Raw genomic sequence first — 57,671 nt, 5'->3', positions numbered from 1 at the left:
AAGTATACTGAAAAGAGATTAAGCACACACCTGCCGAGGGCCCTATGAGAACAATATCCATTTTTAAAAATGGCAAGAACCAAGCGGTACGCTTGCCAAAGGATTTTGAGTTTGACGGCGTTAATGAGCTTGAAATTCATAAAGAGGGAGATGTCATCACCTTACGCCCAGCTCGACCAAGTTGGCTATCATTTAGCGAGATAGAAAAGGCTGATAGTGACTTCATGACCCATCGCGAGGAACTGATCAAAGACGAAGGACGGTTCAGCTTTGACTAATAAAATCAACTACATGCTTGATACATGTATTTGTTCATTCATTATGAGAGAACAGCCCAAAGCGGTGTTGAAAAAGCTTCACACTGTTGTCGGCAATCAACATCGCATTGTTATCTCAGCCGTTACCTATCAAGAGATGCAATATGGGTTGTTAGGAAAAAAGGCATCACCAAAACATGCGATGCTTGTTGATGCTTTTCTTCAGCGAATCGATGAGATTTTACCTTGGGATAAAGCCGCTGTTGACGCGACAACTGCAGTTAAGCGAAACCTAATGAATAAAGGTACTCCTATTGGTGGAAACGACACAGCGATTGCCGGTCACGCCATTGCGACTGGTTGTGTACTAGTCACAAACAATACGAGGGAGTTTGAGCGTGTTGAAGGGCTAAAACTTGAAGATTGGGCTCAATAGAGCCGAAGTAACGACAGCTCATGTCGAACTACTCTTCTGACTCAAACACCAAGGCTTTGCCTTCTACGAGGCAGGCGGTGGTTTTGGCGCGGGCGCGTTTGACTAGGTTGGCTAACGTTTGACGAGATACGCCCATGACTTCCGCCGCTTGCAGTTGCTGCATACCCTGATGATCAACAAGACGCATGGCTTCGAACTCATCCAAACCAATGGTCACTGTCTCTAGCTCACTGAGTGGAATGGCGTTGGGTTTAAAACAGTTGGTATGGGGTTTCCCGCAGATACGGCGGGGCATTTTAGGACGCGGCATAGGGTCTCCTTTTTTGCCTATGCTAAGTGAGTTTTTTGCTTATGCCAACAAAAAGGGATGCCAGAGCATCCCTTTTCTATTTATTGCTATGGACAGTGACTTAGTCTGTCACGTTACAAGCCGTAGGTTACACGTCGTATGTGGTCGAGGCGGTGTTACCGCCGGTGCCTGTCCAGTTGGTGTGGAAGAACTCACCGCGCGGCTGATCAAGACGCTCATAGGTGTGCGCGCCGAAGTAGTCACGCTGTGCTTGCAGCAAGTTCGCGGGCAAGCGTGCCGTGGTGTAACCATCCAAGAAAGTCAGCGCTGAGGTGGTACATGGCATGGGGATACCGGTTTCCATCGATTTCGCCGCCACTTTACGCCATGCTGCCAAGCAGTTATCCAAGATCCCTTTAAAGTACGCATCTGAGCCCAAGAAGGCCAAGTTAGGATCCTTATCAAACGCATCACGGATGTTACCCAAGAAGGCCGAACGGATAATACAGCCACCGCGCCACATCAGTGCGACGTTACCGTAGTTAAGATCCCAGCCATTCTCGTTAGACGCTTCACGCATCAGCATAAAACCTTGCGCGTAAGAGATAATTTTTGACGCCAGCAGCGCTTGACGCAGCGCATCAACCCACTCGGCTTTATCGCCTTCAACCGGCTGGATGTGTTTTTCAAACAGCTTCTCTGCTGCGACACGCTGATCTTTAAGTGCCGACAGGCAACGAGAGAACACGGACTCAGAAATCAGAGTGAGCGGAATGCCAAGATCCAGCGCGTTGATGCCGGTCCATTTACCGGTGCCTTTTTGGCCTGCAGTGTCGAGAATTTTCTCAACCAATGGCTCACCGTCTTGGTCTTTATAGCCCAAAATGTCTGCGGTGATTTCAATTAAATAGCTATCCAGCTCGGTTTTATTCCAGTCGGTAAACACCTGCTGCATCTCGTCATGGCTCATGCCAAGGCCGTCTTTCATGAACTGGTACGCTTCGGTGATCAGCTGCATGTCGCCATACTCGATACCGTTGTGCACCATTTTCACAAAGTGGCCGGCGCCATCACGTCCAACCCAATCACAGCATGGTTCACCGGCGTCGGTTTTCGCGGCGATACCTTGGAAGATAGGTTTAACCGCTGGCCATGCTTCTTCAGAGCCACCCGGCATGATAGATGGTCCAAAACGGGCTCCTTCTTCACCGCCGGAGACACCGGCACCGATAAAGTGAATGCCTTTTTCACGCAGTGCTGCCACGCGACGGTTGGTATCTGGGTAGTTGGTATTACCGCCATCAATAATGATGTCGCCTTCATCAAGCAGTGGCGTCAGTTTGTCGATAAAGGTATCTACAACGGTGCCTGCACGAACCATCAGCATCACTTTGCGTGGTTTTTCGAGCTTCTCAACCAGCTCTTCTAACGAGTAAGCGCCAACAATGTTGGTGCCCTTCGCTGGGCCTTCCAGAAATTCATCGACTTTGGCCGCGGTACGGTTATGCGCCACCACTTTAAAGCCGTTGTCGTTCATGTTGAGGATCAGGTTTTGGCCCATGACCGCCAAACCAATTACGCCGATATCACCTTTCATCGTGCTCTCCATTAATTCTGTTCTGGTAATTTTTTTGCTGCCGCGGCATCGAGTACCCATTCCGTGGTGCCTTTGGCACTACGGATATTGGCGGCAGGATATGGCAGTTGGGTAGGCTCGTGTGTGGCGATCTCATGCACGATCGCTTGCTTACCTTCACCCAACACCAGATAACTGATTTTCTTCGCCGCACGCAAAACACGGGCGGTTTTTGATACACGCTTTTGCCCCGATTCAGGATGCGAAGCCACCAGCGCGAGCGCGGTATTGTCATACTGAGGATCGTGCGGGAACAGCGAGGCCGTATGGCCATCGCCACCGACGCCCAGCAAAATCCAATCAAACACAGGCGTGCCGTTTTCGCTTGGGATCAAGGCTTGCATTTCGGCACTAAAGCGGGCCGCTTCCACGTCCGGATCGTCTTCACCACGGATGCGGTGAATGTTCTCTTCCGGGATGCGAATGTGGCTAAATAGCAGCTTATTGGCTTCGCCGAAGTTACTCTCGGCATCATCCGGTGCCACACAGCGCTCATCGCCCCACCAAAAATGCAGGTTTTGCCACTGAATCGCATTGGCGTAGTCATCACTGGCTAAACGCTTAAACAGCATTTTGGGCGTGCTGCCGCCAGAAAGCGAAATGTGCACGGCACGATCTTGCGCGCTGAGCGCTTGCATCGCGTCGGCTAAGTGATTGACCACCGCGTCGGCATCATCAAAAATTCGGGCATTTATCATAATTCGCAGTATTCCGTGTCAGTCAGGTTTTTGCAGGGAAAGCGCCAAGCATGGCCATCACGCTCCAGCAACTGATCCGCTTCTTTCGGTCCCCATGTTCCGCAGGCATAGCCAAACAAGGCTTTGTCATTTTCTTTGTACTGCAGAATAGGCTCAACAAACTGCCAGCAAGCTTCGACCGCATCACTGCGAGCAAACAAGGTCGCATCGCCTTTGAGGGCATCTAGCAACAAACGTTCATAGGCGGTCAGCATCTGGGTTTCTTCCAGCGACGTATAATGGAAATCCATATTGACCGCTTTCGCGTTAAAGCCGGCACCTGGCTCTTTAAGACCAAAGCTCATTTGGATGCCTTCGTCGGGCTGAATGCGGATCACCAAACGGTTCTCAGGGGCATTTTTACCAAATACAGGATGCGGAGTTTGTTTAAAGTGGATCACCACTTCGGTCACGCGTGTTGGCAAGCGTTTACCGGTGCGCACATAAAACGGCACCCCATTCCAACGCCAGTTGTTGATAAACATCTTCAGGCCAACATAGGTCTCAGTACGCGAGTCTTCCGCCACACCTGGCTCATCACGATAACTAGGCAGTGGCTTACCACCCACGTGAGATTCGGTGTACTGACCTAGCACTAGGTTATTGTGTAAGTCGTCTTCAGAGAGCGGCTCGAGTGACTGCAACGCTTTGAATACTTCATCACGCATGGCGTCAGCATTGATTTGCGCCGGAGGCTCCATCGCCACGAGCGATAACACTTGCAACAAGTGATTTTGGAACATGTCGCGCACCGCACCAGACTGATCGTAGTAACCACCGCGGCCTTCTACCCCAAGGTTTTCAGCCCCCGTAATTTCTACATAGTCAATGAAGTTACGGTTCCAAAGCGGTTCAAACATCGCATTAGAAAAACGGAAAACCAGTAGGTTTTGCACCGTTTCTTTACCTAAGTAATGATCAATGCGATAGATCTGATGCTCGGCAAAATAAGCATGAATGTCTTTGTCTAACTGACGCGCGGAGGCAAGATCATAGCCAAACGGCTTTTCAACCACCAAACGTTTCCAGCCGTTGCTCTCATCATTGAGGCCATGCGCTGCCAGGCAGGCAGGAATAAAGTTATACAGCTTCGGTGGAGTCGCGAGGTAGAAAAGCGTATTGCGCTGAGTAAAGCCATATTGGTCAGAAAGCGCATCCAAGCGGCTTGTCAACGCACCATATTCGTTGGTGTCAGAGATATTAAATGATTGATAGTGAACATGCGCCATAAAGGCGTCGAGCGTGGCAGGATCGGTCTCTTCAAGCTCTTGCATGGAGTGACGTAGTTTATCGCGAAATGACTCGTCACTGTAGAAGGTGCGGCTTGCGCCTAGAATCGCGAAAGACGCAGGCAGCTGTTTGTTCGCATATAAGTGGTACAGGGCTGGGATCAGCTTACGGAAGGTCAGATCGCCAGATGCACCAAAAATAACAATACTGCTGTTTTCTGGAATTACCATCATCTTTCCTTTGATAATAAAGGTACTGCATGTGATTTGCGCCACAAATTAGCAGCGCTAAGGCCAAATTGGTAATTGGCGCTACCTATTGATTTCATCGATGTCACCACTGGAACACCCTGAATCGGCTAGCTAATCCCTACATTCGCAGCCAGCACGACACAGACAGTGTGCGACAAAGGCGACTTAGTCTAGCACTTTCTTAACCAATAAGCTTTACCCTAACTGGTATGACATGGCGAAGTGTCCATCTGATGGGCCGCCTCACACAGCTGCTGGATCAGCGCGTCGACTTTCTCATGCCGCTCATTGCGCAAGGTATATAAACCGACGTTACCTCTCTTACTCGGGTGAACACCCAACACTTTTACCCCCTGACTCGCCAGATACATCTGTGCTCGACTGGTATAGGGCATCACCGACTGAGTGTCGTGTAATAAGTCAATACCGGGACTGAGGGCATCAACATCAAACACCACTTGGTTGACGTGCGTCGTTGGGCTGATGGGGTTCGCCAGCAAATGCGCATGCCGGGCATGATCAGGCGTGACACGCATCAAAGGCCAATCACTCAGGCGCTGAGAGTCGATGCTGGCGGATGTGTCTGTGAGTAGCGGATGGTTATCAGCCACATAATAGCTTTCCGTATCCTGAAACAACGGCATAAAGCGCACTTGCTGGCTCGCAACCAAATCGTCAATTTCATGACCGATAAATACATCCACATCGCCACTGAGTAGCGACGCCATTAATGCCAAACGGTTACCGAATTCAATATGGACGGCACACTGACGATCCGCTTGATACTCAAGCACTGCCGGTTTGACAAACAAGGGCCACCACGCCTCCCCAGTGCCAAGCTTTATTTGTCCCGCTTCACGCGCTTGCAAAGCATGAAGCTGGGCATGAAGCCTTTGCCGCTCGGCGTGCAGTGCCGTGGCATGCTGATAATAAAGCTCTCCTGCGGCTGTCATACTGACGCCACGAGGATGACGGACCAATAACTGACATGCGAGACGTTGCTCCAGCTTTTGGATCTGTGCCGTCAATGAAGGTTGGCTGATCCCTAACTGCAACGCAGCCGCTTTAATACCACCCGCCTCAACCACTGCAATAAAGTAGCCAGCAACTTTTTCTACATCCATACCGCACTCACTCACAATTTAGCGGCTTACTTTATAGCCTAATAGGGATACACGATTCAATGATACCGCCGATTTTTAATCTATTGTCACCTGACCTATAGCCAATAGGTTATATCAATAAGCGTCACGCCTATTTTTCTTGGCACTGCTCGCGCGCTAGGCTATTTGCCACATCTCAAGCTGAGGCTTTGAGGATTTTCATTGTCGATAAGAGGTAATCGGTATGCAGAACGCTTGGTGGCATGATGCCGTTGTTTATCAAATCTACCCACGCAGTTTTTACGACACCAATGGTGATGGCATTGGTGATCTTAACGGAATTATCGAGAAACTCGATTACTTACATTGGCTCGGCGTCAATGTGTTATGGCTATCGCCGGTGTACCAATCGCCGATGGATGACAATGGCTACGACATTTCCGATTACTGCGCGATCGCGCCTGAATTTGGCACCATGGAAGACATGACGCGCTTGATTGATAAAGCCGGCGCGCTTGGCATCAAAATCGTGATGGATTTGGTGGTCAACCACACCTCCGACGAACACCCTTGGTTCCAAGCAGCGCTCAAGGACAAAAACAGTCCTTATCGCGACTTTTACATTTGGCGCGATGCCAAACCCGATGGCAGTGCCCCCGATGATCAAGGCTCAATTTTTGGTGGCAGCGCATGGCAATGGGAGCCAAACACCGAGCAGTATTACTTTCACTTGTTCTCCAAACGTCAGCCCGATCTGAACTGGGAAAATCCCGCCGTCCATGACGCCGTGCATAAAATGATGAACTGGTGGATTGACAAAGGCATTGGCGGATTCCGCCTTGATGTGATTGATTTAATTGGCAAAGAAATCGATAAAGGCATCACTGGCAATGGCCCGCGCCTTCACCCACTGCTACAGGCCATGAATCGAGCCACATTTGGCGGCAAAGACTTGCTTACCGTCGGCGAAACATGGGGCGCAACGCCCGAGATTGCCAAGCTTTACAGCGCACCGGAACGCAATGAACTCTCCATGGTGTTCCAATTTGAACACATTACCGCTACCTGGAAAGACGGCGATAAATGGCAGCCCGTGCCGCTGGATGTCGTCGTCCTTAAACAGGTACTGTTCAAATGGCAACAAGCGCTGGCCGATAGCGGTTGGAACTCACTATTTTGGAACAACCATGATTTGCCTCGCGCGGTGTCCAAGTTTGGTCACGACGGCCAATATCGGACCCGCTCGGCAAAAATGCTCGCCACCACTTTGCACTTGATGAAGGGCACACCGTATATCTATCAAGGGGAAGAGATTGCGATGACCAATGTCGCCTTTCCGTCTATCGACGATTATCAAGACATCGAAACCCGCAATTTTTACGATTTACGCGTCGCGGAAGGTGTCGATCCCGACACCATGATGGAGGCGGTATACCAAAACAGTCGCGATAACGCCCGCACCCCGATGCAATGGGAGAACGCGCCGCAGGCAGGCTTTACCCAAGGGACGCCATGGTTACCGGTTAATCCTAACTTCACCACCATCAATGTGGCACGGGCGACAGAAAATAGCGGCTCCGTGCTTTATCACTACCGTCAATTGATCAAGCTCCGCAAGCAATACCCAGTGATTGCACATAGCCAGTTTGCGCCTGTGGAAGAATCACACCCTAACGTGATCGCCTACGAGCGCTTCGACGATACCCACCGTATTCTCGTGGTCAGTAACTTTAGCGAGCAAAAACAAACCATCACCCTCCCCGCACACTGGCACGATAAGGCATTAACCTGCCTTAGCTACAACATGGATCCGGTTAAACAGTTAAGCACTACCTACAAACTGGCCCCTTATGAGTCGTTCGCGGTGATGCAATAAAAGAGCGCCCAGTCTACCAATCACATCAAGACGCTACGATCGCGCCTGCCGACAGCTGCAGGCGCGCGTCTATTCAGCCTTGTCGACAACCGAAGTAGCGGCTCCTATAGTTAAATTTGTGAACAAAGGAGCAGTGTGATTAGTGTCCAACCGAAAGAGCAGTCTGATTTTTTGTGTGGTTTTTTGCTTGCTTCTCGGTGCAGTCGCAACAATGGGCTTAATGCGCTCGTTACAACAAGAAGAAGATAAAGCCCGTGGGCGCGTCGAAGGCGTGAGTTTTTTGATCGCCGAATGGATCGAAGGCTCATTTCAAATCACCGACTATTTATTAAGAGATATACTAGGGCATGTTGAGCCTGAGGATCTCGTCTATCCGCCCAAAGATTTGCAAGCACATCAGCAACTAACAGAGCTTGTTGTCTCCAAAATGAACACCGTCCCTAATGTCATTCTCGCCGGTCTTTTTGATCAAAACTGTATCATTACCCATGCGAATAGTGACGAACTAGGGTGGGATGGAAGTCACCGAGACTATTGCCGAGCACTACGCGACTTCCCTGATCGAGATACATTTGTCTCCAACGCGTTTAAAAGTACGACCGGCCCACTTAACATCACACAGACGCGTGAGCTTTTGCCCGAGCAGCCAGGCTTCAAAGGGTTTGCCGCGGTGGGCGTTGATCTCACCTTTTTCTCTAAATGGGTCGAGCATATTTCCATAGATCCCCTGGATGTGGTCGCTATCACTGACAAAAACCTTCGATTATTGGCAAGAAAGCCCGCTAAGCCGGAAACCTTGGGTAAACTCATTGATGATCCTATCGTTGAGGCTTTTATCACATCCGGACAAACCGACAAGAGCTTTCGCGCCACCTCGCCGATAGATGGCGTGCCACGTTTATTCAGTATTCGTAAAGTCGAGGGGCTCCCCTTTTATGCCGTAGTCGGGGAAGCAGACCAGCATTGGCAGGCAGATTGGCGTCATCAGGTGAGAGTCGCTGTGGGAGCGCTGATTGTGTTGTGGTTACTCGCCTTATTTACACTTCGCACCTATTGGGATCAATTAAACTACCTTTCCGAGCTCAAAATTGCTCGTGACAAGCTTGAAACGCTGAGTATTACCGATGCCCTCACTGGCTTAGCGAACCGCCGCCGCTTTGATAACGTGCTCGACGGCGAATATCAAAGGCTCAAGCGGATAAACGCCTCTATGTCGCTGATCATGATCGATTTAGATTACTTTAAGCACTTCAATGACACCTATGGTCACTTGGCAGGCGATAGATGCCTAAAGGCAGTTGGCGAGGTGATTCAACAAAGCCTCAAGCGTCCACAAGATTTGGCCGCGAGATATGGTGGCGAGGAATTTAGTTGTATTTTACCGGAAACCCAGCATGCAGACGCCGTATCGATTGCGATGACGATTAAAGCGTCGATCGCAGCACTCGGTATTCCCCACGGCAGATCCAACGCCGCTCGTCATGTTACCGCTAGTTTGGGGGTTGCGACCATTGAGTGTACGCCAGACATCTCGCCTGACTATCTTGTCCACTTGGCGGATCAACACCTATATTGGGCGAAGAACAATGGACGTGATCAGGTGGGATTTGAGCAACGCCCAGCACACAACACAAAAAACGACTAACCCCCCTCTTACGCGGCATAAGCTACTTATACCTATGGCATTAATACCTATACCCAAGCCAATCCATATGCCCTGCAGGCCATGATTTATCTTTCATCGGTTTAACGTACAATTCATCAACATACTCGACCGCAACGCCATAATTCGTATGTTCATGGATGCGTAGCCAAGAGGCATGTGACTCGACAAGCTGAAAGCCATTGGCCACATAAAAATCGTGCAGCTCAGAAATAAGAATAATGAAATCAACATCTTTATCTCGCGCATAGTCAGTCAGTTGCGCCAGCATACCCGAGCCAATCCCTTTTCTTTGCCAAGCGCTGTCGATGCAAAAATCACTCACGCCTAACACTTTGTATACCTCACCACCGACATTCACGACCCTATAATCCAGCCCCATATAATCAATCAGTTGATTGTCGTGGTACTGCAAAGCCCGCATATGCAAAAGCTGCTTATGGTAGGAACGGGAAACCTGGTGATCAGGAAATGCCTTGTTTCTAAGCGCTTCAATAGCCTCATGCTGCGCGTTCGATACTTCGATTTCTGGGTGGATTTTCATGTTTCACCATTATTAATAATGCATAATATCTGTCGTTGACGAGCAAAGTGCACGAGAGGCATTAACCCCGTAAAGCATCATTTTTTATACCTTCGCAGTAAGCGACTATTTCTTTTTTATCCTCTTCGGAAAAATAACCTAAGGGGATTTTATTTGTCTTTTGCTTTTCGCCCTCTTTAACGGTCAAGATCACAACATTGGACTCTACTTGCACATCCGATATATCTTTGTTAAAAATTGTATCTCTAGAGCGAAGAGCTAATAGCTTTATTTCCATACGATCTTGATAAAACCTTAAATGATCGATGCTATTATTGGCAACTGACATTAAGATAAATGACAAACCACCCAAAGCTGCGACAAAGACATTTAAGGCTATACCTGCAGCAATCATCAGTCCACCTATCACTACCTGCGCGATAAAATTCTTACGCGAGAACTGAACCACTTTAATCGGACTCTCAGTAATTTCATTAGTCATTATATTTCCTATAATAAAGCAAAGTATTTAGTCGAAAAGGTTATCATAAGTAAAAACAGTCTAGTCAAAGTGTTTGATCTGGTTGTATATTTTGGTATGGCTCGTGGAAGATAACCTTTACTATCTACAAGTGTCTTTTCGATCACTATCTAGAAGAAGTGTTTTTTCTGTAAACCAGTTTTTGGTGAAACTATCGACAGGGAACAACTCTTTACTGTCATCAGATACTTTAAAAGTGAACACACCATTTGACTTCAGAACAACGAATCTTTCATCGTTCTTAGTCGTCATTTCATAGTTTCGAGGTGACATACCTGCATATGCTTTACCATCTTTGCAGAAGACCACCTCTTCTATAAGAGAGTCTTTTTCTTGATTGATATAAACACCCTCTAACCATTCTTGCGCATATGAAGCGTTAGCAAACAGGCTCACCACCAACAAAAAACACCCTTTTTCACACAGACTTTTTTTGTTCATTCTATTTAGATCCTAAAGACGTATTATAAAAATTGAACGACATTGGGCTGAAGCGTTCATTTATAAGCATAAATCACTGAATTTATGCGCATAGAAATATACCTCCAAGTAAAAATACTGTCAACGTGAGAACCTGAGCCAACACCAATAAAAGACAGCTTAAAGTATAAAGAAATGAAAGGTGCGCTAGTTAGTGAAATACCCTGAAGGCCTTGATACTAGTGAGGCTTAGAATCAAAATTATCACGCACCTGCTTTCGCTAGAGAAATAAAAAGGCTAATACCACAGCCTATTCATTGCTAGAAAAACCATCAAAACGGAACACACTCCTCACAATAAATGTCAAAATTATCATTAGCTGCAAACGAGAGTGTTGCACTTCGCGGTTGAATCCCCGACTGACTGTTATGAATTGCATTTTTCGCTTTAGAGCGAAGAGTTGCCAAGAAAAGGGGCACTTCAGCGCTGTAGGATAATGTAGGAAAGCAACATCGCTGAGGCAAATATTTGCTCTTTTATCACTGATGAGTTTGTGTATAATCAAACGCGAATAGATATCATTTCATCAGTAACACTTGTTTGAGACCGCGAGCGCGGTAAGCATATCTTGATGATAATTATAACAATATAGATTATTTACCCATTAGTCTGTAATGGCGCTTTGAAGCACAAGAGTGGTGTCATCTCATGATGACAAACAAGGAACAAATAATGGCTATTGACCCTTCAGTGATCCGCGCCCATTCGTGGCAGGCACTGCCTAAACCGGCTGCACTTGCAACCGACATCCCCTGCCCAGACACACTAAGCGAACACATTGATCACTCTCGACGTACAATAAGAGAGGTTTTACATGGTCGCGATGATCGTTTGTTGGTCGTTATCGGCCCTTGCTCAATTCATGATCCAGCGGCAGCGCTAGAGTACGCCAAGCTACTGGCTCGTTATGCCGAGCGCTACCAGGATCAATTGGTTGTAGTGATGCGAACCTACTTTGAAAAGCCACGGACCTCTGTTGGTTGGAAAGGATTACTGTTTGATCCCGATTTGGATGGCAGCGATAAAATTGGCAAGGGGCTTCAGCAAGCTAGAGCGTTGCTGGTTGATATCAATGCGCTGGGGCTACCAACTGCGACGGAGTTTCTCGATACCACCAGCTTTACTTATCTCGCTGATTTAATGAGCTGGGGCGCCATTGGCGCGAGAACGACGGAATCTCAACCCCATCGTCAGCAAAGCTCTGGACTCCCTTGTCCAATCGGGTTTAAAAATGGCACTGACGGAAATATTGGTGTGGCGATGGATGCCATTATTGCCAGCAACCACTCCCATCGTTACACCGCGACAGGTCAAGATGGACAGCTTTATGCGGTGAACAGCACCGGTAACCCCGACTGTCATTTAATCTTACGAGGTGGTAAAACTCCCAATTACAGCGAAACAGATATCAGTAATGCCTTGCTACAACTGCAAGACAAAGGAATAAATACAGGCTTAATGATCGACTGTAGTCACGGCAACAGTCTGAAGCAATTCCAACGCCAGCTGCTTGTCGCCGAAGAGCTATGTCGTCAGATTAGCAACGGAAATCATGGCATTAACGCCATTATGGCGGAAAGTTTCCTGGTTGAAGGTCGGCAAGAGATATCGAAAGAGATGACCTTTGGGCAATCAATCACAGATGCTTGTCTCGGCTGGAAAGATACTGAGACCATGCTAGACATGCTCGCCACTGCCGTTAATGTTCGCCGTCAAAGACACTCGGATCCTTTAGTCGCCAACGCATGCTAGAGGCGTAGCCGTACGACCGCAGACGCGCGTTTGATTGACCACTGCCAGCTTCAACAGCTGGCTTTCATTGTTCGCCAATCTACTCGTGAAAACATAAATTAATCAATGCTATACGCGGCTTGACGCCGTGGGACGATGACCGGGGCATCATCGAAAGGCGCATTGAGGATATCCACCTGGGTATTGTAGAGCTTGTTGATCATCGGCTCAGTGATCACATCCGTCACTGGCCCTGTCGCCACAATACCTTGACCACCTATGGCGATCAGTTCATCACAGTAACGCGCCGCCGCCGCAAGGTCATGGATAACTAGCACCACGGTTTTACCCATCGCCACCATTTGGTGAATGCTCTCCATCACTTCGATTTGATGGCCAATATCTAATGCGCTGGTCGGCTCATCAAGCAGAATAACCTCTGTGTCTTGCGCCAAAATCATTGCTAGCCAAGCCCGTTGACGTTGCCCCCCCGATAAACTTGTCATGGGTTGCGTGAGCAAACCATTCAATTTCATTTTACCGATGGCGTTGCTGACTTGAACCGCGTCTTCATCACTCCATTGATTGAACCAACCTTGGTGAGGATGTCGCCCGTACTGCACGAGCTGTTCAACCGTGATCCCAGCCGGACTGATCGGCTGCTGGGGTAGAAATGCCAGCGCTTTGGCCAGCGCTTTCATCGAATAATCCGACAAGGGTTGTCCGTTCAGAGTAATCACGCCTTGCTGCGGCACGAGGTGCTTAGCCATCATCTTGAGCAAGGTAGATTTGCCCCCCCCATTCGGGCCAACAATCCCCACCAACTTGCCTTTACTCAAGTTGAATGAAACATCTTTGAGGATCGTTTTTTTCTCATAAGAAAACCCGACACCTGTCATCGATAATGCTGTCATTAATCTGCCTGCCCTTTATCTCGCAGTAAAAACACAAATAGCATGATGCCACCTAGAATACGGGTCATGATCCCTGTCGCGACTTCGTGGGGATCGGCTAAGACCCTGACCAATGTATCGCTCACCAAAAGTAGCAGCGCGCCGAGTATTGCTGCTGTCCAAAGTGGGACGACACGCCCTTTAAGTAGGTAAGTCGCAATAATAGGCGCTGCCATGGCGATAAACACCACGGGACCACCAATTGCGGTTCCCAACGCGGCAGTCACAATCGCTAACAGTAGAATGGCTATCTGCACACGGCTGATGTTTACCCCCAGGCTCTGGGCGGTAGGAAGACCCAGCCGCAGCACATCCAACTGGCGGGAAAAGTAAATCACGGCCGGGATCAATAATAGTAATAGGCACGCCACCGGCACGCTAACACTGTACCCCTGACCCACAAAGTTTCCCATGGTCCAAAAATATACACTGCTGACATGCACAATGGACTCCGTCGACATCAGAAACTCACCCACAGCCCGCATGAGCTCAGAAACACCAATACCAATCACCACAAACAGGTATCCTTGCTCTCCAGGGTGTCGGCACAATGTATACAACATGAATGCAGCAAACATTGCCCCCAAGGGAGCCGCCCACCATGGCCAAGCTCCCAATGTGATATAAAGGGTAAAAAACGTGATGGCTAATGTCGCCCCCTCATTGACACCGACCATATCAGGGGTTGCAAGCCGGTTGCGCACTAAGGTTTGGATCATACACCCCGACAAACCCATCGCTGCGCCAGCAACTAACACCGCAACCACACGCGGCAGGCGAATGTTAAACACCATGATTTCTGCCATGCGACTCGACTCGCCGAATAAGGATTTAAACGCCAGCCAGGGCGTCAGCTTGGCCGAGCCAATACTTACCGCCAGCAAACTCATCGCTACAAGGATCAGCATCATTAGTATGCTTATGCACAACGCTCGGCGTTCGATGAGCATTGTGTTATGACCAAACTGCCATAGCCATTTTCCGTTTGGTATGTGGCGCGGCGTTTGATTGCTTGATGAATCGTCCGCTATTTGCCGAGCCTGAGTAACCATTTTTTCCATACTACTTGCTCCTACTTAACGGCCAGCAATGCGCGAAACCCACCACGTCGTACCACACCAATCAACACCGGCGCGCCTATCATTGCCAACAACACGCCACTTGGCATTTCATAAGGCTGAATGATCCAACGCGCCAAGATATCGGCAATCAAGATAAAACAAATACCGAATAGCGCCGAGAAGATAACCTGGAGAGACAAGCGAACGGGCTCGACCATGCGAGCACAATAAGCGGCTAGAAAACCAACAAAGCTGATCGGCCCAGCCACAGAAATAGCGCAAGCGGTAAACAGAGTAGACGCCAGTAACACCCCCACTCGCACCCAATAGGTATTAATGCCAAGCGATTGTGCCTGTTGCTCGCCAAGCTGCATCATGGTGAGCTGACGCGCCAGTAAGAATGTCAACGCGATGGCAGCGAGCATAAAGGGAGAGATCAGCATCATCGCCGTCATGTCCGCAGCCGCCAGCGAGCCGAGGTTCCAAAACCGAAACTGATCTAAGACCACTTGGTTTGACAGTAAAAGGTAATTGGATACCCCTCCAAAGGTGGCATTCATCGCGACCCCGACCAAAATCAGCTTGAGTGGACTGGACTTCCCCACCACTTGGCTAACAAGTAAGACCAACACATTGCCCGCCAACGCGCCTAATCCAGACCAGACGAGATATCCCAATGCAGATTCGACGCCAAAATAAGTCAAGCCGGTGACCAACCCTAGCACTGCGCCGGCATTCACACCCAGCAAGCCTGGCTCTGCCAGTGGGTTACGGGTCGCGCTTTGGAGTAATGACGCCGCCAATGATAAGCTAACACCGACCAACAATGCGCACAGTGTGCGTGGCAAGCGTAGGGTGTCCATCACCATTGTCATATGTTCTGACGGATGCATTGAAGAGGATGGGATGATTGCAGACAAATAGTACGCAAAAGCGTCTGCTGCACCATACTCCCCTGCCCCAACCGACATTGATATCATCGAAAAAAGACAAACACTGAGAACACCGCCCCCTAACCAGGCGAGGTGAGATTTCGACACGCTTGCAACTCCTTGTATCACAACGATGTCGGGCATGATATCAACACCCGTTTTCTGATAACAGAATTAAATAAAAATAGTTATCAGTCGCCTTATTAGGTAAGATTCACCAGAATTTATTCATTTCATTGGACATATAATAAGGAGCATTATTTTGCTGAGAAGCCTTTTTACGGCCCTCGCTCTGTTCTGCATGGTGAACCAAGCCAGTGCCGCCGAAACCCGTACAGTCGAGAATGCGTATGGAGAGCGTGTTGCGATCCCTGCACAGCCTAAACGCATCATTACGCTAAGCGAAATCGACTTAGATACCACCCTCGCGTTAGGCCTCACCCCAGTTGGTACGGTCAATGGCCGCGGCCAGTCGTCTTTACCTCGATATTTAAAGCCTGTCATTGACGATAAAATCCAGGTCGTCGGTGGGCTGTCTCGGCCAAACTTAGAAAGCATTCTAGAGCTCGCGCCAGATTTAATCTTAACCGCGCCCAATCGACCTGAAGTGATTGCGCTGCTAAGCGAAATTGCACCAACAGTGGTCACATTTGACTACGGTGAAAATTGGAAAAAGGTATTTAAGCGCACTGCGACTATTCTAAACCGTCAAACCGAAGCCGAAGCCTTTATGACGCGCTACCACGCCCATGTGAAAAAGACAAAACAAGCGATTGGCGACAAACTGGGGCAAACCATCAGTGTCGTGCGCTGGAATCCGAAAGGGCCGGCGTACATGTTCCGGGATTCTTTTGCCAGTCAGGTGATCGCCGATGTTGGCATGAAGCGCCCGAGCGACCAGCAGGATCCAGGCCATACCCATTCCATGTCACTGAGCTTGGAAGCGCTTGATGTATTAGATGGTGATTGGATGGTAATTGGCACACTCAGCGCGTCTGGTGACGCGGTTGACGCGATGAAACAAGCAGAAAGCACCCCAGCATTCCGCCAACTTAGCGCCATTGAAGCAGGTCGCTTTGCACCGGTTGATGGTTCGTTGTGGACTTCAGTCGGTGGTCCACTCGCTGCACTTAAAGTCATGGATGATATTGCTGAACTGGTCAATAAGCCCAACGCTGAGCCACTGAGCGAATAAACGTCGTGTTACCGTTTGAAAAACCGCCTTTCGGCGGTTTTTTCCGTCGTGAGCCGAGTTAGCTCGCCGTTAATTGTTTGCGGTCAACCTTTCCACTCGCCGTTTTCGGCAAGCTCGCCAGCCAGACAAAACGAGTGGGGATCATATAACCGGGTAAATGAGGGGACAGTGCTTTTCGCAATTGCAGACGCGTCATCTCCGGCGTGTAGGCGGTGCCGTATTCACCTTGCTCTATATAACCAACGAGAATACGATTCTCACCTTCTCCCTCTAGTTTCACCGCTGCATCAAGCACCGTATCTAACTCGCGGAGACGCGTTTCGATTTCTCCTAATTCAATCCGATAGCCACGCAGTTTAATCTGACTATCCTGACGGCCAATATATTGATAACAGTCATCCGCCAACCGCCGAACGATATCGCCGGTACGGTAATAACGCCGACCATCATTGCGCGTAATAAACTGACGCGCCGTCAGGTCATCCCTTTGCCAGTAACCATCGCTGAGTGCATTACCTGAGATACATAGCTCCCCTTCATGCCCTAAATCGACAGGCTGCCCCTCGTCATCCAGCACACAATGGGTATATCCCACTAGGCTAGACCCAATGGTGATCTGGTGCGCGGTTTTTACTTCTGACATCATTGACCACACGGTGGCTTCTGTCGGACCGTAGCAGTTCCAAAGTATCCTCGAACGCGCCATTAGCTGTTCCGCCAATCCAGCATCTAATGCTTCCCCTCCTATCAATGCCCTTAGGCCTGTCTTTCCGCTCCAACCAGTATTGATCATCATTCGCCAAAACGTCGGTGTTGCTTGAAGCGTATTTAACGATGGATGACGTGTTAACATCGTCGCGACAAGATGGGGATCTTTGTGCTCCTCACTATTCGCGAGGCATAGGCGACCACCAACCAACAAAGGCGCAAAAATCTCCAATATCGAGATATCAAACGCAATGGTCGTGATCAGTAGCCAGTGGCACTTGTCATCAAGGTTGAGTCGCGTCACAGCGGCAGACAAAAAAGTCGCCATTGCCTGGTGGCTGATCACCACTCCTTTCGGCTTACCGGTTGAACCAGAGGTAAACATAATATAGGCGGTGGTTTGCGGACTCAGTAAAGGTAAGTGTAATGGCGTCAGGCCACTTTCGTTTGCTACACACTCCTCAACAAGACCCAAGGTGATAACAGGACAGTCAAACGCAATTGGCGCTGCCCCATCGCTGTTTGCCTCTATCACCGCGCTTAACTTCGCCTCATCGGCGATCTCTCTTAATCGCCCAGCAGGAAACAGCGGGTCGAGCGGCACAAAGGCCACACCTGAAAACACACACGCCAATAAGGTCGCTATCAGGGTTGGCGAGCGCATTAAATGTATGCCAACGCGATCACCAGGCTGCAATCCAGCCTGGTTTAACCGCTGCTGCACCTGACTGACCGCCACCAATAGTTGATCATAGCGGATCGATTGGTCGCCAAAGTCAATGGCAATGAGGCCTGAGGTAGCCGCCTCCATGAGGGCGGCCTCTAACATCGGTGCTAAACAGGTTGCCTCTTCACTGAATTGATTATTCGCCCGCATCGGTCGCCTCCATCACAGGTTGCTCACTCTTTGGCGGTTGTGCGCGACCCACACTGAGTGCTCGGCAAATTGCATCTGGTGTCGCATGCTGATACAAAAACGCTAACGTTATCGGCTGTGCGACACCCATCGCTGATACATCGTGCATGTTCAGCGCATAATTGAGCCGTTGCACCAACCCAATCGCCGCCAGTGAGCTTATCCCTAACACGCATAAAGGCTGATACCAATGCGGGCTCTCAGGGGTGACACAAAGGTGAGTACTTTGTTGCCACACCTCGCTGACCAAACGCGCCACTTCCGATGAATACTGACTGCCTTGTGCATAATCAGACTTCACACCTTCTTTTGGCTGCTGATCGCGCTTTGTCTGAGACGCTATATCGACCGATACCTCAGGCAAAGCCTCTGCGGGGTCAAGTTCCAGGGTGTATTGCGGATCGGCGGTAAACACTTCTAATAGTGACGCCCGCCATTGGTCCAACACATCACGAGCACGGAATGGCTCGACCTGCGCGCCATCAAACTCGAAACGCAGCGACAGCTGACCTCCTACTTCATTGACGACCAAACTGAGCGGTACCTCAACTTTTTCAAACGCAACGCCAAACTCAGGATACAGGTTAGCTCCGGGAACCACGTGAGCTTGGTGATCATCCACCTCTGCTCGTGGGTAATTCTCATAAACAAAGACACTGTCAAACAAACGACGATGTCCAGCGTGTAACTCGATCAGCGACTGTGTCGCATGCTGATTCAGTGCCATCGCTTCATCTTGCAGCGCACGCAATTGATCAGCCAATGTTAGGTGACTCTGCCAGTTGACGATCAAGGGTAACGTGTTGATATATAATCCAACACTGTTAGCGATTCCCGTCACGGGCGCATCGCGACCCGGTACAACATTGCCAACAATCGTCGTTGTCTTGTCGCTTGGCAGCCCGCACTCACGTGCGACCAGACGGTGCCACGCAAATTGCGCCACGGTACTGTGGGTTACCCCGACCTCACGAGCAAAATGCTGCAATGCCGCCTGCTCTTGCTCATTGAGTGCTGTTCTAACCACTTCTGGTTGTCGCTGCATGGGTAAAGAGGCAAAGTCCGGACCGAATAGCGGGGTTAAATCGTCGGCTTTGGCCGTCGTCAATGCTTTATTCGCCCAGAACGCCGCCGCATCAGGACGAGCACTCGCAGCGTACTCTGCATGCGCTATATAGGCCTCATCTGCCGGCAACAATGCCGATGGCAGACCATTATTGGGCTCACTCAGTGCCTCGTAGGCCTGATGCAACGCTGAAAACAAACGCGGACCGCTCCAACCATCAATGACAGCATGGTGGCAACTGAAGATAACTTGAATATCATCATCGGCAAGCCGGAAGCAACGCACACGCATTAAAGCATCGCCATCAAGCGCGATACCACGTTGACGGTCTTGCTGGCAATAGGCCGCAATCTGAGTGGCAGGATCTTCCTCATCAGCCAGTTCGACCCATTCGAATGGCATAGCTATCTGACGCTGAACCACTTGTACCAACTGATTATCAGCGCCGTAAGGGCCACTCATCACGGTCCGTAGGGCTGGAAACGCCGAGACAACGGCCTGCCAAGCCTGCTGATACCGCACCCTATCCACCGGTTGACGATACCGAATCGGCGTCTGCAACAGGTATGCCTCATCGTCTGGGCAACGACGCTGGTGAACAAACATGCTTTGCTGTAGTGATGATGCGGGCAGCAACGCTTCAATATCAAAGCGCTCGCTCAGTCTATCTAGCTCGCCTTGAGCAAGGCTCACAAGCGGGTAATCCGAGGGGGTAAACCTACGCCCATATATTGTCGCGTGCTGCTCACAATCATGGACGATCTTGACCAGGTTGGCTTTAAATGCTGCCATGAATTGCTCGCTAAGCGTCTGATCTAAAACGCCAACTTGCCGTAGTGTTAACTGGCCATCATCGATCCCCCCATGCAAACTGAGCAGTTCTTCGCCAGGATTAAGCGGTGAGGCGGTCTGTCCAGGCACAATAGGTAAAGGACGCCATTGCTCAGCCGGTTGATCGTGCTTTTGTGTCTGACGGCCCAAGTAGTTCAAGACAATCGGTGAGAAAGTTAGCTGCTCACCTTGAGGGTGGAAGCAACGTAAGGCGTTGAACCCCACCCCATTATCAGGCACCTCACGCAGTGCTTCTTTAACGTGCTTGATGGTTTCTGCCAAGGTTGATCTCACCGCAACTCGGCATGGATAGGTGCTAGTGAACCACCCCACGGTGCGACTGACATCCAATTGCACATCAATCTCTTCCCGGCCATGCCCCTCTAACATCACGGTGGCTTGCTCTCCCCAGCCCAGTTCATTAAGCGTGATACTCAAAGCCGATAACAGCAAGTCACGCACCTCGGTATTAAAGGCAGTATTTGCAGGACCAACCAAACGCGCTGTGTTGGCTTGATCGAGTTGTAACATCGCCTGGCTAGGAACGACACGACCATCTGGGTCTTGGTTAAGAACCGCTGGCAAGGTGCTGCCTCCACCGTTTCTGATGTTATCCAGCTGACGATACCAAAAATCAAACTGTGCCGAGTGACGGTTCGCATAGTCTCGAAGCGCCTCTCCCCATTGTCGATAGCTGGAGGTTTTATTCGCCAACGGCAACCCTTGTGATAAGCGCCTCAGATCATCAGCGATGATCCGCCAAGAGACGGCATCAATGACCCAGTGATGGAATGCCAAAAACAGACCAGTTTGCGGCTCCTGCTCTCCTTGGGCAGGTAAGTGACGGATCCGAGCCCAAGCCATGATGGGGCCGTTAACCAGATCAAACTGCGACTGCAATGTGGTGAGCGCATCATAAAGTAACTCTTGAGTCATGGTGGACGCATCCAGCTCTTTCAGCTCGGGCACAGTGACAGAGGCTTGGTAGCGCTGGCGACGCGTCTTTCCCTCTTCAGTCACCCGTAGGCGCAGTGCGTCATGATGTGCCAATAGCATTGACATCATCTCGTTGAGACGACCCGTATCGATGTTGGGAATAGCCAAAATTACCGCTTGGTTCCAATGCGCTGGCCGAGTAAAAGGCTGAGCATCAAACCAATGCTGAATAGGGTGCAAATCAAACTCGCCAGATAGTTGCCCCTGTTCGGCATCAACGGCCTGCTCGGTCACAGCGCGTGCGGTAAGAGTACGGCACAGTTTACGGACTGTTTTCGCTTCAAAAACATCTTTTACGGTGCAAGGAAAGCCTGCATCACGAAGACGAGTATTGAGCTGTATACTCAAAATTGAATCGCCTCCCAAACGGAAGAAATCATCTTCCACACCCAGATCCGTATTCAGCACATCTCGCCACACAGTAAGTACGTCGGCTTCCATCTCTGTTTCTGGCTGCGCATATGCTTGTGTTATCCGTTGGCGTGCTGGCAATCGACTGACGTCCAACTTACCGTTCACCGTCAGCGGCAGTTCATCCAGCATAATAAGCTCTGCTGGTACCATATATTCAGGCAAGATTCGGGTCGCCTCAGACAGAATTTGACCAACATCCACACCCGTTTGATCAACCGAATGCTCGGGGCATGACACATGTTGTGGTGTCGCGTAAGCAACCAATTGGCACTGCGCACCCTCTCCGGCAAGAATGACCCTGACCTGATTAAGTTGCGGTGCGACTTTGGCCAGTTGACTCTCAATTTCAGCCAACTCTATTCGATAACCACGCAGTTTGATCTGTTGATCTAACCGACCCAGATATTCGACGTCGCCGTTGTTAAGCCATCGCGCCTTATCACCCGTTCGGTAGCAACGTACACGCTGTCCCGCGACGGTTAGGGTTACAAAGGCACTTGCGGTTAAATCGGGTTGGTTCAGATAACCCCGGGCCAACCCCAGACCAGCAAGACAAAGCTCTCCTGCCACCCCCACGGGGCAAAGCTGTCCTCGCTCGTCTATGATCAGCGCTTGTGTATTATCGATAGGTTGACCGATGGTCACTGGCTCACCAGGCTCAAGCTCTTTGACCAATGCCGTTACAGTGAACTCTGTCGGGCCATACATATTGAGCAGGCGGAGGTTGCCCTGCCAACTACTCACCAACGTGGCCGGACAAGCTTCACCGCCAAACGCGACGGTATGAAGTGTACGCAGTGGCCGAGGAACCATGGCGGCAAACAGTGCCGTTGCGCTGATCATATGTGTTGCACGACATGAGTCCGCCTGGTCAAGCAAGGTGTCATCTGGCGTACCAAACACCAGATGGGCCCCCGCAAACAGGGGGAGAATGGCAGTCATGTTTCCAGCATCAAACGCCAAAGACATTGGGTTGAGCATCACACTATCGTGATTCAGCGCTAATCGCGCGGTATGGTCGGTTAGCAGGTTCGTAAACGCGCCATGCTCGACTTCTACCCCTTTCGGCAGGCCTGTTGAACCCGAGGTGTAAATCACATAGGCCAAGTCCTTTTCCGTGACCGCGCGTGAGGGCGACGTCGGTGCTGCCAGTGAGAGTTTCTCTGTAGTGGATGGTTCGGAGAGATCAATGACTTCACAACCAGTCAGTGCCGGATGAGATTGCGAAAAATCCGCATCTGGCGCAATCATCAACGACAGCTGCGCATCATCAACTAAGTGCTGTAGTCGCGCGGTTGGATACGCTGGGTCGAGCGGCACATAGCTCATACCCGCTTTCCAAACAGCGAGTACCGACACCGCATACTGGGTTGTTCGACTGGCGACAACACCTATTTTAGTCTCAGCATCCGACGCTTGGCGGTGGGCGGATTGTGCCAATAAGTAGTGGGCTAAACGATTTGCTGCCTCTTCCAACGCTTGATAACTTAAGTGACCGTCCACCCCAGTGACCGCGAGTCGAGTCGGGCACGTTGACGCATGGCGACTGATTTGCTCATGCGTCAACGTGGGCATCTCTATGTGGGCTGGTAAGCGAGCCAAGGCGCTTGCCATTTGGGCTTGGTGCGCCTGTTCCACAAGCGGGAAGGCCATTACTGTTGTTTCGGGAGCAGCGAGAATACCGTCTAACAGCTGCAGAAACATATCTGCGAAGCGGGTAATCGTCTGATGTTCGAATATCCCTTTGCTGTATAGCCACTCGAGACGGACACCATCTACCAACTCGGTCACTTTTAGTGACAGGTCAGTTTTAGCCGGTAATACTGGCGACGGCTCTTCCACCGCATCGCACCCTGGGATCAAATCGTTAAAGTCGACCTTTGCCTGATAAACCAGCATAATCTGGAAAATAGGGTTGTGTGCCGTGGTTCGATCAGCCCCAATGGCCTCACTCAGTGATTCAAAGCGAAACAGCTGATGGTCAAACGCTGACAAATCCTGCTCACGGCAATATTGCAAGTAATCGATAAAGGTTGCATCTTCATCGAGCTGTGTCCTCAACACAATGGTATTGACAAAGAATCCCACGACATCTTCGATATCCGCGCGTTCTCGGTACGCCAAAGGTGTTCCAATGACGACATCCTTTTCTCCACCTAGGCGCGCCATTAATAGCGAGAAAACCGCATGTAGGCCGATAAAATACGAACAACTATTTTGTTGGCATAGCCGCTGAAATTGCTGCCACTTAGCTAAAGAAATGGTCGAAAATACCAGTGCGCCATCATTGTTGTGATTTGCAGGCCGCGGTTTATCCAGTGGCAAGGCATGAACCTCAGGAATACCTTTCAATCGCTCTACCCAAAACGGGCGAAATTCTTGGTGATAATCGCGAAAGGCTGAAGAGTTGAGCCAGTGCGCGTAATCGATGTAGTTGACAGCAGTCGGTTTCAACGGTGCTAACTGGTTATTCTGGTATGCCAAAAAAGCCTGCTTAAAATCGGCAAACATGTTTTTTACTGACCAGCCATCTGAAATGATGTGATGTTGGGTGAGCATCAACAAATGCTCTTCCTCATCCAGTCGAATCAATTCGACCCGAGTCAAAGCGCCTTTCTCTAGATCAAACGACTGGTATATGTCTTCCTCGATCCTTATCAGTAAGGCTTCTTCACGCGACTTTTTGTCTAGGTGGGACAAATCATGATGCGTCACAGTAAGCGCGGTCTGGTTATCTATATGTTGTTCGCCTTTTCCATGGCGATTACGCACAAATCGAGTTCGCAAGCTGGCATGTTTATCCACCAAAGCAGCAAACGCGTATTCTAGTGCATTAACATCAAGTTTACCGGTGAGGCGAAAATGCACTGGCATATTATATAAGTGCGAGTTGTCCTCATATTGCTCGATAAACCACAAACCACTCTGTGAAAATGAAAGCGGTCCTGTTTTATCGTCTTGCACCGGAATAGGCTGCTCATACGCTTGACGGGCGCGTAAGCACCGAATAATCGCTTCTTTATGAGTACGGATCTGCTGGCCGATTTCTGGCGTCATCGCTTGTTTGCTGCACTGAGAAACCAGCTGACCTTTTTCATTCAGTGCTAACCGAATACCTTTGCGCTCAAGATCCGCCAAAAATGAAATCATATCTGTCATGGTTTTTCCTATATCACTACGGGTCGTCTTCACGCGTTGAGAATTGCGCCGCCATCCACCACTATGTCTTGCATTGTCACGTGGCTGGCTAAATCTGATGCTAGGAACACGACGACGTTCGCGACTTCCTCAGGTTGGGCTATCTTTCCTAGCGGGATACCCAGTTTGAATTGCGAAGGAAATCCCGCAATAGTACGCTGCTCGGCATCTTTGCTGTGCCACAACGAGCGCTGCATCTGCGTATCGGTTGATCCCGGCGATACCAGATTGCAGCGTATCCCATAGGGGGCAAGCTCTAGCGCAACACAATTGGCTAGACTGCTCAGTGCGGCTTTAGAGGCACAGTAGGCTGTCATATGTTGACGGGGAACATGGGCGGCATTCGAGCTGACCGTCACCACGGCACCATGACGTTGCTGTTTAAAAACAGGGATCAGCTGTTGGAATAAGTAAAAAGCACCGGAAGCATTTACATTAAGGCAGGTATGCCAATCGTCTTCGGTCAGTTCCTCGGTTTTTCCCATGCGTAAGGTACCCGCCACATTGGCGAGCACATCGATCACCGGTACATCTGATAAGATGCGCTGAGCAACCGCTTTAACCTGGTCTGGATGAGCAATATCCACATGATAAGTTGCAAACGGGTACGTTGCGCCCTCGTCGCACCCAGCCCCAAAGTCTTTATCCAAGCCAATCACCTGAGCACCCAGTTGATGGAAATGTATAGCTACCGCATACCCAATGCCACGAGCCGCCCCCGTTACCCAAACCACTTTGCTGTCAAATTGACCACTGGAGGTCACTGCTGTTTGCTGCTTCACGGCCTTCACCACACCATCTCCACTTCGTCTTCACTCTGCTGCTGCATCTCATCGAGATAGCGACAAAATTCATTCAAAACGGGGCGATCAAACACATCGGACACCTTGATACTGACACCAAATTCGGCGCCTAGACGGTTAACAATTTGAATGGTCTGCAGTGACTGCCCGCCTAATTCAAAAAAGTTATCCTGCGACTGAATCAGGCTGACCCCGAGGATCTGCTGCCAGATTGCACCGACTCGGCTTTCAGTCTCACTCGCTAACACCGATTCAACACTGTCCCCCTCATAACTGGCCAGCAAGGCGTTGCGATCAATTTTGTTATTGAGGGTTTTCGGCAAGTTGGCAAAGAAACGAAAATCGGTCGGTATCATCGCCGGTGGAAGACTCGACTGCAGCGCGGTTTTAATCGCCAGTGCATCTTCATTCTGACAACCCTTCCCAGCGACAAATGCCACCAAACGACGGAGGCCATTATCAAATACCATCCCCTGTACGCAGGCTTCTTCCACGCCATCAAGCGCAAGGAGGTGGGATTCAACTTCGCCCGGCTGAATGCGATAACCACTGATTTTGAACTCGTTATCAATACGACCTAGGTAAATCAGCTGGCCATCGGTGAGTGTCACTCGATCACCGGTACGGTACGCACGGCGCTCAACCCCGCCCACGAGTATGCGGATAAAAGCAGGGTGCGCCTGGCCGAGGTAGCCATCCGCAAGTGTATCGCCTAGGATCACCAGCTCGCCTGTGGTTGTCGGGCGCAACTGATCATCAAGCACCAATACGTCGATGCCGGACAAAGGCAGACCGATAGGTAATTGACCATGACGACCATCAACGTCTTGCAACTCACTACACGTTGCAACCACGGTCGTTTCTGTCGGGCCGTAGGTATTGAATAGACGGATGCGGTTGGTCAACCCTGCCTCTTCGACGGCTGTCTTCCACTGGACTAACGGCTCGGGATAAACCGCTTCACCACCGATGATCACGCCTTTCAGCGTATTCGGTAATGTCGCAGTGCCAGCTCGTAGGCTCACCACCCACTCATTCCAGAACGCTGTCGGCAAATCCAGCACAGTGACCCGCTCAGCGGTGATCGCATCAGAAAAACTCGCCATTGACTCAAGCATGGCATCAGTGCGGAGCACAAGTGTGGCACCTTGTCCCAGCGTCACGAAGATTTCTTCGATGCTGGCATCAAAATGGAAAGGCGCAAACTGCAGGACGCGATCGATCGCCGCGATGTCATAACGCTTAGCTGCCGCTGCGACGAAATGATTCATCGCCGAATGACTAACCACCACGCCTTTCGGCTGTCCGGTCGAACCAGACGTGAACATGATATAAGCCGAGTCAGCAGCCTCGACAACCGGTAATGCGACAGGTTCGCTATGCAGACGCCCCGCTAATTGAACAGTAACAGGCAAGGCCGATAAGGAGTGTTGATACTGCGCTTCGGTAATCAGCATACGGATCGCCGCCTGATCGACAATCAGGTGCTGACGCTCAATCGGCTGCTCTGGATCGAGCGGCACGTATACAGCACCACTGAACATGACTCCTAACACTGTGGTGATACAAGACAGCGATCGGCTTAGTGCCACTCCAACTCGCTCTCCTGATTGCACACCTTGTGCCCGTAAAGCGCTAGCGATCGTGTCTGCCTTATTGACCAGACTCTCATAGGTCAACACTACTCCATCCTGTTCCACGGCGATGGCATCTGGTTGCTGCGCTGCATGACGGCGAATCTGATTCAGTACAGACTCCGCAGGGGTGTGAGTTCGTGCGTCGGTTTCTCCAGAGATAACAGCATCTTGCCGCGCCTGCGCATGTAAGCTTGCCAGTACACAGCTCGTCGTTTGTGTCGGCGATGCAAGCCAGTGTGTCAGTAAGCTCATCAGTTCTTGTTGCAACTCAGCGAGGTCACCTTTGTCATACACTGCAGGGTTGGCATCAATGTCTACTTCTGGCACGCCTTCTGACTTACTGTGCAATTCAATAGTCAGATCTTCTACTGGCCCAGCACTTAGATTTAGCGTGCTAGCCGCTACGTTGCCATAATGCAAAGGATGATCGAACGGCATGATATTCACCAAGGCACCAAACAATCGCTGGCCGCCACCGACCCGGTTCAGGTCCCGACGAAGGTCTTCGTAGCGATAGTGCTGAAAGCGACGCATCTTCTTTTTGTGCGCCGCAACCTTTCTGGCAACGTCTAGCAAATCATCGTCAGCGACGACATCGACCACCAGCGGTACGATGTTCATTTGCATACAAGGAACCGTCAACGATTTTGAACCTAAACGGTTCATCACCATCATCCCCAGTACAACTTGTTCGTTGTCGCTGTAATGACGCAGGTGCGTACAAAGTGCAGCGAGAAATAAATCCACCCAAGTTAATTGATGATGCTCAGCGAGGCTCTGGCATTGTTGCCATAGCGTGTCATTGAACGTACAACTCTCTCGATGAAATTGAGCAGAAATCGGCGCGATATCATGGCGGTAAGAAGACGGCGCCACATTTTTAGCAAGGGTGTCGAGCCAAAACTGACGGGCTTTGTCATAAGCGCCGGAGTCTCGGCGTTGCTGGTCTTCATCCAGCACAGCCTGAAACGAACCGAAAGGCGATGGTGTGGGTGCTCTCTCCTCCATTAACTGAGAGTAAATCTCGGCGATACGTTGAAAGATAAGCGTCGTGCCGAAACCATCTAGCGCAATGTGATGAACACAGTGATACAGATAGTCTTGGTGTTCCCCATGAAGTAACGTAAAGCGGCACGGCAACTGGTGCGCCAAATCAAACGCCTGCTTCATATCTTGGGTTGCCCAACGGCGCACTGTTGCCATTTCAGTATCTTGTTCGCAGGAGGCTGTAAGGTGAACGCGTTCAAATACCACTGGTTCAGATGTAGCAACCCGATAGGGTTGTTCATTCTCACTACGGTAGTAGCAAGAGAGGCATTCACTCTCCGCCACTGCTTGTCGTGCGGCACTCGCTAATAGGTCTGCATCGACTTTTCCGTCAAAAACGATACATTCGGCTGTGTTAAACAGCGCTTTATCTTCATTAAGAGTGTGCCCAAGCCATAACCCATGTTGAGCCGTATTTAGCGGTGTCATACTTGTCCCTCCATATTCACTTGATTTCGTGCTTGCTCCAGTAACATCCACCAGTGATTGAAGGTTGGCGTCTCCGCCAGTTGGACAAAATTGATCTCAACGCCGTGCTTGCGCCATTCGGTGATCAACGCCATGATTTGCACAGAGTCTAAGCCGTAATCGATCAGGTTCTCATCCGGGTCAAACGCGTCTTCCTCTTCGTCGACCAGTTTCGCGATGCGGGCGAGTAAACCACCGTGAGTGAGCACATCAGGCAACGCGTGCGGCTCGGCTTTCGACACCTGACCTATCACCGAGGCCGTTGACATCACCATACCTGCTCGTCCTGCCACGTACTTGAGTGTCATTTGATGCTCTTCGAGTGAAAAGTCAGCAATGGCATCACCGATCATGAAGGGTTTAATGTCACGCATAAAAGCGTCCACTGCCGTCATCAGGCAACCTATATGACCATAGATCCCCCCAATCAATAACTGGTCACGTCCTAGTTCGTTGAGCGTATGCTCCAAAGGTGAACGCTGAAACGCCGAGTAACGCCATTTGTCGAGAACAATATCTCCCTCTTCTGGTGCTAACGCCTCAACGACTTGTTGCAGTTCTGGCGATTTGTTAAGACCTGGCCCCCACATATCATTGAGTAGCGCTCTATCTGCCAGGTTCTGCTCTTTGGGTTGAGCCGTGTAGATCACTGGAATACCGTGAGATTTGCAGAAGTGTTTTAAGGCCACCAAATTATCGAGCAGCGTTTGCATCAGCGCGCTATCGCGCTCATAAAAGCTCACAAAATAAGTTTGCATATCGTGGATCAAAAACGCCGCTTTCGCTGGCTCAAACGTCCAGGACACCTTGTTGGTTGGAAAGGCCTCGACGGCAGGCATGGTATAAGTCGGTAATGCAGGAATAGTCATGATAAAACGTCCTTTTCGGGCTGAGGCTGTGACTGTTTTTTTAGTAGGTTGGCAATCCGCTGACGCAGCGCTTTTTTGTCAATTTTTCCGACAGGGGTCATAGGTAAGGCATCGACTTTTTCGATCCGATCAGGGAGTTTATAGTCAGCGATACCACGCATGCGCAGGTGTTTTCGGATCGTAAGAGGTTTTAGCTTCGGGTTAGTCGTCACGATAAATGCGCAACTTTTCTCTCCCATGACGCTATCAGGCATGGCAACCAACGCAGCCTGCGTGATCTCCGGCACCGCCAGTAGCTGGTTTTCGACCTCTTCGGCCGCCACCTTTTCGCCACCACGATTAATCTGGTCTTTGTCGCGGCCCACCACCATCAAGTAACCGTCTTCGGTCATCACGACGACATCACCAGAGCGGTAAAACCCATCCTTATCAAATGCAACGCGATTATGTTCTGGGCTGTTGTAATAGCCCCGGAAGGTATATGGCCCACGAGTGAGCAAGGCACCGGGAGTTCCTCTCGGCACATCGTCGCCGTTTTCATCAACAATCCGTATTTCATCATCGTCGCTGATGGGACGCCCTTGAGTATGAAGAACATGCCACTCACTGTCTTCAAACCGCGTATAGTTCACTAGGCCTTCGGCCATACCGAACACCTGCTGTAGATGACATCCCAACTCAGGATAAATACGACGGGCAAGGCTCTCACCAAGATGCGCACCACCAACCTGCAGCCATTGCAGACTACTAAGCGCCGAGCGATCATCTGCCGCGGCTTGCAACCACAAGGTGACAGCAGAGGGCACCAACGCAGCCATGGTAATCTGATGAGATTGAATCAATGGAAAACAGGTCATTGGACTGGGCTCTGCCGCCAAAACCACGGTTCCCCCTGCATAAAACACACCCAGCGCGCCAGGAGAGCTTAAGGTGTAATTGTGTGGTGCAGGCAATGCACACAAATAAACCGTATCGCTGTCTAAGCGACAAATCTCTGCACTGGCGCGGACACTGTAGTAGTAGTCATTATGCGTTCGGGGGATCAGTTTTGGGGTACCGGTACTGCCGCCAGACAACTGGAAAAAGGCAACGTCAGAGGCATTCAGCTCTGGCCAAGAGACGGCTTTTTTCGCCTGACTACTGAACGCATGACAAGGCGTCAAGGTACCCGCAATGGCTGCGGCGAGCGAATAGCCAAAGTCCGCATCACCATCAACCAAGCAGAACTTGAGTGATGTCACCTGATCACTCAAGGTTTGAGCAAACGTACTTTGCCTGAATAAGTGGTGGCCTGAAGAAACGATCGCCAGCGTCGGTCTGATTTGCTCAGCATAGACAGTGAGTTCATGCTGGTTGTGACTGAATAGCGCATTCACTGGCACCACGCCCAATTTCATGAGGGCAAAAAAGGTAATATAAAACTCAGCGACATTAGGTAGGTGCACCAACGCCGTGTCGCCAGGTTGTACACCAAGCTGCAACAGGGAGGCAGCCAGCCTCTCAGCATCGTGCTCAAGCTGACGGTACGTCCAGCTTCGTTCGCCACAAATCAACGCTAGGTGGTCAGTAGGGTTCTGTTGGTGACGCGTTAAGATGTCTGTCATCGGCACATCTGTCCAATAGCCTTTCTGGCGATAATGCTCAGCAAGCTCAGGCGGCCATGAGGTGAAGGCGATACTCATGCAGCCCCCTTCTCACCTAATCCGAACGCATTGAGCATCGTACCTAACTTGGCTTCGGTTTCCGCCCATTCCGCCTGCGGACAAGAGGCATCTACAATCCCCGCTCCGGCAAATAAGCGAACAGAGTTCTCACGTACCTTTCCACAACGGATCGTGACCGCCCACTCGCCATTCCCTTGAGAATCACACCAACCCACCATGCCGGTGAACATGCCACGTTCGTAGCCTTCCAGCTCTTTGATCGCATCGCGTGATAACGTGAAGGGGAAACCACAAACAGCCGGAGTTGGGTGTAGTAGGCACGCTAACTGCAGGACGTTATAGTTCGACGGCTTACCCTGTTCATCACCCAAACCATTAAGTTGCCCTTCGATGCGTGTCGACAAATGCCACATAGTCGGGGTAGAAATCAGCGATGGACCAGTAGGTACGTCTAGCTTGCGACAATACGGTGTCAGCTGTTGAGCGATTTCTTCAATGACCAGACGGTGTTCATATCTGTCTTTTACCGATTTCAGCAGAGCATCACTCACCTGTCGATCGGCATCCGTATTACCCTGACGCTTCGCTGAACCAGCTAATGGGTTCGATAAAATAGACGTCCCTTGCTGCCGAATCAGAAGCTCAGGACTAGCGCCGAGTAAAACCGATTGGTCTTGCTGTGGAATGGCAAAATGGAAGCCAGTAGGATTTTGTTTTATCAAACGTGAAAGCACATCATCAGCGGAGATGGCATCACTTAACTCTAAGTTCAGTACCCGAGATAACACGGCTTTTTCTAATTCAGTGCGCTGAAACTTTTTTACGGCCTCTGCAACCGCATGTTTAAACAACGATTCATCGGGTTCACTACGTTTAGCCAATATCTGTAAAGGCTCACGTGCGAGTATTCCATTGGGTTCGGGCATTGCCGCGTTGTGCTCCGTCACCTCAACAGATTCAGGAATATAGAGACAAGACGGTTCAGATACATCAAACGGAATCGACCCCATTAAAATCGGATTTTCGACGCCTTTAGATTTTTCGTCCGCGAATGCTTGTTGTATTTTTTGCTGGAACGCGCTCTGGCGTTGCTCACCATAGATAGCGGGTGTAGTAATCGTTTGGCTAATTCCCTTTCCACTGACCGTTTTGTATTCCGATGAGAAAAAAAGATCTCTGTCGGGTGAGAATACGGGGGTCGATCCTAGCCTCTCACGTTGGGTATGTTGCATGTCACAACTCCATTTACACAATAGCCTGTTTTTGTTGCATTTAATTGCAAACTGACAGGCTTAGTATTAACTCGGTAGGTTTAGTTGTTATAAGGTGACATCACATTGCTTTTGTGTACGAAAAGGAGCCAACCTGTGTTGGCTCCTTTGGCATCAGGTGGTCCTGATGAATGTTGTTATCAGAAGTCGTATGAAACGCCAGCATAGACGCTGCGTGCTTTCATGATGTAATCCAGGTCTATCGCGGTCTCATCTCGCTCTTCGTTAGTGAGGTTGGTGACCCCCAGCTTCAAGTTCAGATCATCTACAGGTTGATAGCGAGCCCCTAGATCCAGCGTGCCATAAGCATCTAGCTTCACCACATCCGACCCATTTTTTGCGTATTGAGAGCCTGTGTATTGGTATGACGTGTAAGCATAAAGGTTGTCTCTCGCCTGCCAGTCGAGTTGAACATTAGCCACATGGGCGGGCGTATTGAGCAGATCGGTCTGCGTGCTTTTATCTTCTGCATCGCTGTAGGTATAATTCACCGATACACTGACCGTGTCGGTAATGTCGGCCCATAGCGATGTTTCTACCCCTTTGATCTCGGCCTCGTCGACGTTGAAGTAGCTCAACTCAGTTTTGACGCGATCCCACGTTTCCGCCTCAATCATGTCATCAATGTCATTTTCGAACACGGTTAACCCGGCGCCCCAGTGAGCAGTTTCATAGCTGGTTCCCAGCTCATAGCTCCGTGAGGTCTCTGCCTCTAGATCCGGGTTACCAACCACATGGCATTTACCCCGACACGCTAGTACCGAGTAAGAATCACTGTACTGATTCAGGCCGGGCGCTTTAAAGGCTTCCCCAACACCACCTTTAATTACCCAGTTGTCAGTGATCGTATAAACCGCATAAGCACGAGGGCTAAACTCACCGCCGTACACCTCGTGATCGTCATAACGCGCACTCAGAGTCAGTGCCAAGTCGCCTAGCGAAATTTCATCTTGCAGGTAAATCGCCGCCTGACTGTAGTGCACAGAATCGGTCGTCAGCGTCAGGTTATTTTCCAGTTTAGTATCACGAAATTCGCCGCCGCCCGTGAGAAGGTGATCGCCTAAATAACCAGAAAGCTGGGCATCAATAGTGTTATTGGTTTGCTCGATATCACCGACTACACTATTCAGCTCTGAATCATCTCGCAATTCAGAATGGTCGAGGTTATAACGCACTCGAGAGTTCATCGCCTCCCAGTAACCGTAATGGGTCAATGCCAGGTTGTAACGCTCCATTTCCTGCACATTGTTTACGGCGTTACCCCAGTTGTTCCAATCCGCATCACGGTCATCTGTGTTGTAGTTAAGATCAAGCTCGATATCCTGCTGATCATTCACCAGCCATGTCAGGTTGGAGTACAAGCTCAACTCATCACGTTCCTCCAGCACATCCGTATCTGGGTTAACGGATTGGTTTGACCGCCACGCATCACGATCACTTTTTTCAATGATCAGGTTCCCCAATAAGGTGTCAGGAACTAGGGCGCCACTGACGTAGCCATTCATTTTATGAGTATTACCACCAGAGCCCTCAGTAATGCCATCAAACTGGTAACCCAAAGAGCCCTGCGTTTCTTCTGTGGGTTTGCGAAGAATCACATTCACTACGCCCCCTAACGCATCGGCACCATACAAAGATGACATAGGGCCACGGGTTACCTCGATACGCTCGACCGCTGACATCGGAATGCTGGACAGATCAAAATCGTTACCGTAAGAGCTAAGGAGTCCATCTCGAGAGTTAATCCGACGACCGTTGATTAGCAGCAGGGTATAATCTGAATCCAATCCACGGATTTTGATCTCATTCCGCCCGTATGTTGTGCCCGCGTTGATGTGAATACCCGGCAGTTTTTCAATCGCTTCAGCAACATCATTGACTACAAGGTTATCCAAGTCTTCGCGAGTAATATACGAGACAGAAGCCGGCGCTGTGAGCTCCGGATGCTCTGTCTGACTCGCCGTCACCACCATCACTTCATTAACGTCGTTATTGGCCGTGTCTGCCATTACCGTAAATGAAGAAACCATACCTACTACACATAAAGCCTGATTCAGGCGAGTCAACTTAAACACGCTATCTCCTTGTCCATCAAAAATTAACCACTCCATATAAATGGTGGCGCAAATGATAATGATTTCTATTTTACGCTCAATCCCAACCGCAGACAATTGATAATCTTTTTTATTATTATTTGCGTTTGATCATGAAAATTTGCGTAGATATTCACAATGCAAAACGACCAAGCCGGTAAGACGAGCGAAAAACGTACAGGTAAAGGGTGAAAACGGAGTGGGATGGCTCCGGGAATTAACCCGGAACTTGTTGTGAAGCTTGAGACTGTTTAAGTGATGGGATAAACCAGCAAACAAGCAGAGGAACCGCGAGCGCACTAATGATAGTCATTGTGGCAAGTTTATCGAGCCCTACTAATTGATTCGCAGACCCTGAAACAAGATAGATGGAACTGACAATCCCTGCACTACCAGCGGCCAAATTAGACACTGTTGATTGATACGTCATGAAGGCGGCACGGTATCGTGGTGGTGGTACCCTTGATGTAAACGCTGCCAGGACCGCACTACGCGCCGAACTCGATGCCATCAAAATCATAAAAATCAGATAGACCCACTTATCCGTGCTATCGCTGATAAACCCATAATAAACCACCATAGCGACAATCACGCTTAACCCAAATAACACCGGTTGCCCTGAGCCTTTGTCCATCATTCTGCCGCTGTAACGCATCGCTAAAATGCTCATCACCCCACCCAAGAGGTAAAGGTAACTGATCTCGTTCCGCGGGAAATCAAGGTTAAACTGGAAATACGCCGACAAGTTTGGCACCAATAGAAAATGTCCAAAGAGTGTCAACCCCATCATCGCCATCGCGAGTACAAACGGCGTGGAGCCGATCATTTTAGATAGTCCTGCCGAACGCATTGTTGGACTTGTCATCGCGCTTGCCTGTGGGACCAGCGATGGCATATAGATCCTGACGGCGACCGCCAATATTACTCCCATGCCACCAAAGAAAAAGAACGTCATCTGCCAACCCATCCACTGCGCCAACATCAAAGAAGCTGGCACAATGATGATCGCCGCCAGAGAAAATCCACTGGCAACGAAGGCCATCGCCCTACCTCGCTCCGCCACGTTAGTTACATCAAGGACAGACGCCATGATTAAGCCGCTAAGAGGGCCGGAGAAACAGCCTGCGGCAATAAAAATAAGTAACAACTGTTTCGGCTCTGTCGCTAATCCACACAAGGCAATCAGGGCAGAACGAAGTAGGAGAAACAATGTCAAAGCGGCTCGTCGATCATAACGGTCTAATACCGGTGCGAGAAAAAAACCAATGATTGCGGAGCCAAACGTCGCACCGCCACTGATGTATCCGATGTGCTCACCTTTTAAGCCAATATCTCGGACTAAATCGGGACCCAACGGCATCACCATCATCAAGGTTCCAACAGAGAGCATGTTAATAAGCAGCGCAAGCCTTAAAACTGGCTTCGCATTCAGCGTGTTACTATCCATGGACACAACCTATCTAAAAAAATCGATTGTAACCGCCCGATAACACAAACTCAATAAATGATAATTATTATCATATGAAATATTCAGAACGCGTAAAGGTAAGCACTCGTTCATCCATCCTAGAGTAATACACCTTTCCCTGCAGACCGGGCAATAAGGTGTCAGAAAGCTTTGTATTCAGCTCAAAGTACAACCATTGGTCGTCCATCCGCAAAAAGGCGACATCTAAAAAGTCAAAATAGCGTTTAACTTGAGGGTACAAGGCTTTAAAAATGCTCTCTTTGGCCGAAAACAACAGAGTCATCAACCCACTTAAATTTTGTACATTGCTGGGTAGCGCCGCCAGCTCCTTTTCGGTAACGACCACACCCTTCATCTCCGATAGCCTATCCACATCAATCAATGACTCAATATCGATACCGACGCCTTCATGCTCATAGCTCTGAGGCGTCATCGCACATATGGCTAACGAATCATTGTGACTGATGCTTCCCGTCCATGCTGATGGCCAAACCGGTGCGCGGCTGTCACCGATAGCTATCTCAATCGGCATCACTCCCAGACTCATTTGTACTTTTTTTGCCAGATAACGACCCGCCAAAAACTCCGCTTGCCGCTTACACACTGCCCGACGAATCGCCTCGGGCATCTCAATACCAAGCTTGGCAAATAGCATTGGGGAATAATGCTGTACATCAAACTGAACCATTAATACTGACGTGTCAGGATCAGGCAAGGCCACAGGGCACAGTGACTGTATGAAAGCGAATTGCGTCATATCTTATAAACGAGAATTAATGAGAATGGCTATCATTGTCATTGATGAGGGTTCATCATACAAGTCTGCTGATTCCAGTCCATAGTGGTTATTGTAGGCTGATCGGAGCGTGCCTAATTAACGCGACTATGCTTGCCACAACCGAAGGGAGAGACTATTCCTATCCGGCTCAGTGGCGCTAGAAAAAACTCAGTAAAAAGCTGATCACCATAGGGACAACAATCGATACTTGTGCCCACACGAGCTTTGTCGCTTTTCCGACATTCAAGATAGTAACTGTTAATAACCAAACACCCGCCGCAGCGTAACCAAGAAGGGCCTCCAAGCGATCATAGTGCTGCAAGCGAAACAGGTACTCATCAAGATGATTACCTGCCGCTGTCGATATATTTTGTAGCTCACCACTCGCCATGCCCCGGTAGTAGTAAGAAAAGCCAATCAGCACGAGTTGGGTGACCAGTAAAATGACTGAGAGCGCTTTCACCTTTCTGATACTGAGCGATGCTATAACCATTTGTACATCACATAACTGTCAACCAACCCCAATTGCGAATGCTTGTACGCTCGAGGGATGGTACCAACAATCGAAAAGCCGAGTTTCTGCCAAAGCGTTACCGCCACCTCGTTGGTCGAGACCACACTATTAAACTGCATGGCTTGAAACCCAAACGCGATCGCCCTCTCCTGTGAATGCTCACATAAAAGGCGTGCGATGCCTCTTCCTCTCGCCTCGTTGGCCACCATATAACCACAATTACAGATATGGCGACTTGGGCCCATTCCATTAGATTTGAGGTAGTAAATACCCAAAACTACATCATTTTCTACCAATGCATAGGCTTCCAGTGTTGATTCACACCAAAGCGAAAAAGCCTCTTGCTGCGTCATGTCAGGATCCAACGCATAGGTTTCTTCTGCCTTAATAATGGCTGAGAATGTTGGCCAAAACGACGCAAAGTCAGGTCGGGTAATTTCTCTGATCATGGCTCCCCCTTAAAGGCCTCTTCAGTTGGCTCAGCCGATAGCATCGACTCGTGATGGTGCATTTATACCATCTTATCCAAGATATTAATAAAAAAGCTTTTTTTTATTAAACGAACAAGGATAGAGATAAAATTCATGCTTGCCACCTCCAAGTCAGAGCATTGCAGATGTGATCTAAACACACTTTTACTTCCCCCTATTCACTCCCTCTTGTAGACTACGCGCGCGTTGACTATCTACTGATAAGAAAATTGATATATGCCTGCAATTACACCGGCCTTTAAAGTGATAGACGGTTTCTCACTCTGTGCCAGCGACACAGAGCGCCTTGATATATTTTTTACCTATCTTCGTGAAGGTGAACCCGAGCTGGCAGAGCTGCGTCTTGAACAACTTGTCTTAGCCTTAGCCAACTCCCCTTCTCAAGCAGCATTATTCGCCAACAGCGTGTGCAATGAGGCAAAGAAAATAAAACTGTCACCCGCATTTGTGCAATTGGGGATCTTTTCTAAAAACGGGCTCGTCACCGAAATTTTTCGCCGCCTTTACAATAAAGTCAATCCGCCGCCAAAACGCTGCAACGATATCAATGACTTGCTCAGTTACTTTGTCGGTGGTGAAGACAAAGCGTGGGTTAAAACCATTTCCCATAAATGTTGGTTTAAGCTTTATTGTCTGTTGGTGAAAAACGCCCCTACAGAGGCTATTCGCACAACAGGCGCTTATATCAAAAGCGAGCTTTGTTATTCGCTAGAAATGCTATCTATCTGGATTGCGGCAGAAGAGCTAGACCCTGAGCTACTTCGCATAGACCGCCGTTTGAGTGAAATCGACTCACCGTTCATTGCGCTTCAACGTGAAACCAGCCACTTGGTCGCGGCTATCAAGGCCAACGACATATCTGGCCAAGACACAGCCCATTTTTGGGTAATGATTGAACAATGCCAACAACAGGTAAAACGGATCCGCGCACGCGGCATCAGCCAAATGGGTTTCTCCGCACACGCTTCGCATATGCTCGAGCGCCTTGATCAAACGTTGAACCGCATGGTACTGCTGATTCAAATCTTAGATTTTCGCCATCCTCACCAAAAAGCGCGTTGTGTGCTTAACCTATGGCGCCAACTACTGACCTCAGTGACCGAGCGCAATAGTGTGCGAGCCATTTACCGCAAAAGTACTCGCACCTTTGCGCAAAGTGTCACCCAAAACAAAAGTAACCACGGCGAGCACTACATTGCCAAGACCAAAAAGGATTATTTTAAAATCCTGCGCGGAGCCTGTGGTGCTGGGGTGATTATTTCGCTACTAGCGTGGGTAAAAATGTATATTGAGAGCCTGCAACTCGCCCCTCTCAATAACGCCCTACTGGTGAGCCTAAACTATGGCGTCGGCTTTATGCTCGTACACATTTTGCACTTTACCATTGCCACCAAGCAGCCCGCGATGACTGCAGCAAACTTTGCTGCGCACGTAGAGAAAAACAAACAAGGACGGACACGCAGTAAAAAACTCGCGCGCCTGTTAATAAATGTAAACCGCTCTCAATGGTTTGCAGTGTGGGGAAACATTACTGCAGCCATCACTGTGAGCATCTTAGTAAGCCTGCTTTTTAGCCACTTTTATCACAGCCCATTACTGAGTAGCGAACAAGCGGCTTATCAAAAAGCAGCCATTCATCCACTTAGTGGTTTGGCTTGGCTCTATGCTGGCATCGCCGGTGTGTGGCTGTTTTTATCTGGCATCATCACCGGCATTTTAGATAACCGAGCGGATTATATTGAGCTAAAAGATCGATTAGTCGCCCATCGGTTGTTTCGGGTCATCCCCACTAAACACCGTGAGAAAGCGGCTTTTTACATTCACGAAAATTATGGCGCACTGGGTGGTAACTTTATTTTTGGTGTCTTATTGGGCATGACGAGTTATTTGGGCTACCTGATTGAGATCCCCCTAGATATACGCCACGTGGCGTTCTCATCTGCGCACGCGGCATACGCACATATTAGTGATTTCCAGTCATGGGGGACAGTATTATCCAGCCTATTCTTTGTGTTAATGATCGGCTTTATTAACCTTTGGGTCAGCTTTGGTTTGGCGTTATTCGTCGCTCTACGCTCTCGTAACTGTGAATTAGACATTAAGTCGGTGAGAACCGCGGTACTGACACAAATCAAACAACACCCCTCTAGTCTATTCTGGCCGAAAGATCCGGTTCCTGCAGTGAAATCGCAAAGTGCAAGTCAACGCCGTACGCCATAAAACCCAACGCGTTTATCACCGGCCAGCGGATGGCCGGTATCACACTTTCTATCATTGTGTCTTCTTCATTACATTCAATCTTTTTAGGCAATCGCAGACTGACAATAATGACTAGAAAGTAAGGCATGTCGTGCCACGCTTACTTTTCATACCATGAAAGGAGAGCATAGCATGATACGTTTATCCCACCTTGCTACAGCCTGCGCTATTGCATTTTCAATCTCATCGCAAGCACATACATTGATGGCAAATCACGTACAAACACGCCCAGTGACAAGCCTTGAAAATGTCGGCATTAATAGTCAGTTAGTCACGGAAGAAGACCTGACTTTTCGACCACGGCAGTATCCGCTCGATATCAATGCGTTTCTCGGATCACACCTCCCACACTGGCAACCGGTGAGTGAAGCTGTTATGCACTGGAGCGGCGCATCTGGTATCGACCCGCGTATTGTGATTACAACGCTGATTACAAATGAGCCTGCTTTAGCGCAAAACATCGCCCTCGATCGGATCAGCAAACTCAAGCTGCTCGAAGACATTAAACAAACGGCGGCAACTCTATCTTCTCTGTTATACCAGTCCCAAAAACCTACCACTCAAATGGCGCATCATGCGACACAAGTGCTAGTCAGCGCACTTAATACGCCCAGTGATTGGCAAGCATGGAAAGCGCACTATCAAGCTTGGTTTAGTGATCAAAAGCCACTGGGTCAACAACGACATTCATTACAAACACAGGTTGCACCACCCACTGGGTTCATGCAGTGGCCGTGGCGTCAAGGATATGCTTGGGTTCCAAATGGTCCACATGCCCACTCGGGTTCAGGCTATCCACTTTCATCCATCGACGTCTCATACGATTGGCCTCGCTGGGGCGGGACAACCTACAGTGTCACAGCCGCACATGACGGCTATGTCACTGTGCTATCTCGCTGCCAATTACGGGTCACGCACGATAATGGTTGGGCAACCAATTATTACCACATGGATGGGATTCAAGTGAACAACAATCAGTGGGTCAGTAAGAACACAAAAATCGGTACCTATGCTAGCCAACGCACAGTCGCCTTGTGCCAAGGCGGTTCATCAACAGGTCCGCACCTGCACTTCTCAATCCTTAAAGATGGTCATTTCACGTCTCTGCAAGACACGGAGCTAGGTCGCTTTCAAGTACAGACAGGGCGCTATAGCTACGATGATAATTGCCAGTATACTTGGCTGACTAACACCCAGACAGGCGAAAAAACCTGTATGTGGCGACGTATCAGTAATCCTTAACAAGTTGACCGCTTCACGCCCCACAAATAACAATGAGGTCACTTAATTTGTGACCTTAACCTCTTTTTTAGGCGGCAAGATCATTCATCAATATTGCGGTAAATATCTCATAAATGAACAGTCATTTATTCTGTAAAGAATTATGGTCATTAATTAATAATTAACCAGCAAAACTGTCATATAAACTAGTCACCATGCGTTTTCTACCTCATTGACGTTTGAAACACGCCGATAGCGTAATTTATTGTTTACACTGTTAATTGTAACGAGCTTGTAAATGATTCTATTGATAGGCCACGTTAAAGATGCGAACCCACATGTTCGTCTTCCTATTGTGCAGTTGGGAAGAAAGGAATCTTTCAACAACAATTAGGGCAATAAAATGAAACTCTCTAAATTGACATGGCTTATCGCCTCTAGCGTTGTCGCTAGCACACCGGCACTGAGTGCAGAACTGATTAACGTCACTGATGATGCAATGCTAAGTCAGGTCTTAGACCAACCTGCAGGTGTTTATGCGCCATCAGGTTCACAAGCCAACCCACTAGGGTTTAAAGAAGTGAAGCGTGTCACCTTGCCAAACGGCAAAGTCAAAGTGCGTTACCAGCAAACCTATCAAGGTGTGCCCGTTATTGACACGGCTGTCGTCGCGACAGAAAAACAAGGTCAACGTAGCGACGTCTACGGTACCATGGCACAAGGTGTCGCGAACGATATCACCTCTATCTCACCCGCGCTCAATAGCCAAGCGGCCTTGGAAGCCGCGAAGGCTGCTTTCACGCAGAACCAACAAACCATTACCTCTGCCCCATTTGAAAACGAGAACACTCGCTTGGTGGTCAAGCTGGATGATGAGCAGAAGGCGCAGCTCGTCTACATCGTTGATTTCTTTATCGCTGGTGACGACCCAAGCCGTCCTTTTTATATGATTGATGCCGACACTGGTGAGATCTTGAAGCACTGGGATGGTATTAATCATGCGACTGCCGTTGGAACAGGCCCTGGTGGGAACGAAAAAACGGGCCAATATATTTATGGCACGGACTATGATGGCTTCCCTATCGACAAAACCGGCACCACGTGTACGTTAGAAAACGACAAAGTGAAAACGGTCGATCTAGAGAACGGTACCACAGGCAGCACTGCCTTCACCTACCCGTGTACAGATAGCAGTAACTACAACGACGAAAGATATGTTAACGGCGCTTACTCTGCACTGAACGATGCGCACTATTTCGGTAACGTTGTTTTTGACATGTACCAAGATTGGATGAACACCGCACCTCTGACTTTCCAGCTCACTATGCGCGTCCACTACGGCAACGACTATGAGAATGCATTCTGGAATGGTAGCTCAATGACATTCGGGGATGGCAAATCAACGTTCTACCCACTGGTCGATATCAACGTGAGTGCCCACGAGGTCAGCCACGGCTTTACTGAGCAAAACTCTGGTCTCATCTATGCAGACATGTCGGGCGGGATCAATGAGGCGTTTTCTGATATTGCCGGTGAAGCTGCAGAATACTACATGCATGATGAAGTCGATTGGGTGGTCGGTGCCGACATCTTTAAAGGCACTGGTGGTCTGCGCTATTTTGACCAACCTTCACGCGATGGCAAATCCATTGATGACGCCAGCCAGTACCGTGATGGCATGAATGTGCACTATTCAAGCGGCGTATATAACCGTGCTTTCTACCTCCTCGCTAACAAAGCAAACTGGAATGTTCGCAAAGGCTTCGAAGTATTCACCACCGCGAACCAACTGTACTGGACCGCCAGCAGCACATTTGACCAAGGTGCGTGCGGCGTAGTGAAAGCCACGCAAGACTTGGCTTACAATGCGCAAGACGTTATCGATGCATTTAATACCGTAGGCGTCGATGCAAGTTGTGGTGATAACGGTGGAAACGTGCTTCAGCCCAACCAGCCGGTTACCGGTTTAAGTGGTGGCAGCGGCAGTGAAACCTTCTTTACGTTCACAGTTGATAGCAGCCGCAACGTGAATGTGGCAATGAGCGGTGGCACGGGTGATGCCGACCTTTATGTAAAAGCGGGCAGCAAACCCACTACTAACAACTGGGACTGTCGTCCTTATGACTATGGCAACGATGAGACCTGTCGTATCAGTGCACAAGAAGGTACCGAGTACCATGTAATGGTGCGTGGCTACCGTAGCTACTCTAACGTTAGCCTTGAGCGTGATTAATCGCTCACTAACAAGCCGCTGTTTAAAGCAGCGGCTTTTTTGTCTAACTCAAAGACAAAAAAGACCAGGTTTATAGACAAATCCAGAAATCCCCCTGTATTTCCGGCTAGTCATCGTCTTCTCTTCTGTTGGACCGACCAGAAAATTGTTTATTTTCATCACATTATGACAATAAAAAACGCATATTTTTCGACAAATAAACGATCACTGCACCCACCTATTTTTATCTCGTCTACGCTTAAGAGAATTATGGATAAATTGGAGGCATTATGCTCAAGCACCTGTTCGCCATCGTTTTCTCGGCCCTTCTTCTAGCAACACCAGCTCGAGCCGATGTTCTCACCATGCCATCGCTCGAATGGCCGCCTTATTCTGGCAAAAATTTGCCTGATCAGGGCGCATCCGTTGCGGTTGTGCGTGCAGCCGTACAAGCCATGGGTCACGAACTTAACGTCGAATTTTACCCGTGGTCGCGCACTGTGTATTTGGTCAAGAATGATGCGCAGTACGCTGGCTATTTCCCAGAATATCACTACGAAACAGACGAACTGATCTTCTCTGACCCCATAGGCACAGGCCCGCTCGGGTTCGTTGAAAACGTCAATAAGCCTATCGAGTGGTCAACCCTTGATGATCTTACTCAACATACCATTGGTGTGGTGCGTGGCTATGTCAACACACCAGAACTAGATGAGCGCATTGCGAATGGCACACTCAAGTCGTCTGCGGTCACCAGTGACACACAAAATTTACAAAAAGTAGGACGTGAACGTATCCCGCTAGCCGTCGTGGATGCCAATGTGCTGGACTATCTCAAAGAGAATGACCCTGCTCTCAGTGCCGTTAAAGCCAATCTACAAATGAACAAAAAACTCTTGGTTGATAAAAAACTCTACATTGCGTTTGCCGACAATGCCGAAGGGCAAAAATGGCGTGACATCGTCAACCAAGGACTAAAGAAAATCAATATTGAACAGATAATGAAAGAACACCTGGGTGAATAATGAACACTCGAGGGGAAAGTGGCCGCAGTCAGGTCGCATGACAATGTAAATGGAAGAGTAGCGCTATGTTTAAGAGTCTAAAAGCAATATTTGTCACTCAAGTGGTTATTGCTGTTTCTGTGGTATTAGGGATATCAAGTTATATTGATTATCAAAATACCAAACAGGAACTGAATAGCGCGCTTGAAACCACAGTGGAAAATGCCACCAATCGTATGAATCTCAGTTTGCCCAAAGCCATTTGGGACTTCGACCTGGAAGCGGCCAAACTCTCGATTTCTGCCGAATTAAAAGCACCCGATATCAAAGCGGTGCGAATACTGGATAATCAAGGGTCTGCCATCGTCTTTCTGCGCCTCGGGCCACCCAATGACGAGGGGCAACGCCAGCCGAAAGACATTGGCGACGGCGAAAAATCGATGTACGAGTCCATGCCCAACGAAGAAAGTGAGCTTTCATTTACCGAGTATGGTGAAACCAACAAAGTGGGGACACTTCAGGTATTCTACAATACCGACAGGCTAGAGGCGGAGTTATCCGAGACCCTCACTCGAAGCCTCATTGAGCTGCTAGTGCTCGATCTTGTGATCATCGTATTCTTAATTTTGGCCTTAACTGCCACCGTCGTTAAACCGCTCAACGATTTAACTGGGCGCGTCCGAGAACTCGCCAGTGGTGATGGCGATCTCTCTACCGTTATACCAGCACCGAAATACAAAGAATTCGCCCAGATCACCGAGCATATTAACCACTTCACCGCTTCGTTACGTGAAATCGTCAATGAAGTGACCCAAGCTTCTATCAATCTCGCTGAAGTTTCGGCAGAGAGTGGGCAAATGGCGCGCACGAATGCGGAACGCTTGGAGCAACAGAAACAAAGCCTCTCTACCGTTGCTGCCGCCGCCACGCAGATGAATCAATCCATTGCCACCGTTGCGGATACGGCGAACGATGCCGCCACACGTGCAGCGGGGGCCACTGATCTGGTTAACCAAGTGTACGGCACCATTGAGAGTTCAGCCTCTGAAATCATCAATATGCGTTCAGAGATGGAGAACGTGAATGCTGAAATGCATAAACTGCTTGAGGAAGGCGAGAAAATTTCAGATGTCGTGAACGTCATCAATGATATCTCTGAACAAACCAACCTCTTGGCGCTGAACGCTGCGATTGAGGCGGCGCGTGCGGGTGAACAAGGCCGAGGCTTTGCGGTGGTGGCTGACGAAGTACGTAGTCTTTCAGTCAAAACCAGTGAGTCCACCGAGCAAATTCAATCCAACATCAAGTCGTTGAGTGAAGCGACTGAGTCGGTAGAAAAAGAGATAAAACGCATTGGTAGTATCTTAGAAAACACCGCCGGTCGTGTCTCTGAGTCGCAAGAGTCTGTCAGTCAGGTACGCGAGACCATCACGGATATTTCCGAGCGTAGTGGACAAATCTCGCAAGCCACTGACGAGCAACGTCAAGCCATTGATGAAGTGAGTCAAGCAATCAATGAAGCCTCAGAAGCAACCAATTACGTGACTGAAGGTGCACAAGAAAACGCAGCACGCACCGACAAAGTGCTCACTCTAAGTGAAGACATCAAAGCACAAATGGGGAAATTTAAAACGTAATCAAAGGAATAATAACAAGGAGAGAACATGAAAAAGCTGTTTACCGTTAGCTTGGCAATACTATTACTGGTGCCTAGTGCGATGGCAAGAACGCTGACAGCGGCTCAGGATCCGTGGCCACCCTTTGTGACTACAGATCCCGATCGGCCGGGGATTTCTGTCGAGCTTGTCAAAGCTGCGATGGCCACCCAAGGCTATGAAGTCGAGTTTAAAAACATGCCATGGGCTCGCGCCCTCGATGCTGTCAGCAAAGGGAATATCGACTTGCTTCCCGCCACTTGGCACACTGAAGCACGCACTGAGTTCCTGCGTTACAGCAACCCTTATATGAGCAATCAGCTAACGTTTATTAAACGCGCAGATGACGTTTTTCAGTTCTCGAGTTTGAATGACTTACAGGGAAAAGTGGTTGGGATTGTGCGCGATTACGGCTATGGTGATGCGTTTTTGGAGGCGACGCATTTTGATAAACCCGCTGCCAATAACTTAGCAACCAATTTGAAAAAGCTGCTCGCTGACCGTATTGACCTGACTTTGGAAGACAAGGTCGTCGCCCAATCAGTGATGCAAGAGGAGGGGCTTGATAGTAACCAGTTTGCCTTTACTGACCAGGCGCTCTCAACTAACCCTTTACATGTCACGAGTGGCAAAGCCAACCCCGATAGCCAGATGTTTATCAATGCCTACAACAAAGGGCTTAATACGATAAAAGCAGATGGCACGTTTGAAAAAATCCTGAAAAAATATGGCATAAACTGATCGCATATAAAAAAATTGAGTACGCTTAAGGGGGAGAGAATGTTTCTTTTCCCCTTTTTTAGCTTGGAGCAATATGGTTTTACCTCGCCGCCTTAAAACTTGGTTTATCCTTTTTACGCTCGCGTACTTGGTTACAGCAGTAGGCGTGACAGCTCTCATTGGCGACACTATCGTCAACCGAGTCATCCAAGAAGAGCAAGAGGACATTAATCGTAAAGCCTCCTTGATACGGTCCCGGATTGAGGCGGCGATATATCATGATACCTATGTCGCTGATAGCTTGGCGACCGTGGTCACCATTGATCCGGAATTCGCCATGGCCAATTGGGACAGTGTGGCGCAAAAACTCCTAGACAAGGCAGATTATGTCCGCAATGTGGGTTTAGCGCCCGATAATATTATCAGTCATGTGTATCCTCTCGAAGGGAACCAAGCTGCAATCGGATTAGACTTTCGCTCTCGTCCAGACCAGTACCGTGCGGTATTAAAAGCGCGAAATCTTGGCGACGTTTACATCGCTGGGCCCGTTAACCTCGTTCAAGGTGGCCAAGCGATCATTGCACGATTTCCTATTTTCTCCTCCCCGACAGATACGTCGGACTATTGGGGAGGAGTCAGTGTTGTCATTGATCATATCAAGATGCTCGGTGAAGTCGGATTATACGATCTCAGTGGCGCCAATGTAGCCATCAAAAACAGTGACACACTGGCTTATTTTTATGGCTCCCAATCGACAGTTGTCAATGCCGACTTTACGGTCCCGATTTCTCTACCTAGCGGCGAATGGTCACTCGCCGTCGAATACACACTGAAACGCTCGCCCGAAATCGTGCGCCTAGGTATCATGATTTACGTGATCAGCGCAGGCATTTTTATCGTTATTTATGGCCTGATATTACTTTTCTATCGCAGTTTTCTTATCGCGAAAAAACAAGCACTCGTCGACGAGTTAACCCAACTTCCTAACCGGCGGTTCGCGATCGAAAAACTTGATTCACTCACACAAGAGAAAAAAGAGTCCTTTGCGCTGCTCAATATCGACTTAAATGATTTTAAGAAGGTTAACGACGCATACGGTCATGAAGCTGGCGATGCATTGCTTAGCCATGTAGCCTCAGCGCTAAACCAAAGCACCCGCTCATCAGACTTGGTCGCAAGAATGGGCGGTGACGAGTTTATTGTTGTATTGCGAGATGTACACCCTAGCGATGTCAACAAAGTGCTAAAAAGCCTAAAAGAAACGGTCGAGGCCTCCGCATGTCGATGGCAGCGCTATCATATCTACCCATCGCTCAGTATTGGCTGTGCCCTCTTTAACCATCGGTCCCCTCGTGATTTAGATGAACTGATGGCCTCGGCAGATCAAGATATGTACAAAGCAAAATCAGAGAAAAACACATCCGGACTATCCATTAACGCCATCGGTTGATCGAAAGAGAGCACAACCATTTTTTCATGCTATAGACTGGGTTTACACCCAACTATTAAAACGACTGTCTGTTGGTCTTTCTACTACAATATTTATCNTAAGTATCGAGAATAGACTGTAATTCACCGGCGTTACGCATTGACTCAAACCCGGCATCCAGCGTGGCTTTTATTTCCATGGCTTCTGGATGCTCACGCGAGATCATCATGTGGAACTTATCCCCACTGTTGCCCGGAATAGGCTCAGCTTTCATACCACCGGCGAGATAATCAGTCCCTTGGGAAACTTTAAATCCCGCCAATATTTCGTAACGCGCCAAGAAGACATCACAGCGTCCTGCTTCCGTTTTTTGCACGAGCTGTTCGAAACTTTTTGCTGATTTTCTGACTTTACTGTCGTCAACACCAAAACCGGTATAATTATAGCCAAGTAAGCCACACATTCTTAGGCCGTTTAAATCGTCCACTGAGTTTATATTCAAGCCATTAGGATGTTGGCTTGTCGAATAAATATAGCTAGGCTGTAACGTATAGTAATAATCAGTAAGAAGATAATTTTTATCTCGTTCTTCACTGTACGAAGCACTGAGGGCGATATCATAGTTGCCGGCCTTCGTTTGCAGTACACAACGTTTCCAAGGAGGCATTTCGACCGAAACATCAACCCCTTCTTTGCCGAATATCGCGTCAAGGACGTCAACATCATACCCTTGCACTTGTCCGCCTTTTTCAAAGGTATATGGTGGCCAACCAGCACCGTCTCCACAGGCTTTGAGTGATGATGTCTCTAAAGCGAGCGCTGGCCCAGATAGTAGGGAACCAGTGAGTGCTGTCGCGGCGATTGCGGTTGCAGAAAGTGTCGCTATTTTCATAGTGAACTCCTTTTAGGAAAACTCACCTTAAGTATTGACGATATTCTCCATAATGCGACCTGAATCACTGCATTTTTTACGGATTCAATATAACCACCTCGCCAGGCTTTAACCCCTTACGTACGCGTCCTTGCTGTGTGAGCGATACAAGCCGTGTTCTCACCTCACCCACATCGAGCACCTTCACATAGTTAAGTTGTCCAATTTGATAATACGCATTGCTCGGTAAGTAAAGCACAGGTTCGGACTTTTGTGACACGGTCACTTTTGCAAACATGCCTGGCAGCAAGCTATCGTTAGGATCCGAATGAGGCAGTGTCACCACGACACGATAACTACGTGAGCTCGTATCGGCGGCGGGCGTCATCGTGCGCACCATACCTGTCAGCGTTTTATCATAGGTGGGCAATTCAACCGTTAACGATTGGCCAATCGTTACAAAAGGCAAAACAGACTCAGCCATATTCACCATCGCTTCAATACTGGCAGGGTTATACAGCGATAACATCGCCGCGCCCGGTGTTGCCGTATCACCTTGGTTGATGATCTTTTCCGTGATCACGCCCGAGAAAGGCGCTCGCACCAGACTAAAACCAAATTGGGTTTCTGCCTCGTCCACCGCAGCAAGGGCGCGGCGATAATCAGACTGCGCCGTTTTTAAGCGATTTTCCGCTTCATCAAACTGAGATTGAGGCACCAGCTTTTTCGCCAACAAGGTCTCCATTCGGCGGTAGTCACTGCGCGCGGTATTCAGTTGCGATTGCGACGAGGCCAAGGCTTGTTGCACTTGGCGAACTTTGGCACTGAGGTCGGCATTATCTAAACGCAGTAATACATCGCCTTGCTCAACGCGGTCACCGACATCAACCAACACTTCCGCGACGGTGGCCGTCATCCGCGCTGCCAGCGTGGCGTTTTGTCGTGCCACTAGCTTACCCGAGAAGGTACGCGTTTGCGGCTGTTCGACCGCTTCCAGTGTTAGCGTTTTCATATCGCTTGCGACAGGTTTGGGGGGCGATTCTGACGCCACTTTCTCGGTAAAGGCGCCAGCCATCGCTAAAAATAACACCAATAACCCAGTGCCTAGCACCAGTGCGAGTAAGCCTTTTTTTGCCTTCATGCATCCTCTCCTTCTACTGATAAGCCATGGGTCGGGTGATGTTGATACGCAAGGTTGTACACCACAGGCACAACCAGCAAGGTAAACACGGTAGACGCGGCAATGCCGAAAATAATTGCCCACGCTAAGCCATTGAAAATAGGGTCGAGGGTGATAATCACATTCCCCAATAAGGTGGTGCCGGCGGTGAGCAAAATAGGCCGCATTCGCACTGCGCCCGCTTGTACTAGGGCTTCACTCAGCGCCATGCCTTGTGCAAGTGACTGTTGAATAAATTCAATTAACACCAGTGAGTTACGCACCACAATCCCTGCCAATGCAATCATGCCAATCATCGCGGTGGCGGTGAATAGCGCCGGATTTGGGTAGTCGTTGATCTCACCGCTTAAGCCATTGAGCAACCAAAAACCCGGCATGATGCCAATCACGGTCAGCGGGATCGCGAGCATAATAATGCCCGATACCGCCGGTAGCCCAGTTTGTATCAGCATCACAATAAAGACGCCCAGCAGTGCTGCGCCATAGGCAATCCCCAGATCGCGGAAGACATCAATGGTGATCTTCCACTCTCCTTCGCCACTCCATACCACCTCGATACCCTCATCAACTTGCCAGCCATCACCCGCGCCATTATCCAGATAACTACGCGCTGATAGCGAGCGAGCACTATCCGATTCAGGTTGATTAAAGTCGGCCATCACATCGGCGACTACTTCACCCGGCACGCGTCCAGTGGGTTCGGCGTACACATACACGACGGGGCGTAAATTCTTGTGATAGATAGGCTGATCAACCGGTTGCCGCGTAAAATGACCGAGCTCACTCAAGGCGACCAGCGGCTGCGGCGCATCCACCAAGGCACCTTGAACAGATTGTTTAGCTACCCCAGCCCGACCGCGTACATGCAGTGCAAGCAGCGCATCAAGTTGATCGCGCGCATCTGGCGCAAGCTGCAGCCTCACGGGCAAGGGATCCATTTCATCGGCATCCGCTAAATGGGCCAGCGTGACCCCTTGGTTTGCGGCCCTGAGCGCTTGGTTAATATCGGCCACGGCAATACCCGACAAGGCGGCTTTTTCTTGGTCCACCACAAACTGCCAGCTCGATAGAGGCCCTTGAATACTGGTACTCACTTCTGACACCAAGGCTTCACGCTTTAATCGCTCGGCCACCTGCGTCGCTTGCGCTTGCAGGGTTGAATAAGGCGTGCTTGGTGAGCCATACACTTCCGCGACAATGGTTGCCAGCACCGGCGGCCCCGGCGGCATTTCCACTAATTGCACTTCGGCATCATATTTTGCTGCGATGGCTTCTAATTCATCACGCATGCGCGTAACCAAGCCGTGCGATTGCAACGTGCGCCGGTGCTTATCCACCAGCACCACCCGCAGCTCACCTTGGTAAGGCGCATGGCGAGTAAAGTAATGTCGCACCATGCCATTAAAATCCATCGGTGAGGCGAGCCCGGCAAAGCCGGATACCGACACCACCTCGGCTTGCGTTTGTAGATAACGGTTCATTTCTCGCAGCACGTTGGAGGTATCAACATGATTGTCGGTTTCCGGCAAATCCAGTACCACCTGAAACTCGTTTTTATTGTCATACGGCAAGAGTTTGAGTGGCACGAGGCGCAAAGCAGGCAGCAAGGCGGCGATGACGAACAACACGCCCACTAGCCATAAAAACGCTTTGGCGCGACGATTACTCTCGAGCAATGGCAGCAACACGCGTCGGTAGCCACGGTACAGCGGCGTGGTCTCTATGCGATAGTCATCACCTTTATTGGAAGCGCGGACAATTTTTTTGGCAAGCCAAGGTGTGACTAAAAACGCCACCAAGGTACTGATCACCACACTGACCGGCACATTGAATGCAAGGGGCGCCATATACGGCCCCATCATGCCGGTGATAAAAAACATCGGGGTAAATACAATCACAATCGCCACGGTCGACATGATCAATGCGCGTTTGATTTCCAACATCGCCAGCACAATCGTGCGTCCACGGGGCTTATTATCATGAGTCAGGTGCCGTTCAATGTTGTCGATACTGGCAATCGGATCATCAACAATCAGTCCCAGCGCCAAAATTAACGCAAACAAGGTGACGCGGTTAATCGAATAGCCAAAGGCTAAATCCAGCCCTAATGCCGCGCCATAACTGATTGGGATCGCAATCGCTACCACTAAGGCACTTCGCCAGTTTAAGAACAAGCCAACAAAGACCACCACGGTGAGCACCGCAATACCGAGGCTGGACACCAAGTTTTTTACTTTGGCATCGGCGGTTTGACCGTAATTGCGAATAATCTCAACGCTCACGCCCTCGGGAAATTGTGTGGCGACCAGATGATTGAGCGTGGCGGTGATATCCTCGGCCACGCTCACCGCGTTCGAACCTTTTTGCTTGGCCACCGAGAGAAACACTGCTGGATGCGGCTGGCTATCATCGGTCGATTGGATCCAGGTATCTGTGGTGGACTCTTGCGCGCCGTCGGATAATTCGGCTACATCCTGCAGGTACACAGGTTTGCCATTAACCACCGCCACCACTAAATGGCGTATCTCCTCAAGGCTTTGATACCACTGGCCGGTTTTTAATACATAGCGCTCACCCTGATGCTGAATATCCCCGACATCACGCTTTTGATGGCTTAGCGAAAAGGCATTAGTCAGATCAGACACGCTGATTTGATAGCTAGCCATAGCCGCAGGATCGAGCGTGACCAATACCTGCCGCGGCACCCCGCCCACTACCTTCACCGCATTGGTTTCGGGAAGGGCTTTGAGATCCAAGGTGGCCTGCTCGGCAATACGGCGCAGCGCATAATGGTCGAGCTGGTCCGGTTTGTCGCTACTCAGTGCCGCAATCACAATCGGCACATCATCAATTTCCACCGGCTTGATTGCCCATTCGCTCACAGCAGCTGGGATCGCATCTTGGTTGGCGTACAGCTTGTTATAAAGTTTCAACAAGGCAGACTCGCGATCTTCACCCACGTAAAAGCGCACCGTGACCAACGCGGAGCCTGCTTGGGTGGTGGAATACACATACTCCACCCCATCAATTTGACTGACTTTTTTCTCGAGCGGCTGCGTCACCTGCTTTGCCACTTGTGGCGCACTCAAACCAGGCGCTTGTACCACCACATCTGCCATTGGTACCACGATTTGCGGATCTTCTTCTTTGGGTGTAAGCCACAGCGCCGCCGCCCCGACCAGCAGTGCAAGCACGATGAGGATGGGCGGGAAGAAGCTATTCATTACTCGGGTGATCAGCTGACCTTGTGGCTGGGCATCTCGCATATTCGATCCTTTGGCTGATGTCAGTAACGACAAGGAAACGATAGGTAAAAACGCTGAATATTAATTAACTTAGCGCATCGACGGGCAATGAATGTATGCTGATCTCTCAGATTCAGACACATCAGGCACAATAGAGCCGCTGCAAGGTGGCGATAATCGCCGCGACGTGGGGGTCATTGAGCTGATAAAACACCTGCTGGGATGACTTACGTACCTTGACCAGTTGATGCCGCTTTAACACGCTAAGGTGCTGGGAAAACGCCGACTGACTGAGCGACGACCCTTGCAGCAATTGCCCCACGGACCGCTCTCCGGCCAAAAGCTGGCACAGCACAATTAATCGCTCAGGATGGGCCATCACTTTCAACATGGTCGCCACCAAAGACGCTTGCTCACGCATGGCAACAATGTCCATGTCAGGTATGCTTTCTGTCTCAAACGGCATGCTTGACTCTGCCATCGCCTACTCCTCTCTCGCCAATACTCATAGCTTAGCGCGCCATTTTATTTAGTCAATTCTAATTTAGTTTAAATATAATTAGACTTTTCTAAATATAACTTCTAGAGTGATCCCTGTGTCGACAAACACTGAAGGCGTTCGAGCCAAAGCGGTTCGGTCTGTCGGGGAATCGTATAGAGGATGCAAAGGAGTCTTGCTATGACAATTGATAATGGCGTACGTGTAATCGCTGGCATGATGGTGCTACTTTCTGTCGTGCTTACCCTCACAGTTCACAGCCAATTTATTTGGCTAACCGTCTTCATTGGCGTAAACCTGATCCAAAGTGCGTTTACAGGGATTTGTCCGGCTGCCTTTTTCCTGAAAAAACTTGGACTAAGCAACGCTTGATGGAGTCATAATGACCAAAATCGTAATTATTGGCGGCGTCGCTGGTGGCGCCTCTGCCGCCGCTCGCGCCCGTCGCTTAAGTGAAGAAGCCGAAATTATCATGTTCGAACGTGGCCCGTACGTCTCGTTCGCTAATTGTGGTTTGCCTTATCATATCGGCGGAGATATTACCGATCGCAGTAAACTCTTGCTGCAAACCCCAGATAGTTTTCGCGCCCGCTTTAATGTGGATGTGCGCATCAACAGCACAGTCACTGCGATTAATCGCGAGGCCAAAACCGTTACCGTCACCCGTGCCGATGGTAGCAATTATCAAGAAAGCTACGACAAGTTGTTGTTAAGCCCAGGTGCGGCCCCCATCATGCCACCCATTCCTGGCTTAGATAACCCGCTGACCCACTCGCTCCGCAATATTCCAGACATGGATGCGATTTTGCATACCATTGATATGAATAACCCCAGCCATGCGACTGTCGTTGGCGGAGGATTTATTGGCCTTGAGATGATGGAAGCGCTGCATCAACGCGGGATTAAAACCACCCTATTGGAGATGGCCGAGCAGGTAATGACGCCGGTTGACCGAGAAATGGCGGGATTTGTTCATCAAACCATTCGCGATCAAGGAGTGGATTTACGCCTAGGCACAGCGCTGGAGTCCGCCGAGTTTATTCCCACCACGCATGTCGCCAGTGATGATGCCGGCGAGCCCAGTGAGCCGCAACACTTAGAAGGTTCACTGAACCTCACGCTAAATAATGATGACACGCTGCATACTGAATTGTTGATCATGGCGGTTGGCGTTAAGCCTGAAGTCACGCTGGCGCAACAAGCGGGCCTTGCCATTGGTGAAAAAGGCGGCATTGTGGTCAACAGCACTCTGCAGACCCAAGATCCCGATATTTACGCGGTCGGCGATGCAGTCGAAGAAATCGACTTTGTGACCCATAAACCGACGTTAGTACCACTGGCAGGTCCGGCGAACCGTCAAGGGCGGATGGCCGCTGACAACATGCTAGGAAGCACTGAGCATTATCTTGGCACCCAAGGCACCGCCATCTGTAAAGTGTTCGATCTCGCGGTGGCGTCAGTGGGCCAAAACGAGAAACAACTTAAGCACGCTGACATAGACTACCAAAAGGTCTATGTCCACGCCGCCAGTCATGCCGGTTATTATCCTGGCGCGGAAATCGTCTCATTTAAGCTGCTGTTTGCCCCGGATACCGGCGCGATTTTAGGCGCACAAGCGGTGGGTAAAGATGGCATTGATAAGCGCATTGATGTCATGGCCGTAGCACAACGTGCTGGCATGACCGTTGAGCAGCTCCAACATCTAGAACTCACCTATGCGCCGCCGTATGGCAGTGCTAAAGATGTGATTAATCAAGCGGCGTTTGTAGCGACAAACCTGATTAAGGGTGACGCTAAAGCGATTCATTACCACGAGTTAGGTGCACTGCGTGATGATCAAGTACTGCTGGATGTGCGCAATGCCCCAGAGCGCGAAAACGGCCAGTACATTGAAGGCGATGTGCATATTCCGGTCGACGAGCTGCGCGGACGCATCGATGAGCTACCCAAAGACAAAGAAATTTTGATTTACTGTCAGGTCGGCCTGCGCGGCAACGTCGCCTACCGCCAGTTAGTCAACAATGGCTTTAAAGCCCGCAACTTGATTGGTGGCTATCGCACCTACAAATTCGCCACCGCCTAACCATTCAGATACTCCCTGTCAAAAAGCACGAGCACCCGCTCGTGCTTTTGTTTATTGGAAAATCTGCCCTACCTCGTTTATACCTTAACTATTGTCATGATTAGTTGTAAGGCTTTTAGTCATTAAATCGTGCATGATGTCACGACATCACTCCAATGAGTCTCATTTCCTTTTTTGAGCAAGAGGATAACTATGCTAGGTCGCTCTAACACTCACTTACAAGCACTTGAGCAAGCCATTATCGCCGTTGTCACGATTGATCATCACAATAACATCACCTTTTTTAATCAAGCCGCAGAGGATATATGGGGATACGCCGCGAACGAGGTACTAGGTAAAAACGTGGCAATGCTGATCCCTACCGAACTGCAAGCTGATCATGATAATTATGTTAACCGACACAGAGAGGGCGGGGAGGATCGTATCGTCGGGCGTTCTCGGGAAGTACAGCTCAGGCGAAAAGATGGCATATTGACTTGGGTACAACTGTCGTTATCCAAGATACGTGTCGCTGGCAAAATTCATTATACGGCCTTTGTTCGTGATGTGACCGCTGAACGAGACGCGCGAGAGATGATGACCCAAACACTTGAACAAGCGCTGGATGCAGTCGTATGTATTGATGAAAATAACTGTATTACTTTTTACAACAAAGCAGCCGAGCAGCTGTGGGGCTACAGCAAAGAAGAGGTTCATGGCAGGAACGTTAGAATGCTTGTACCTCAAGAAATTCAATCCAACCATGATGCGTATATCGATAAGAATCGCAAAACTGGCGAAGACAAAATTGTTGGCACCAGTCGAGAAGTTGATATTGAACACAAAGACGGCCATCGTCTCTGGGGACAACTCTCACTGTCCAAGGTGCGTCTTGATAATAGAACACTCTATACCGCATTTGTAAAAGATGTCACTAATGCCGTACAACGACGAGAAGAAATGCGATTACTGTCCATGGTCGCTAACGAAACCGACAATGCTGTTGTGGTGACGAATCCGAAAGGTGAAGTGGTATACGTTAATCGCGGCTTCGAAGATATGTCAGGCTATACACTTAATGAAATGGAAGGGAAAAAGCCTGGGCATGTTTTGCAAGGACAAGATACTGATCCCCAAACCATACAAAATATCCGCAATCATTTAGCTCGTTATGAGCCCTTTTATGA

43 protein-coding genes are annotated in these 57,671 nt (G+C 49.5%); 16 read left to right on the top strand and 27 right to left on the bottom strand.

The window, feature by feature from the left end; genetic code table 11:
- Window positions 1-44 precede the first annotated feature (44 nt).
- Together vapB and BZG72_RS09590 are read left to right on the top strand one after the other, a co-directional pair.
- The gene (gene vapB / locus BZG72_RS09595; protein ID WP_077666646.1) at window positions 45-278 is read left to right on the top strand and encodes a type II toxin-antitoxin system VapB family antitoxin; all 234 of its coding nucleotides are present in this window, start codon (window positions 45-47) and stop codon (window positions 276-278) included.
- On the top strand, window positions 271-693 hold the full coding sequence (locus BZG72_RS09590; RefSeq protein WP_241832538.1) for a type II toxin-antitoxin system VapC family toxin: 423 nt from the start codon (window positions 271-273) through the stop codon (window positions 691-693). Before vapB ends, BZG72_RS09590 begins: the two co-directional genes overlap by 8 nt.
- A 28-nt stretch (window positions 694-721) precedes the next feature.
- On the opposite strand, the gene BZG72_RS09585 is transcribed toward BZG72_RS09590, so the two are convergent.
- The 5 genes from BZG72_RS09585 to BZG72_RS09565 form a co-directional block, all read right to left on the bottom strand.
- Window positions 722-1,003 (bottom strand): DUF134 domain-containing protein, encoded by a 282-nt coding sequence (locus BZG72_RS09585; protein WP_021023566.1) that lies wholly within the window; start codon window positions 1,001-1,003, stop codon window positions 722-724.
- A gap of 127 nt (window positions 1,004-1,130) precedes the next feature.
- Window positions 1,131-2,579 carry a decarboxylating NADP(+)-dependent phosphogluconate dehydrogenase gene (gnd, locus tag BZG72_RS09580; RefSeq protein ID WP_077666644.1) on the bottom strand — a complete coding sequence of 483 codons (1,449 nt, stop codon included), beginning with the start codon at window positions 2,577-2,579 and terminating at the stop codon, window positions 1,131-1,133.
- Between the two features lie 11 nt (window positions 2,580-2,590).
- On the bottom strand, window positions 2,591-3,316 hold the full coding sequence (gene pgl, locus BZG72_RS09575) for a 6-phosphogluconolactonase (protein ID WP_077579103.1): 726 nt from the start codon (window positions 3,314-3,316) through the stop codon (window positions 2,591-2,593).
- On the bottom strand, window positions 3,313-4,815 hold the full coding sequence (gene zwf / locus BZG72_RS09570; RefSeq protein ID WP_046075800.1) for a glucose-6-phosphate dehydrogenase: 1,503 nt from the start codon (window positions 4,813-4,815) through the stop codon (window positions 3,313-3,315). The genes pgl and zwf overlap by 4 nt, the downstream gene beginning before the upstream one ends.
- Window positions 4,816-5,036: 221 nt before the next feature.
- Window positions 5,037-5,960: a LysR family transcriptional regulator gene (locus BZG72_RS09565; protein ID WP_077666643.1), complete on the bottom strand. Its 924-nt coding sequence runs from the start codon at window positions 5,958-5,960 to the stop codon at window positions 5,037-5,039.
- 223 nt (window positions 5,961-6,183) lie between these two features.
- Between BZG72_RS09565 and BZG72_RS09560 the strand changes: the two genes are divergently transcribed.
- Together BZG72_RS09560 and BZG72_RS09555 are read left to right on the top strand one after the other, a co-directional pair.
- Complete coding sequence (locus BZG72_RS09560) at window positions 6,184-7,815, top strand: glycoside hydrolase family 13 protein (RefSeq protein WP_077666642.1); 1,632 nt, start codon at window positions 6,184-6,186, stop codon at window positions 7,813-7,815.
- A 220-nt stretch (window positions 7,816-8,035) separates the two neighbouring features.
- Complete coding sequence (locus tag BZG72_RS09555) at window positions 8,036-9,460, top strand: sensor domain-containing diguanylate cyclase (protein WP_131828030.1); 1,425 nt, start codon at window positions 8,036-8,038, stop codon at window positions 9,458-9,460.
- 40 nt (window positions 9,461-9,500) lie between these two features.
- On the opposite strand, the gene BZG72_RS09550 is transcribed toward BZG72_RS09555, so the two are convergent.
- From BZG72_RS09550 to BZG72_RS09540, 3 genes are all read right to left on the bottom strand, one after another.
- The gene (locus tag BZG72_RS09550; protein ID WP_077666640.1) at window positions 9,501-10,022 is read right to left on the bottom strand and encodes a GNAT family N-acetyltransferase; all 522 of its coding nucleotides are present in this window, start codon (window positions 10,020-10,022) and stop codon (window positions 9,501-9,503) included.
- A 61-nt stretch (window positions 10,023-10,083) separates the two neighbouring features.
- On the bottom strand, window positions 10,084-10,503 hold the full coding sequence (locus BZG72_RS09545) for a hypothetical protein (RefSeq protein WP_077666639.1): 420 nt from the start codon (window positions 10,501-10,503) through the stop codon (window positions 10,084-10,086).
- A gap of 120 nt (window positions 10,504-10,623) precedes the next feature.
- A complete protein-coding gene (locus BZG72_RS09540) occupies window positions 10,624-10,983 on the bottom strand; it encodes a hypothetical protein (protein WP_077666638.1) in 360 nt (119 codons plus the stop codon).
- A gap of 712 nt (window positions 10,984-11,695) precedes the next feature.
- Here BZG72_RS09540 and BZG72_RS09535 point away from each other — a divergent pair.
- A complete protein-coding gene (locus BZG72_RS09535; protein ID WP_077666637.1) occupies window positions 11,696-12,775 on the top strand; it encodes a 3-deoxy-7-phosphoheptulonate synthase in 1,080 nt (359 codons plus the stop codon).
- 98 nt (window positions 12,776-12,873) lie between these two features.
- On the opposite strand, the gene BZG72_RS09530 is transcribed toward BZG72_RS09535, so the two are convergent.
- From BZG72_RS09530 to BZG72_RS09520, 3 genes are all read right to left on the bottom strand, one after another.
- Complete coding sequence (locus BZG72_RS09530; RefSeq protein WP_077666636.1) at window positions 12,874-13,668, bottom strand: ABC transporter ATP-binding protein; 795 nt, start codon at window positions 13,666-13,668, stop codon at window positions 12,874-12,876.
- Window positions 13,668-14,618 (bottom strand): FecCD family ABC transporter permease, encoded by a 951-nt coding sequence (locus BZG72_RS09525; RefSeq protein ID WP_274532476.1) that lies wholly within the window; start codon window positions 14,616-14,618, stop codon window positions 13,668-13,670. Before BZG72_RS09525 ends, BZG72_RS09530 begins: the two co-directional genes overlap by 1 nt.
- Window positions 14,619-14,779: 161 nt before the next feature.
- Window positions 14,780-15,808 carry a FecCD family ABC transporter permease gene (locus BZG72_RS09520; RefSeq protein ID WP_274532369.1) on the bottom strand — a complete coding sequence of 343 codons (1,029 nt, stop codon included), beginning with the start codon at window positions 15,806-15,808 and terminating at the stop codon, window positions 14,780-14,782.
- A 154-nt stretch (window positions 15,809-15,962) separates the two neighbouring features.
- Between BZG72_RS09520 and BZG72_RS09515 the strand changes: the two genes are divergently transcribed.
- Window positions 15,963-16,895 (top strand): ABC transporter substrate-binding protein, encoded by a 933-nt coding sequence (locus tag BZG72_RS09515; protein WP_241832537.1) that lies wholly within the window; start codon window positions 15,963-15,965, stop codon window positions 16,893-16,895.
- Between the two features lie 58 nt (window positions 16,896-16,953).
- On the opposite strand, the gene BZG72_RS09510 is transcribed toward BZG72_RS09515, so the two are convergent.
- The 12 genes from BZG72_RS09510 to BZG72_RS09455 all read right to left on the bottom strand — a co-directional run bounded on the left by BZG72_RS09510 (window position 16,954) and on the right by BZG72_RS09455 (window position 38,085).
- Window positions 16,954-18,480 carry an amino acid adenylation domain-containing protein gene (locus BZG72_RS09510; protein ID WP_108743041.1) on the bottom strand — a complete coding sequence of 509 codons (1,527 nt, stop codon included), beginning with the start codon at window positions 18,478-18,480 and terminating at the stop codon, window positions 16,954-16,956.
- Window positions 18,467-24,985, bottom strand: a complete 6,519-nt coding sequence (locus BZG72_RS09505; RefSeq protein ID WP_077666634.1) for a non-ribosomal peptide synthetase — start codon at window positions 24,983-24,985, stop codon at window positions 18,467-18,469. The genes BZG72_RS09510 and BZG72_RS09505 overlap by 14 nt, the downstream gene beginning before the upstream one ends.
- A 29-nt stretch (window positions 24,986-25,014) precedes the next feature.
- Window positions 25,015-25,806, bottom strand: coding sequence for a 2,3-dihydro-2,3-dihydroxybenzoate dehydrogenase (dhbA, locus tag BZG72_RS09500; RefSeq protein WP_241832536.1), 792 nt, complete (start codon window positions 25,804-25,806; stop codon window positions 25,015-25,017).
- A 5-nt stretch (window positions 25,807-25,811) separates the two neighbouring features.
- Window positions 25,812-28,940: a non-ribosomal peptide synthetase gene (locus BZG72_RS09495; protein ID WP_077666633.1), complete on the bottom strand. Its 3,129-nt coding sequence runs from the start codon at window positions 28,938-28,940 to the stop codon at window positions 25,812-25,814.
- On the bottom strand, window positions 28,937-29,848 hold the full coding sequence (locus tag BZG72_RS09490) for an isochorismatase family protein (protein WP_077666632.1): 912 nt from the start codon (window positions 29,846-29,848) through the stop codon (window positions 28,937-28,939). Before BZG72_RS09490 ends, BZG72_RS09495 begins: the two co-directional genes overlap by 4 nt.
- Window positions 29,845-31,530, bottom strand: a complete 1,686-nt coding sequence (locus BZG72_RS09485; protein ID WP_077666631.1) for a (2,3-dihydroxybenzoyl)adenylate synthase — start codon at window positions 31,528-31,530, stop codon at window positions 29,845-29,847. The genes BZG72_RS09490 and BZG72_RS09485 overlap by 4 nt, the downstream gene beginning before the upstream one ends.
- Window positions 31,527-32,744 carry an isochorismate synthase gene (locus BZG72_RS09480; protein WP_077666630.1) on the bottom strand — a complete coding sequence of 406 codons (1,218 nt, stop codon included), beginning with the start codon at window positions 32,742-32,744 and terminating at the stop codon, window positions 31,527-31,529. Before BZG72_RS09480 ends, BZG72_RS09485 begins: the two co-directional genes overlap by 4 nt.
- 179 nt (window positions 32,745-32,923) lie before the next feature.
- Window positions 32,924-34,858, bottom strand: a complete 1,935-nt coding sequence (locus BZG72_RS09475) for a TonB-dependent receptor domain-containing protein (RefSeq protein WP_241832535.1) — start codon at window positions 34,856-34,858, stop codon at window positions 32,924-32,926.
- A 235-nt stretch (window positions 34,859-35,093) separates the two neighbouring features.
- Complete coding sequence (locus BZG72_RS09470) at window positions 35,094-36,323, bottom strand: MFS transporter (protein WP_158075461.1); 1,230 nt, start codon at window positions 36,321-36,323, stop codon at window positions 35,094-35,096.
- Window positions 36,324-36,393: 70 nt separating this feature from the next.
- Entirely contained in the window at window positions 36,394-37,032 is a 639-nt protein-coding gene (locus tag BZG72_RS09465; RefSeq protein ID WP_158075460.1) for a 4'-phosphopantetheinyl transferase family protein, read from the bottom strand.
- Between the two features lie 247 nt (window positions 37,033-37,279).
- Entirely contained in the window at window positions 37,280-37,615 is a 336-nt protein-coding gene (locus tag BZG72_RS09460; protein WP_046075785.1) for a hypothetical protein, read from the bottom strand.
- Window positions 37,606-38,085: a GNAT family N-acetyltransferase gene (locus tag BZG72_RS09455; RefSeq protein ID WP_077579087.1), complete on the bottom strand. Its 480-nt coding sequence runs from the start codon at window positions 38,083-38,085 to the stop codon at window positions 37,606-37,608. The genes BZG72_RS09460 and BZG72_RS09455 overlap by 10 nt, the downstream gene beginning before the upstream one ends.
- 258 nt (window positions 38,086-38,343) lie before the next feature.
- Between BZG72_RS09455 and BZG72_RS09450 the strand changes: the two genes are divergently transcribed.
- From BZG72_RS09450 to BZG72_RS09420, 7 genes are all read left to right on the top strand, one after another.
- On the top strand, window positions 38,344-40,347 hold the full coding sequence (locus BZG72_RS09450) for a hypothetical protein (RefSeq protein ID WP_077666628.1): 2,004 nt from the start codon (window positions 38,344-38,346) through the stop codon (window positions 40,345-40,347).
- Between the two features lie 243 nt (window positions 40,348-40,590).
- Window positions 40,591-41,628 carry a M23 family metallopeptidase gene (locus tag BZG72_RS16530; protein WP_274532475.1) on the top strand — a complete coding sequence of 346 codons (1,038 nt, stop codon included), beginning with the start codon at window positions 40,591-40,593 and terminating at the stop codon, window positions 41,626-41,628.
- Window positions 41,629-42,010: 382 nt separating this feature from the next.
- A complete protein-coding gene (locus tag BZG72_RS09440; protein WP_077666626.1) occupies window positions 42,011-43,840 on the top strand; it encodes a M4 family metallopeptidase in 1,830 nt (609 codons plus the stop codon).
- A 269-nt stretch (window positions 43,841-44,109) separates the two neighbouring features.
- Window positions 44,110-44,844 carry a substrate-binding periplasmic protein gene (locus BZG72_RS09435; RefSeq protein WP_046075782.1) on the top strand — a complete coding sequence of 245 codons (735 nt, stop codon included), beginning with the start codon at window positions 44,110-44,112 and terminating at the stop codon, window positions 44,842-44,844.
- A gap of 65 nt (window positions 44,845-44,909) precedes the next feature.
- On the top strand, window positions 44,910-46,460 hold the full coding sequence (locus BZG72_RS09430; protein ID WP_046075781.1) for a methyl-accepting chemotaxis protein: 1,551 nt from the start codon (window positions 44,910-44,912) through the stop codon (window positions 46,458-46,460).
- A 27-nt stretch (window positions 46,461-46,487) separates the two neighbouring features.
- Complete coding sequence (locus BZG72_RS09425) at window positions 46,488-47,219, top strand: substrate-binding periplasmic protein (RefSeq protein ID WP_046075780.1); 732 nt, start codon at window positions 46,488-46,490, stop codon at window positions 47,217-47,219.
- 145 nt (window positions 47,220-47,364) lie between these two features.
- Window positions 47,365-48,648 (top strand): diguanylate cyclase domain-containing protein, encoded by a 1,284-nt coding sequence (locus tag BZG72_RS09420; RefSeq protein WP_158075459.1) that lies wholly within the window; start codon window positions 47,365-47,367, stop codon window positions 48,646-48,648.
- A 55-nt stretch (window positions 48,649-48,703) separates the two neighbouring features.
- Here BZG72_RS09420 and BZG72_RS09415 read toward each other — a convergent pair whose 3' ends face one another.
- The 4 genes from BZG72_RS09415 to BZG72_RS09400 all read right to left on the bottom strand — a co-directional run bounded on the left by BZG72_RS09415 (window position 48,704) and on the right by BZG72_RS09400 (window position 54,359).
- Window positions 48,704-49,519 (bottom strand): substrate-binding periplasmic protein, encoded by an 816-nt coding sequence (locus BZG72_RS09415; protein WP_077666624.1) that lies wholly within the window; start codon window positions 49,517-49,519, stop codon window positions 48,704-48,706.
- Window positions 49,520-49,595: 76 nt separating this feature from the next.
- Window positions 49,596-50,639: an efflux RND transporter periplasmic adaptor subunit gene (locus BZG72_RS09410; protein ID WP_077666623.1), complete on the bottom strand. Its 1,044-nt coding sequence runs from the start codon at window positions 50,637-50,639 to the stop codon at window positions 49,596-49,598.
- On the bottom strand, window positions 50,636-53,944 hold the full coding sequence (locus tag BZG72_RS09405) for an efflux RND transporter permease subunit (RefSeq protein ID WP_077666622.1): 3,309 nt from the start codon (window positions 53,942-53,944) through the stop codon (window positions 50,636-50,638). The genes BZG72_RS09410 and BZG72_RS09405 overlap by 4 nt, the downstream gene beginning before the upstream one ends.
- 121 nt (window positions 53,945-54,065) lie before the next feature.
- Window positions 54,066-54,359, bottom strand: a complete 294-nt coding sequence (locus tag BZG72_RS09400) for an ArsR/SmtB family transcription factor (protein WP_069586674.1) — start codon at window positions 54,357-54,359, stop codon at window positions 54,066-54,068.
- 243 nt (window positions 54,360-54,602) lie between these two features.
- Between BZG72_RS09400 and BZG72_RS09395 the strand changes: the two genes are divergently transcribed.
- The 3 genes from BZG72_RS09395 to BZG72_RS09385 form a co-directional block, all read left to right on the top strand.
- Entirely contained in the window at window positions 54,603-54,794 is a 192-nt protein-coding gene (locus tag BZG72_RS09395) for a YgaP family membrane protein (protein ID WP_069586663.1), read from the top strand.
- A gap of 10 nt (window positions 54,795-54,804) precedes the next feature.
- Entirely contained in the window at window positions 54,805-56,505 is a 1,701-nt protein-coding gene (locus BZG72_RS09390; RefSeq protein WP_077666621.1) for an FAD-dependent oxidoreductase, read from the top strand.
- Between the two features lie 192 nt (window positions 56,506-56,697).
- Window positions 56,698-57,671: PAS domain S-box protein (locus BZG72_RS09385; protein ID WP_131828029.1), on the top strand; the 974-nt coding region annotated here is incomplete at its 3' end.

Origin of the sequence: Salinivibrio sp. PR6 (assembly GCF_001995955.1) — a bacterium.
In the GTDB taxonomy this organism is placed as follows: Bacteria; Pseudomonadota; Gammaproteobacteria; order Enterobacterales; family Vibrionaceae; genus Salinivibrio; species Salinivibrio siamensis.
The sequence above is the reverse complement of the archived record's forward strand: the minus strand, read 5'-3'. Positions and strand labels throughout refer to the sequence as shown.

Bases quoted from the DNA above. Each gene is read 5' to 3' on its own strand.
- vapB (WP_077666646.1), top strand. From the start codon at position 45: ATGAGAACAATATCCATTTTTAAAAATGGCAAGAACCAAGCGGTACGC.
- BZG72_RS09585 (WP_021023566.1), bottom strand. From the start codon at position 1,003: ATGCCGCGTCCTAAAATGCCCCGCCGTATCTGCGGGAAACCCCATACC.
- gnd (WP_077666644.1), bottom strand. From the start codon at position 2,579: ATGAAAGGTGATATCGGCGTAATTGGTTTGGCGGTCATGGGCCAAAAC.
- pgl (WP_077579103.1), bottom strand. From the start codon at position 3,316: ATGATAAATGCCCGAATTTTTGATGATGCCGACGCGGTGGTCAATCAC.
- zwf (WP_046075800.1), bottom strand. From the start codon at position 4,815: ATGGTAATTCCAGAAAACAGCAGTATTGTTATTTTTGGTGCATCTGGC.
- BZG72_RS09565 (WP_077666643.1), bottom strand. From the start codon at position 5,960: ATGGATGTAGAAAAAGTTGCTGGCTACTTTATTGCAGTGGTTGAGGCG.
- BZG72_RS09560 (WP_077666642.1), top strand. From the start codon at position 6,184: ATGCAGAACGCTTGGTGGCATGATGCCGTTGTTTATCAAATCTACCCA.
- BZG72_RS09555 (WP_131828030.1), top strand. From the start codon at position 8,036: ATGCGCTCGTTACAACAAGAAGAAGATAAAGCCCGTGGGCGCGTCGAA.
- BZG72_RS09550 (WP_077666640.1), bottom strand. From the start codon at position 10,022: ATGAAAATCCACCCAGAAATCGAAGTATCGAACGCGCAGCATGAGGCT.
- BZG72_RS09545 (WP_077666639.1), bottom strand. From the start codon at position 10,503: ATGACTAATGAAATTACTGAGAGTCCGATTAAAGTGGTTCAGTTCTCG.
- BZG72_RS09540 (WP_077666638.1), bottom strand. From the start codon at position 10,983: ATGAACAAAAAAAGTCTGTGTGAAAAAGGGTGTTTTTTGTTGGTGGTG.
- BZG72_RS09535 (WP_077666637.1), top strand. From the start codon at position 11,696: ATGGCTATTGACCCTTCAGTGATCCGCGCCCATTCGTGGCAGGCACTG.
- BZG72_RS09530 (WP_077666636.1), bottom strand. From the start codon at position 13,668: ATGACAGCATTATCGATGACAGGTGTCGGGTTTTCTTATGAGAAAAAA.
- BZG72_RS09525 (WP_274532476.1), bottom strand. From the start codon at position 14,618: ATGATGCTGATCCTTGTAGCGATGAGTTTGCTGGCGGTAAGTATTGGC.
- BZG72_RS09510 (WP_108743041.1), bottom strand. From the start codon at position 18,480: ATGCGGGCGAATAATCAATTCAGTGAAGAGGCAACCTGTTTAGCACCG.
- BZG72_RS09505 (WP_077666634.1), bottom strand. From the start codon at position 24,985: ATGACAGATATGATTTCATTTTTGGCGGATCTTGAGCGCAAAGGTATT.
- BZG72_RS09495 (WP_077666633.1), bottom strand. From the start codon at position 28,940: ATGACACCGCTAAATACGGCTCAACATGGGTTATGGCTTGGGCACACT.
- BZG72_RS09490 (WP_077666632.1), bottom strand. From the start codon at position 29,848: ATGACTATTCCTGCATTACCGACTTATACCATGCCTGCCGTCGAGGCC.
- BZG72_RS09485 (WP_077666631.1), bottom strand. From the start codon at position 31,530: ATGAGTATCGCCTTCACCTCATGGCCGCCTGAGCTTGCTGAGCATTAT.
- BZG72_RS09480 (WP_077666630.1), bottom strand. From the start codon at position 32,744: ATGCAACATACCCAACGTGAGAGGCTAGGATCGACCCCCGTATTCTCA.
- BZG72_RS09470 (WP_158075461.1), bottom strand. From the start codon at position 36,323: ATGGATAGTAACACGCTGAATGCGAAGCCAGTTTTAAGGCTTGCGCTG.
- BZG72_RS09465 (WP_158075460.1), bottom strand. From the start codon at position 37,032: ATGGTTCAGTTTGATGTACAGCATTATTCCCCAATGCTATTTGCCAAG.
- BZG72_RS09460 (WP_046075785.1), bottom strand. From the start codon at position 37,615: ATGGTTATAGCATCGCTCAGTATCAGAAAGGTGAAAGCGCTCTCAGTC.
- BZG72_RS09455 (WP_077579087.1), bottom strand. From the start codon at position 38,085: ATGATCAGAGAAATTACCCGACCTGACTTTGCGTCGTTTTGGCCAACA.
- BZG72_RS09450 (WP_077666628.1), top strand. From the start codon at position 38,344: ATGCCTGCAATTACACCGGCCTTTAAAGTGATAGACGGTTTCTCACTC.
- BZG72_RS16530 (WP_274532475.1), top strand. From the start codon at position 40,591: ATGGCAAATCACGTACAAACACGCCCAGTGACAAGCCTTGAAAATGTC.
- BZG72_RS09440 (WP_077666626.1), top strand. From the start codon at position 42,011: ATGAAACTCTCTAAATTGACATGGCTTATCGCCTCTAGCGTTGTCGCT.
- BZG72_RS09435 (WP_046075782.1), top strand. From the start codon at position 44,110: ATGCTCAAGCACCTGTTCGCCATCGTTTTCTCGGCCCTTCTTCTAGCA.
- BZG72_RS09430 (WP_046075781.1), top strand. From the start codon at position 44,910: ATGTTTAAGAGTCTAAAAGCAATATTTGTCACTCAAGTGGTTATTGCT.
- BZG72_RS09425 (WP_046075780.1), top strand. From the start codon at position 46,488: ATGAAAAAGCTGTTTACCGTTAGCTTGGCAATACTATTACTGGTGCCT.
- BZG72_RS09410 (WP_077666623.1), bottom strand. From the start codon at position 50,639: ATGAAGGCAAAAAAAGGCTTACTCGCACTGGTGCTAGGCACTGGGTTA.
- BZG72_RS09405 (WP_077666622.1), bottom strand. From the start codon at position 53,944: ATGCGAGATGCCCAGCCACAAGGTCAGCTGATCACCCGAGTAATGAAT.
- BZG72_RS09400 (WP_069586674.1), bottom strand. From the start codon at position 54,359: ATGGACATTGTTGCCATGCGTGAGCAAGCGTCTTTGGTGGCGACCATG.
- BZG72_RS09395 (WP_069586663.1), top strand. From the start codon at position 54,603: ATGACAATTGATAATGGCGTACGTGTAATCGCTGGCATGATGGTGCTA.
- BZG72_RS09390 (WP_077666621.1), top strand. From the start codon at position 54,805: ATGACCAAAATCGTAATTATTGGCGGCGTCGCTGGTGGCGCCTCTGCC.